General features: G+C 56.6%; 61 protein-coding genes (1 of these 61 cut by a window edge). 36 read left to right on the forward strand and 25 right to left on the reverse strand.

Annotated elements, in window-relative coordinates; all coding sequences use genetic code 11:
- Positions 1-128: 128 nt before the first annotated feature.
- From ADIMK_RS00585 to ADIMK_RS00635, 12 genes are all read left to right on the forward strand, one after another.
- A complete protein-coding gene (locus ADIMK_RS00585) occupies positions 129-1,106 on the forward strand; it encodes a TAXI family TRAP transporter solute-binding subunit (RefSeq protein WP_051692227.1) in 978 nt (325 codons plus the stop codon).
- Between the two features lie 50 nt (positions 1,107-1,156).
- The gene (locus tag ADIMK_RS00590; RefSeq protein WP_051692230.1) at positions 1,157-3,100 is read left to right on the forward strand and encodes a TRAP transporter permease; all 1,944 of its coding nucleotides are present in this window, start codon (positions 1,157-1,159) and stop codon (positions 3,098-3,100) included.
- On the forward strand, positions 3,097-4,413 hold the full coding sequence (locus ADIMK_RS00595; RefSeq protein ID WP_036182409.1) for a sulfatase family protein: 1,317 nt from the start codon (positions 3,097-3,099) through the stop codon (positions 4,411-4,413). The genes ADIMK_RS00590 and ADIMK_RS00595 overlap by 4 nt, the downstream gene beginning before the upstream one ends.
- A 57-nt stretch (positions 4,414-4,470) precedes the next feature.
- Positions 4,471-6,207, forward strand: coding sequence for a SulP family inorganic anion transporter (locus ADIMK_RS00600; protein WP_255344256.1), 1,737 nt, complete (start codon positions 4,471-4,473; stop codon positions 6,205-6,207).
- A 226-nt stretch (positions 6,208-6,433) separates the two neighbouring features.
- Positions 6,434-7,528 (forward strand): hydrogenase small subunit, encoded by a 1,095-nt coding sequence (locus ADIMK_RS00605; protein ID WP_036182413.1) that lies wholly within the window; start codon positions 6,434-6,436, stop codon positions 7,526-7,528.
- Positions 7,525-9,333 carry a nickel-dependent hydrogenase large subunit gene (locus tag ADIMK_RS00610; RefSeq protein WP_036182415.1) on the forward strand — a complete coding sequence of 603 codons (1,809 nt, stop codon included), beginning with the start codon at positions 7,525-7,527 and terminating at the stop codon, positions 9,331-9,333. The genes ADIMK_RS00605 and ADIMK_RS00610 overlap by 4 nt, the downstream gene beginning before the upstream one ends.
- A gap of 45 nt (positions 9,334-9,378) precedes the next feature.
- A complete protein-coding gene (gene cybH / locus ADIMK_RS00615; RefSeq protein ID WP_036182417.1) occupies positions 9,379-10,101 on the forward strand; it encodes a Ni/Fe-hydrogenase, b-type cytochrome subunit in 723 nt (240 codons plus the stop codon).
- On the forward strand, positions 10,085-10,405 hold the full coding sequence (locus ADIMK_RS00620) for a HigA family addiction module antitoxin (protein WP_051692235.1): 321 nt from the start codon (positions 10,085-10,087) through the stop codon (positions 10,403-10,405). The genes cybH and ADIMK_RS00620 overlap by 17 nt, the downstream gene beginning before the upstream one ends.
- Positions 10,406-10,584: 179 nt before the next feature.
- Positions 10,585-11,277: a DUF6639 family protein gene (locus ADIMK_RS00625; RefSeq protein ID WP_156042717.1), complete on the forward strand. Its 693-nt coding sequence runs from the start codon at positions 10,585-10,587 to the stop codon at positions 11,275-11,277.
- An 84-nt stretch (positions 11,278-11,361) separates the two neighbouring features.
- Positions 11,362-11,493 (forward strand): hypothetical protein, encoded by a 132-nt coding sequence (locus tag ADIMK_RS22270; protein ID WP_255344255.1) that lies wholly within the window; start codon positions 11,362-11,364, stop codon positions 11,491-11,493.
- Positions 11,494-11,500: 7 nt separating this feature from the next.
- Positions 11,501-12,100, forward strand: coding sequence for a Crp/Fnr family transcriptional regulator (locus ADIMK_RS21145; protein ID WP_051692237.1), 600 nt, complete (start codon positions 11,501-11,503; stop codon positions 12,098-12,100).
- 61 nt (positions 12,101-12,161) lie between these two features.
- On the forward strand, positions 12,162-12,542 hold the full coding sequence (locus tag ADIMK_RS00635; protein WP_051692240.1) for a hypothetical protein: 381 nt from the start codon (positions 12,162-12,164) through the stop codon (positions 12,540-12,542).
- 309 nt (positions 12,543-12,851) lie between these two features.
- Here ADIMK_RS00635 and ADIMK_RS00640 read toward each other — a convergent pair whose 3' ends face one another.
- A complete protein-coding gene (locus ADIMK_RS00640) occupies positions 12,852-14,120 on the reverse strand; it encodes a BaiN/RdsA family NAD(P)/FAD-dependent oxidoreductase (RefSeq protein WP_036182421.1) in 1,269 nt (422 codons plus the stop codon).
- A gap of 224 nt (positions 14,121-14,344) precedes the next feature.
- Here ADIMK_RS00640 and ADIMK_RS00645 point away from each other — a divergent pair, with 224 nt between their 5' ends.
- Both ADIMK_RS00645 and ggt read left to right on the forward strand, forming a co-directional pair.
- Positions 14,345-14,755, forward strand: coding sequence for a hypothetical protein (locus ADIMK_RS00645; RefSeq protein WP_156042719.1), 411 nt, complete (start codon positions 14,345-14,347; stop codon positions 14,753-14,755).
- A gap of 206 nt (positions 14,756-14,961) precedes the next feature.
- A complete protein-coding gene (ggt, locus tag ADIMK_RS00650; protein ID WP_051692243.1) occupies positions 14,962-16,668 on the forward strand; it encodes a gamma-glutamyltransferase in 1,707 nt (568 codons plus the stop codon).
- Here ggt and folE2 read toward each other — a convergent pair whose 3' ends face one another.
- On the reverse strand, positions 16,669-17,622 hold the full coding sequence (gene folE2 / locus ADIMK_RS00655) for a GTP cyclohydrolase FolE2 (protein ID WP_231516969.1): 954 nt from the start codon (positions 17,620-17,622) through the stop codon (positions 16,669-16,671).
- 289 nt (positions 17,623-17,911) lie between these two features.
- Between folE2 and ADIMK_RS00660 the strand changes: the two genes are divergently transcribed.
- From ADIMK_RS00660 to ADIMK_RS00670, 3 genes are read left to right on the forward strand one after another with little or no spacing between them, the layout of a single operon-like run.
- Positions 17,912-18,628, forward strand: a complete 717-nt coding sequence (locus tag ADIMK_RS00660; RefSeq protein WP_036182425.1) for an SIMPL domain-containing protein — start codon at positions 17,912-17,914, stop codon at positions 18,626-18,628.
- Between the two features lie 58 nt (positions 18,629-18,686).
- On the forward strand, positions 18,687-19,613 hold the full coding sequence (locus ADIMK_RS00665) for a DUF808 domain-containing protein (RefSeq protein ID WP_036182427.1): 927 nt from the start codon (positions 18,687-18,689) through the stop codon (positions 19,611-19,613).
- 29 nt (positions 19,614-19,642) lie between these two features.
- Positions 19,643-20,683 carry an NAD(P)H-dependent flavin oxidoreductase gene (locus tag ADIMK_RS00670; protein ID WP_036182429.1) on the forward strand — a complete coding sequence of 347 codons (1,041 nt, stop codon included), beginning with the start codon at positions 19,643-19,645 and terminating at the stop codon, positions 20,681-20,683.
- Between the two features lie 4 nt (positions 20,684-20,687).
- On the opposite strand, the gene ADIMK_RS00675 is transcribed toward ADIMK_RS00670, so the two are convergent.
- Positions 20,688-21,353: a hypothetical protein gene (locus ADIMK_RS00675; RefSeq protein ID WP_036182431.1), complete on the reverse strand. Its 666-nt coding sequence runs from the start codon at positions 21,351-21,353 to the stop codon at positions 20,688-20,690.
- A 255-nt stretch (positions 21,354-21,608) separates the two neighbouring features.
- Between ADIMK_RS00675 and ADIMK_RS00680 the strand changes: the two genes are divergently transcribed.
- The 7 genes from ADIMK_RS00680 (at position 21,609) to ADIMK_RS21150 (ending at position 26,845) form a co-directional block, all read left to right on the forward strand.
- Positions 21,609-22,190, forward strand: coding sequence for a uracil-DNA glycosylase family protein (locus ADIMK_RS00680; RefSeq protein WP_036182433.1), 582 nt, complete (start codon positions 21,609-21,611; stop codon positions 22,188-22,190).
- Positions 22,191-22,210: 20 nt separating this feature from the next.
- Positions 22,211-23,179: a D-2-hydroxyacid dehydrogenase family protein gene (locus tag ADIMK_RS00685; protein WP_036182435.1), complete on the forward strand. Its 969-nt coding sequence runs from the start codon at positions 22,211-22,213 to the stop codon at positions 23,177-23,179.
- An 87-nt stretch (positions 23,180-23,266) separates the two neighbouring features.
- Positions 23,267-24,241 carry an amidoligase family protein gene (locus ADIMK_RS00690; RefSeq protein ID WP_156042720.1) on the forward strand — a complete coding sequence of 325 codons (975 nt, stop codon included), beginning with the start codon at positions 23,267-23,269 and terminating at the stop codon, positions 24,239-24,241.
- On the forward strand, positions 24,214-24,879 hold the full coding sequence (locus tag ADIMK_RS00695) for a gamma-glutamyl-gamma-aminobutyrate hydrolase family protein (RefSeq protein ID WP_036182437.1): 666 nt from the start codon (positions 24,214-24,216) through the stop codon (positions 24,877-24,879). Before ADIMK_RS00690 ends, ADIMK_RS00695 begins: the two co-directional genes overlap by 28 nt.
- A 95-nt stretch (positions 24,880-24,974) precedes the next feature.
- Positions 24,975-25,583, forward strand: a complete 609-nt coding sequence (locus tag ADIMK_RS00700; RefSeq protein ID WP_036182439.1) for an arylesterase — start codon at positions 24,975-24,977, stop codon at positions 25,581-25,583.
- Between the two features lie 41 nt (positions 25,584-25,624).
- On the forward strand, positions 25,625-26,068 hold the full coding sequence (locus ADIMK_RS00705; protein ID WP_036182441.1) for a YtoQ family protein: 444 nt from the start codon (positions 25,625-25,627) through the stop codon (positions 26,066-26,068).
- A gap of 138 nt (positions 26,069-26,206) precedes the next feature.
- Complete coding sequence (locus ADIMK_RS21150) at positions 26,207-26,845, forward strand: hypothetical protein (protein ID WP_051692247.1); 639 nt, start codon at positions 26,207-26,209, stop codon at positions 26,843-26,845.
- 74 nt (positions 26,846-26,919) lie between these two features.
- Here the strand turns inward: ADIMK_RS21150 and ADIMK_RS00715 are convergent, their stop codons facing one another.
- Complete coding sequence (locus ADIMK_RS00715; protein WP_036182443.1) at positions 26,920-27,114, reverse strand: hypothetical protein; 195 nt, start codon at positions 27,112-27,114, stop codon at positions 26,920-26,922.
- 328 nt (positions 27,115-27,442) lie between these two features.
- Positions 27,443-27,838 (reverse strand): hypothetical protein, encoded by a 396-nt coding sequence (locus tag ADIMK_RS00720; protein ID WP_036182445.1) that lies wholly within the window; start codon positions 27,836-27,838, stop codon positions 27,443-27,445.
- 157 nt (positions 27,839-27,995) lie between these two features.
- Between ADIMK_RS00720 and ADIMK_RS00725 the strand changes: the two genes are divergently transcribed.
- Together ADIMK_RS00725 and ADIMK_RS00730 are read left to right on the forward strand one after the other, a co-directional pair.
- A complete protein-coding gene (locus ADIMK_RS00725) occupies positions 27,996-29,210 on the forward strand; it encodes an MFS transporter (protein WP_036182447.1) in 1,215 nt (404 codons plus the stop codon).
- A 63-nt stretch (positions 29,211-29,273) separates the two neighbouring features.
- Positions 29,274-29,507 carry a DUF5062 family protein gene (locus tag ADIMK_RS00730; RefSeq protein WP_036182448.1) on the forward strand — a complete coding sequence of 78 codons (234 nt, stop codon included), beginning with the start codon at positions 29,274-29,276 and terminating at the stop codon, positions 29,505-29,507.
- A 63-nt stretch (positions 29,508-29,570) separates the two neighbouring features.
- Here the strand turns inward: ADIMK_RS00730 and pyrC are convergent, their stop codons facing one another.
- Positions 29,571-30,608: a dihydroorotase gene (gene pyrC / locus ADIMK_RS00735; RefSeq protein WP_036182450.1), complete on the reverse strand. Its 1,038-nt coding sequence runs from the start codon at positions 30,606-30,608 to the stop codon at positions 29,571-29,573.
- Positions 30,609-30,652: 44 nt separating this feature from the next.
- On the opposite strand from pyrC, the gene ADIMK_RS22050 reads away from it, so the two are divergent.
- Positions 30,653-30,838: a hypothetical protein gene (locus ADIMK_RS22050; protein WP_036182452.1), complete on the forward strand. Its 186-nt coding sequence runs from the start codon at positions 30,653-30,655 to the stop codon at positions 30,836-30,838.
- A gap of 165 nt (positions 30,839-31,003) precedes the next feature.
- The gene (locus ADIMK_RS00745; RefSeq protein ID WP_036182454.1) at positions 31,004-32,338 is read left to right on the forward strand and encodes a Na+/H+ antiporter NhaC family protein; all 1,335 of its coding nucleotides are present in this window, start codon (positions 31,004-31,006) and stop codon (positions 32,336-32,338) included.
- Between the two features lie 7 nt (positions 32,339-32,345).
- On the opposite strand, the gene ADIMK_RS00750 is transcribed toward ADIMK_RS00745, so the two are convergent.
- The 3 genes from ADIMK_RS00750 to nqrF form a co-directional block, all read right to left on the reverse strand.
- A complete protein-coding gene (locus ADIMK_RS00750; protein ID WP_036182456.1) occupies positions 32,346-33,329 on the reverse strand; it encodes a nucleoid-associated protein in 984 nt (327 codons plus the stop codon).
- A gap of 118 nt (positions 33,330-33,447) precedes the next feature.
- Positions 33,448-33,798 carry a hypothetical protein gene (locus ADIMK_RS00755; RefSeq protein WP_036182458.1) on the reverse strand — a complete coding sequence of 117 codons (351 nt, stop codon included), beginning with the start codon at positions 33,796-33,798 and terminating at the stop codon, positions 33,448-33,450.
- Between the two features lie 75 nt (positions 33,799-33,873).
- Positions 33,874-35,091: an NADH:ubiquinone reductase (Na(+)-transporting) subunit F gene (nqrF, locus tag ADIMK_RS00760; protein WP_036182460.1), complete on the reverse strand. Its 1,218-nt coding sequence runs from the start codon at positions 35,089-35,091 to the stop codon at positions 33,874-33,876.
- A 384-nt stretch (positions 35,092-35,475) separates the two neighbouring features.
- Between nqrF and ADIMK_RS00770 the strand changes: the two genes are divergently transcribed.
- From ADIMK_RS00770 to ADIMK_RS00780, 3 genes are all read left to right on the forward strand, one after another.
- Positions 35,476-35,946, forward strand: a complete 471-nt coding sequence (locus ADIMK_RS00770; RefSeq protein WP_036182462.1) for a GNAT family N-acetyltransferase — start codon at positions 35,476-35,478, stop codon at positions 35,944-35,946.
- Between the two features lie 71 nt (positions 35,947-36,017).
- The gene (gene dgt, locus ADIMK_RS00775; protein WP_036182464.1) at positions 36,018-37,544 is read left to right on the forward strand and encodes a dGTPase; all 1,527 of its coding nucleotides are present in this window, start codon (positions 36,018-36,020) and stop codon (positions 37,542-37,544) included.
- Between the two features lie 17 nt (positions 37,545-37,561).
- Positions 37,562-37,900, forward strand: coding sequence for a TfoX/Sxy family protein (locus ADIMK_RS00780; protein WP_036182466.1), 339 nt, complete (start codon positions 37,562-37,564; stop codon positions 37,898-37,900).
- A 1-nt stretch (position 37,901) separates the two neighbouring features.
- Here the strand turns inward: ADIMK_RS00780 and ADIMK_RS21160 are convergent, their stop codons facing one another.
- Positions 37,902-38,531, reverse strand: coding sequence for a FecR family protein (locus tag ADIMK_RS21160; protein WP_051692251.1), 630 nt, complete (start codon positions 38,529-38,531; stop codon positions 37,902-37,904).
- A 106-nt stretch (positions 38,532-38,637) separates the two neighbouring features.
- Here ADIMK_RS21160 and ADIMK_RS00790 point away from each other — a divergent pair, with 106 nt between their 5' ends.
- From ADIMK_RS00790 to ADIMK_RS00805, 4 genes are all read left to right on the forward strand, one after another.
- Positions 38,638-39,171 carry an AAA family ATPase gene (locus ADIMK_RS00790; protein WP_036182468.1) on the forward strand — a complete coding sequence of 178 codons (534 nt, stop codon included), beginning with the start codon at positions 38,638-38,640 and terminating at the stop codon, positions 39,169-39,171.
- Between the two features lie 339 nt (positions 39,172-39,510).
- Positions 39,511-40,167, forward strand: coding sequence for a LysE family translocator (locus ADIMK_RS00795; RefSeq protein ID WP_036182470.1), 657 nt, complete (start codon positions 39,511-39,513; stop codon positions 40,165-40,167).
- Between the two features lie 12 nt (positions 40,168-40,179).
- Positions 40,180-40,698: a GNAT family N-acetyltransferase gene (locus ADIMK_RS00800; RefSeq protein ID WP_036182472.1), complete on the forward strand. Its 519-nt coding sequence runs from the start codon at positions 40,180-40,182 to the stop codon at positions 40,696-40,698.
- Positions 40,699-40,803: 105 nt separating this feature from the next.
- A complete protein-coding gene (locus ADIMK_RS00805) occupies positions 40,804-41,340 on the forward strand; it encodes a DinB family protein (protein WP_368085813.1) in 537 nt (178 codons plus the stop codon).
- Positions 41,341-41,399: 59 nt separating this feature from the next.
- On the opposite strand, the gene ADIMK_RS00810 is transcribed toward ADIMK_RS00805, so the two are convergent.
- From ADIMK_RS00810 to ADIMK_RS00830, 5 genes are all read right to left on the reverse strand, one after another.
- A complete protein-coding gene (locus tag ADIMK_RS00810) occupies positions 41,400-42,128 on the reverse strand; it encodes an amino acid ABC transporter ATP-binding protein (RefSeq protein ID WP_036182476.1) in 729 nt (242 codons plus the stop codon).
- Positions 42,106-42,765: an amino acid ABC transporter permease gene (locus ADIMK_RS00815; RefSeq protein ID WP_036182478.1), complete on the reverse strand. Its 660-nt coding sequence runs from the start codon at positions 42,763-42,765 to the stop codon at positions 42,106-42,108. The genes ADIMK_RS00810 and ADIMK_RS00815 overlap by 23 nt, the downstream gene beginning before the upstream one ends.
- Complete coding sequence (locus ADIMK_RS00820; protein ID WP_036182480.1) at positions 42,762-43,436, reverse strand: amino acid ABC transporter permease; 675 nt, start codon at positions 43,434-43,436, stop codon at positions 42,762-42,764. Before ADIMK_RS00820 ends, ADIMK_RS00815 begins: the two co-directional genes overlap by 4 nt.
- Before the next feature lie 78 nt (positions 43,437-43,514).
- Positions 43,515-44,315 carry a transporter substrate-binding domain-containing protein gene (locus ADIMK_RS00825; protein WP_036182482.1) on the reverse strand — a complete coding sequence of 267 codons (801 nt, stop codon included), beginning with the start codon at positions 44,313-44,315 and terminating at the stop codon, positions 43,515-43,517.
- 260 nt (positions 44,316-44,575) lie between these two features.
- Positions 44,576-45,187, reverse strand: coding sequence for a pyridoxamine 5'-phosphate oxidase family protein (locus ADIMK_RS00830; protein ID WP_036182484.1), 612 nt, complete (start codon positions 45,185-45,187; stop codon positions 44,576-44,578).
- A gap of 90 nt (positions 45,188-45,277) precedes the next feature.
- On the opposite strand from ADIMK_RS00830, the gene pdxR reads away from it, so the two are divergent.
- On the forward strand, positions 45,278-46,714 hold the full coding sequence (gene pdxR / locus ADIMK_RS00835) for a MocR-like pyridoxine biosynthesis transcription factor PdxR (RefSeq protein ID WP_051692253.1): 1,437 nt from the start codon (positions 45,278-45,280) through the stop codon (positions 46,712-46,714).
- A gap of 8 nt (positions 46,715-46,722) precedes the next feature.
- On the opposite strand, the gene ADIMK_RS21165 is transcribed toward pdxR, so the two are convergent.
- From ADIMK_RS21165 to ADIMK_RS00885, 10 genes are all read right to left on the reverse strand, one after another.
- Positions 46,723-47,952 carry a HupE/UreJ family protein gene (locus tag ADIMK_RS21165; RefSeq protein WP_051692256.1) on the reverse strand — a complete coding sequence of 410 codons (1,230 nt, stop codon included), beginning with the start codon at positions 47,950-47,952 and terminating at the stop codon, positions 46,723-46,725.
- Between the two features lie 48 nt (positions 47,953-48,000).
- A complete protein-coding gene (locus tag ADIMK_RS00845) occupies positions 48,001-48,588 on the reverse strand; it encodes a VOC family protein (RefSeq protein WP_197027441.1) in 588 nt (195 codons plus the stop codon).
- Between the two features lie 121 nt (positions 48,589-48,709).
- Complete coding sequence (locus ADIMK_RS00850; protein ID WP_036182486.1) at positions 48,710-50,290, reverse strand: GMC family oxidoreductase; 1,581 nt, start codon at positions 50,288-50,290, stop codon at positions 48,710-48,712.
- Between the two features lie 16 nt (positions 50,291-50,306).
- Positions 50,307-50,846 (reverse strand): twin-arginine translocation signal domain-containing protein, encoded by a 540-nt coding sequence (locus ADIMK_RS00855; protein ID WP_036182488.1) that lies wholly within the window; start codon positions 50,844-50,846, stop codon positions 50,307-50,309.
- 69 nt (positions 50,847-50,915) lie between these two features.
- On the reverse strand, positions 50,916-51,668 hold the full coding sequence (locus ADIMK_RS00860; protein WP_197027442.1) for a lipoate--protein ligase family protein: 753 nt from the start codon (positions 51,666-51,668) through the stop codon (positions 50,916-50,918).
- A 5-nt stretch (positions 51,669-51,673) separates the two neighbouring features.
- A complete protein-coding gene (locus ADIMK_RS00865; protein WP_051692258.1) occupies positions 51,674-52,369 on the reverse strand; it encodes a 2-oxo acid dehydrogenase subunit E2 in 696 nt (231 codons plus the stop codon).
- A gap of 10 nt (positions 52,370-52,379) precedes the next feature.
- Positions 52,380-52,613 carry a biotin/lipoyl-containing protein gene (locus ADIMK_RS00870; RefSeq protein WP_036182490.1) on the reverse strand — a complete coding sequence of 78 codons (234 nt, stop codon included), beginning with the start codon at positions 52,611-52,613 and terminating at the stop codon, positions 52,380-52,382.
- Positions 52,610-53,632 (reverse strand): alpha-ketoacid dehydrogenase subunit beta, encoded by a 1,023-nt coding sequence (locus ADIMK_RS00875; protein WP_081849610.1) that lies wholly within the window; start codon positions 53,630-53,632, stop codon positions 52,610-52,612. The genes ADIMK_RS00870 and ADIMK_RS00875 overlap by 4 nt, the downstream gene beginning before the upstream one ends.
- A gap of 55 nt (positions 53,633-53,687) precedes the next feature.
- On the reverse strand, positions 53,688-54,773 hold the full coding sequence (locus ADIMK_RS00880) for a 2,3-butanediol dehydrogenase (protein WP_231516970.1): 1,086 nt from the start codon (positions 54,771-54,773) through the stop codon (positions 53,688-53,690).
- Positions 54,774-54,812: 39 nt separating this feature from the next.
- Positions 54,813-55,087 carry the 3' end of a thiamine pyrophosphate-dependent dehydrogenase E1 component subunit alpha gene (locus ADIMK_RS00885; RefSeq protein ID WP_036182492.1) on the reverse strand. Its footprint extends 712 nt past the window's final position, so the window shows 275 of its 987 coding nt (coding positions 713-987); the start codon falls outside the window, past its right edge; it ends in the stop codon at positions 54,813-54,815.

The following is a 55,087-nucleotide window of genomic DNA, read 5'->3' on the forward strand; positions in this document are numbered from 1 at the left end:
GAATGTGAGCTGCTGATCCATCCGAACATCCTCAATGTGTTTGTGCCGGGGATTGTCTCATGCGGGGGACTTGTTCACATGTTCCCTAGCCTTGTCTCGATAAAAATAATTATTTGGAACCACACGACATGATTAAAAAAGTTCTATGCACGGCTTTCTGTGCCCTGACGGTGGGAACAACTTCAATCAGTGCACAGGCCACTGATATTGGTATGGAAACGGCTACTGCGGCAAGCGTGGTGGGTTTGTTGCCTCAAACCATGGCCAGTTACTGGGGGGAGGACGGTATCAATGTTCAGCTCTCCATGGGGCAGACACTGACGAAATCCCTGTTAAAGGTGGCATCCGGCAAGCTGGACAGTGCGATTGTCCCGACACCGGCGTTTTATGCCCTTCAGGACGGTAAGGGGCCCTATGCAAAGATGGGCGATAAGGCGGTTGCCCTGTCGAAAAACGTTCGTGCCCTGTTTGGTTTCCCCGCAAGTTTCTATCACGCAGTTGTTTGGGCCGACTCAGACATCAAGTCCTGGGAAGATGCGGTAGGCAAGCGTGTCTATATCGGTCCGCCTGCTGGCGCTGCGAATAACCAGATCAGGTCATTGGCGAAGGCAGGGGGGCTGGAACCCGGCACTTATGAGGAGGTAAAAACGCCCTGGGGTGTGGCCTCCCAGAGTTTCCAGGACGGCCAGTTCGACGTGTACGTGGGCTCATTCGGCCTGGGCTCACAGTCGTTGTCTGAAATGAGTTTGCAGCGCCCAATCCGCCTGCTGTCGGTGAAACCCGAAAATCGTAACCCTCCCAAAACGGCCGGCATGGCCGGTGGTGTCATACCGGCCGGGACATATCCGGGCGTGGTAAACGAGTCCGACGTTTATACCTTCCAGACACTGATGTTTGTCGGCGTGAATAAAGATATGCCGGATGACGTTGCCTATCAGTTGACCAAGTCTTACCTGGAAAATGTTAGCAAGATCGCTGAGTCGAATCCCCTGATGAAACATCTGGGAAGTGCCGATCCGTTTGCCGGTGTGGTGGGCCAAATCCATCCTGGTGCTGCTCGTTACTACGAAGAGCAGGGGATCGAGATTCCAGAAGAATATAAGTGATCGACATCGTTACAAAATAAGGGGGACAGGTCCCTCTCGGGGTGAAGGCTATGCAGATTTCGCTGCAGGAAAACAAGCTGGTTCGTGCCGCAAGTTATCTTTTCGCGTTGATGGTCACCGTCTATGGCTTGGCTAACGTTATGCCCGCAATCGGGGATTTTCGAATAGGTCCGTTTGAGATGTTCCTCTTTCGGCCGACGTTTTTCGCACTGTGCGTCGTTGTTGTACTCCTGAGTATGCTGGGAACACGGAATGAGCCCTCCTCGGTTTGGGTGGTGCTGGCTGGTCTGCTGGCGACAGCTGGACTGTTCTGGGGCAGTTTCGAGTTCTATTTCGTTGCCCGCGATATCGATGACGGAATGTTCCTGTTCGGGACATACGAGATGTGGATATCCGTGTTGTCGGCTGCCGCGGCACTCTACTTTTGCTGGCGCATCTGGGGTGTTCCTGTCGCCATTCTGGGCATCCTCGGTGTTGCCTACATGTGGACAGGGCATATGTGGCCGGGGCCGTTCAGGACCGTCAACAGCGGTGTGGAGGAGATGCTTGCTCAAAATCTGCTGTTCAGTTTGGATACCGGCATTTTGGGCAGTACTTTCTCGATTGTCGTGACCACGGTATTCCCATTCATTATTCTCGGTGCAGTGCTTGAGGGCGTGGGCGCAGGCGAGTCGATGATTCGTATCGCTTTTTATTGGATGCGCCGCGCGGCAGGTGGGCCGGCTTATGCGGCTGTCCTCTCATCTGCTCTTTTCGGAACCGTATCCGGTAGTGCGGTGGCCAACGTGGTCGGCACCGGCGTGGTGACCATCCCGATGATCAAGCGCCGTGGTTTTACTCCAAGCTTTGCCGGAGCTGTAGAGGCATCAGCGTCTACCGGTGGGCAGATCATGCCGCCGATCATGGGGGCTGCGGCTCTTGTTATGGCGGACTTCGCCGGCGTCAGCTACCTGACGATTATCGTCGCGATATTGGTGCCTGCCATCGCGTATTATCTGAGCCTGTTCGCGATGATCTTTTTTGAGACCCGCCGCCTGGGTATCAAGGCCGACACTCAGCAAGTGGACGATGTCGAGATGCCGGGGCGTCAGGATTATCTGAACCTGCTGATGATCTTTGGGCCTTTGGTGATGATTGTCGCACTGCTGATCGGCGGGCTGTCGCCATCGGGGGCATCTATTTCGGCTCTGGCGTTGTTGTTCCCCTTGAGCTTCGTGAACCCCAAAGTACGCAGCAAACCCGTTCAGTTGATTAACTGTCTGGTTGAGGGGGGCTCTACCTTCTCCAAGCTGCTGATGGCTATTGCGGCGGTAAGCATCGTGATTTCGGCACTGTCGGCCACCGGTGTGCCGGTCAAATTCGGCGTTTTGCTCAGTTCACTGGTAACGGACTCGCTGTTTACCTCACTTCTGTGTGCGGCTGTGGGATGCGTCATTCTGGGCATGGGTATGCCGACACTGCCTGCTTATGTCACGGTCGCGACGATTGCCATTCCGGCTATGGAGCAGCTGGGACTGGATCCGCTTACGGCCCACATGTTCGTGTTCCTGATTGCCGTGGGCTCGGCCATTACACCGCCGGTTGCTATTGCGGCCTATGCGGCTGCGACAATCTCGGGAGGCAAGCCTATTCGCACCTCTGTTGACGCCTCTCGTGTGGGCATCATGATCTTCATTATTCCGTTTGCCTTTGCGTACAACCCGCTTTTGCTCACGGTTGATCAGGCTCACGTGCAGTTCGAGTTGCTGCCCTGGCTGTGGCTGTTGGCAAAACTGGCGCTGTGCATCCTGATGCTCTCTTCTGCACTGATCCGTTTTGACACCCAGAAACTGGGGTGGAACGAGGTACTTCTGCGAACCGCCTGTGCAGTGTTGATGTTTGTGCCTGAAGGTCACTGGGACCTGATAGGCGTTGCCGGTTCGTTTCTGCTTTGGGCGGCCCACCGTCGGATTTTGGGTTGTAACAATCTACTGAAAGAAAGAACAAGCTTATGACAAATATTATCTACATCGTCGCAGACGACCTGGGCTATGCCGATCTTGGATGTTATGGCGGTCGAGAAGCTCAGTTCGGCCGAATTTCGCCAAATATCGATAAGCTTGCCGAGCAGGGGATGATGTTCACCGAGGGCTATTCAAACTCGCCGGTATGCTCTCCCACACGCTTTGCGTTGATGACCATGGCCTATCAATACCGTTTGCGCGGCGCACTGGAAGAGCCGATCAATAGCCGGTCAAAAGGGGATCCGACACTAGGGTTGCCACCGCACATACCGACGCTGCCGTCGCAGCTGCAAAAAGCGGGCTACTACACCAGCCTGATCGGCAAATGGCATCTGGGTTATCCGCCGCACTTCGGACCGCGCTCATCGGGCTATGACGAGTTTTTCGGCATCATGGCCGGCGGGGTGGATTACTTCCGTCATATAAGCGGAAAAGGTGATCATGATCTCTATATCAACGAAGAGGAGCATCATGAGATCGGCTATCTGACCGACCTGCTCTCGGAGCGCGCGGTGGATCTGGTGCACCGGCGGGCCGAGGCGGCCAAAAATGGCACACCTTTCTTCCTGAGCCTTCACTACACGGCGCCGCATTGGCCGTGGGAGACCCGTGATGACGAAGCGCTGGCGAATGACTTGACCAACCTGTTTCATCTGGATGGCGGCAACATCCATACCTATCAGCGCATGATCCACCATATGGATGAGGGCATAGGTCAGATCATGCAGGCACTGGAGGAGCATGGCCTGACTGAGGACACGCTGATCGTGTTTACCAGCGATAACGGTGGCGAGCGCTTCTCCGATAACTGGCCGTTGGTGGGCGGCAAGATGGACCTGACCGAAGGCGGTATTCGCGTACCCTGGATTGCGCGATGGCCAAACGCCATCAAACCCGGCACGGTCAGCGCTCAGCAGTGCATGACGATGGACTGGTCATACACGCTGATGAAAATCGGTGGTGGTGAAGCCGATCCGAACTATGCGACTGACGGCGTGGATCTGCGCGCTGTGCTGTATGGCGAAGTTGAAGCGTTCGAGCGTCCTCTCTACTGGCGCATGAATCATCGTAGCCAGCGAGCGGTGCGGGTTGGTGACTGGAAATACCTGAAGGTCGACGACAACGAATACCTGTTCAACGTCACCAACGACGCCCGAGAGCGTGCCAACCTCAGGCATAAGGAGCCTGAGCGCTTCGATGCGATGCGCAGGATGTGGCTGGACTGGAACGACAGCATCCCGCCGATTCCGGAAGATGCCTCTGTGAGTTTGGGGTACTCCTACAAGGATATGCCCCAGCGCTAAAACCTCTCCGGCACCCGTTTGGGTGCCGAACTCTCCCCGGAGTATCCCTTGAACGTATTGAGCAAGCTATTTCCGTTCATCATTTGGTTGCCCAGGGTGAACGCAAGCACTTTCATGTCCGATCTGATGGCTGGGCTGACAGGCGCTGTCGTCGTTCTGCCTCAGGGGATCGCCTATGCGTTGATCGCTGGCATGCCCGCGGAGTACGGTCTGTACACGGCCATTGTGGTTCCGGTGCTGGCCAGCTTCTTTGGTTCATCCAAACATATGATTACCGGCCCCGCTGCAGCAATTTCGATTGTTGTGATGGGGGTTGTAAGCAACGTTGTATCGCCCGGGTCACCGGAGTTCATCGCGTCGGTTTTTACACTCACCCTGATGGTGGGGTTGATTCAACTGGCACTGGGCCTTGCCAGAATGGGCGGGCTGGTGAACTTCATATCCCATACCGTCGTGATCGGCTTTACCTCCGGTGCGGCACTGTTGATCGCGACCAGCCAACTGCCGCATGTGATCGGCATTCATCCGGATCGTAATCAGAGTTTTGTCGACGCCTGGGTCGGTCTACTCGAGAGGTTGCCTGAAACGAATTATTGGTCGGTGCTGATTGCGCTGGCCACTATTGCCGCTACGTTAGTTAGCAAACGCATCAGTTCCAGGTTGCCAGCCATGTTTGTTGGAATGCTGGCGGCTATGCTCGTTGCGTGGCTGGTTGACGCAGCTGACAAGGGGGTGGCTTTTGTCGGTGCGGTTCCGACAGGATTGCCCGGTTTGTCCATTCCGAACCTGTCGTTCGGCCTGATATCAGATCTTTTCCCAGGCGCCTTTGCGCTTGCGATACTGGGGCTGGTCGAGGCGGTGTCAATTGCACGGGCCATATCGCTCAAGTCAGGGCAGCGAATCGTCGGTAATCAGGAGTTCATAGGTCAGGGGCTGGCCAATACGCTGGGCAGTTTCTGCTCTTCGTTTGCAAGCTCTGGCTCGTTCACGCGTTCGGGCGTCAACTTCGATGCGGGTGCCAAAACGCCGATGGCGGCGCTTTTAGCCTCGGTGTTTGTACTGCTCATTGTGCTGCTGATGCCGGGTATGACTGCGTATCTGCCGTTGCCCGCGATGGGTGGTGCTGTTCTGCTCATCGCGTGGAACCTGATCGATTTTCATCACATCAAAGCGATACTGCGTTTCAATCGCTCGGAAACGATCGTGTTGCTGACGACGTTTACCGCGACCCTTTTCGTTCAGCTCGAATTTGCGATTTACCTTGGCGTAATTTTGTCGATGATCGGCTATTTGAAAAGAACGTCCAAACCGAAAGTGATCGCCGTGGCGCCGCGCTCACTTGAAACCAGCACGGATCTGCGTAACGTCACGCGGTTTAGCCTGATGCAGTGCCCGACGATCCGTTTCCTGAGGATCGATGGTTCGTTGTTTTTTGGTGCGGTCGATAACGTTCTGGATGAGATCGAAAAGTTCAGGGCTTCAGTGCCAGAGTGCACTCACCTGGCGATCTGCTGTTCGGGTATCAATTTTATTGATCTGGCCGGTGCTCAGATGTTGCTCGACCTGAAGCGGCGCCTTCAGGAACAGGGTTGCCGGCTCTCCTTTGTGCAGCTGAAAAATACCGTCTTTGATGAGCTGCGCGCCTCGGGTGTGGTGGATCTGCTGGAGGAGGGGGCCTTCTATCAGACCCCTGATGAGCTGCTTGAAGAGTTGATTGATAGCGAATTCAAGCGCCAGCAGTGTGAAGGGTGCGCCATGCGGATTTTCAAGCAGTGCCCCGGAACAGACGCTTGAGCTCATCCTGGGGATCGGCAAGGCTGGCAAGCAACTTTCCAATTTGATTATCAATTGTCTCCCTAGTGTAGGCGGTAGACATTCGAAAGTTCATAACTAATTGAAAATTAAGACTTAATAAAACTGGGCCATTTTTTGCTCTAAACCTTCCGATTCTGCCCAAGAATGATAAGAGCTGACTGGCAGCCTGTCCGCAGAAGGCAGGTTGAGCCAAGGGGAGTACGGCATGGCCCAGATTGAAACCTTTTATGGCGTGATGCGGCGTCAGGGGATTACGCGCCGCAGTCTATTGAAGTACAGCAGCCTTACGGCTGCCGCCTTGGGTCTTGGACCCACCTTTGCACCCAAAATCGCCCACGCGATGGAGACCAAACCCCGCACGCCGGTGGTCTGGTTACACGGTTTGGAGTGTACCTGCTGTTCCGAGTCATTCATCCGCTCAGCCCATCCACTGGTTAAGGATGTGGTGCTGTCGATGATCTCGCTTGATTACGACGACACACTGATGGCCGCAGCCGGGCATCAGGCCGAGGCGGCGTTGGAGCACACCCTCGAAAAATACAAGGGCGAGTACATCCTCGCGGTGGAGGGCAATCCGCCGCTGAATGAGGATGGCATGTTCTGCATCGTCGGCGGCAAGCCGTTTCTCGATCAGCTCAAGCGTGCAGCCAAAGATGCCAAGGCCGTGATCGCCTGGGGCAGCTGTGCCAGCTGGGGTTGCGTTCAGGCCGCCCGGCCCAACCCCACTCAGGCCGTGCCCATTCACAAGGTGATCACCGACAAGCCGATCATCAAGGTGCCGGGCTGTCCGCCGATTGCCGAGGTGATGACCGGCGTCATCACCTACATGCTCACCTTCGGCAAGATTCCCGAGCTTGATCGTCAGGGGCGCCCGAAGATGTTCTACGGCCAACGCATTCACGATAAGTGCTATCGCCGCCCGCACTTCGATGCTGGTCAGTTCGTCGAGCACTGGGACGATGAGAATGCACGCAAGGGCTACTGCCTGTACAAGGTCGGCTGCAAGGGCCCGACCACCTATAACGCCTGCTCGACGGTGCGCTGGAACGAGGGCACCTCTTTCCCGATTCAGGCCGGCCACGGCTGTATCGGCTGTTCCGAAGACGGCTTCTGGGACAAGGGCTCGTTCTATGACCGCCTGACCAATATCAAGCAGTTCGGTATTGAGCAGAACGCCGACGAAATCGGCACGGCGGTGGCAGGCGGTGTAGGAGCAGCGATTGCGGCCCATGCAGCGGTCAGTGTCATCAAACGGGTTACCTCCACCAGTAACAAAGAGCACGGAGAGCAGGAGTCATGAGCGATTTGAACGCCGCCAGTCTCGATAACTCAGGGCGTCGCATCGTGGTCGACCCGGTGACCCGTATCGAAGGTCACATGCGTTGCGAGGTCAACGTCGACGAAAACAATATCATCCGCAATGCGGTCTCCACCGGCACCATGTGGCGCGGGCTGGAGGTGATACTCAAAGGGCGCGACCCGCGTGATGCCTGGGCCTTCGTAGAGCGTATCTGCGGTGTCTGCACCGGTACCCACGCGCTGACCTCGGTGCGCGCGGTAGAGGATGCACTGGGTATACAGATCCCCTATAACGCGCACCTGATCCGCCACCTGATGGACAAGACGCTACAGGTGCATGATCACATCGTGCATTTTTACCACCTGCATGCACTGGATTGGGTGAACCCGGTTAACGCGTTGAAGGCAGACCCGGTGGCTACGTCCGAACTGCAGAAAATGGTCTCGCCGCACCATCCGAAATCAAGCCCCGGCTACTTCCGCGATGTACAAACCCGGCTGAAGAAGTTTGTCGAGAGTGGTCAACTCGGGCTGTTCGCCAACGGCTACTGGGACAACCCCGCGTACAAGCTTCCGCCGGCTGCGGATCTGATGGCCGTGGCACACTATCTGGAAGCGCTGGACCTGCAGAAGGATATCGTCAAGATTCACACCATCTTCGGCGGAAAAAATCCGCATCCGAACTACATGGTGGGTGGTGTCGCGTGCGCTATCAATCTGGATGATGTCGGCGCGTCCGGTGCGCCGGTCAATATGACCAGTCTCAATTTCGTACTGGAGCGCATCCGCGAAGCCCAGGCGTTCACCAAGCATGTCTATCTGCCCGATGTGCTGGCGATTGCCGGCATCTACAAGGACTGGTTATACGGTGGCGGTCTCTCGGGCCAGAACGTGCTCTCGTACGGCACCTACACCCAGGTGCCCGGCGACAAATCCACCGACCTGCTGCCGGCCGGTGCCATCATCGGCGGCAACTGGAATGAAGTGCATCCGGTGGATGTGCGCGACCCCGAGCAGATCAAGGAGTTCGTCAGCCACAGCTGGTACACCTACGGGGGCGACGAGACTCAGGGTCTGCACCCCTGGGAAGGGGTGACCGAACCCAAGTTTGAACTGGGTCCGAATACCAAAGGTACCAAGACCGATATCAAAGAGCTGGACGAATCCGCCAAGTACTCATGGATCAAGTCGCCGCGCTGGCGCGGACACGCCATGGAGGTGGGGCCTTTGGCGCGCTACATCATCGCCTACGCGTCGGGCAAAGAGTACGTACAGGAGCAGGTCGACCGCTCGCTGTCGGCATTCAATCACGCCACGGGGCTTGATCTTGGCCTCAAACAGTTCCTGCCCTCGACGCTGGGGCGCACGCTGGCCCGCGCACTTGAGTGTGAGCTGTGCACCGACACTATGCTTGATGACTGGCATGCGCTGATCAACAACATCAAGGCGGGCGACAGCTCAACCGCCAATGTCGAGAAGTGGGATCCGAGCAGCTGGCCGAAAGAGGCGCAGGGTGTGGGGATCAACGAGGCGCCACGCGGTGCACTCGGGCACTGGATCAAGATCAAGGATGGCAAGATCGACAACTATCAGGCGATCGTACCGACCACCTGGAACGGCTCTCCCCGTGATCATAACGGCAATATCGGTGCGTTTGAGGCCTCTCTGCTCGATACGCCGATGGAGCGCCCGGACGAACCGGTGGAGATACTTCGAACCCTGCACAGCTTTGATCCTTGTCTGGCGTGCTCGACGCATGTCTTATCGCCGGATGGTCAGGAGCTGACCAAGGTTAAAGTCCGTTGACAGCTGGGGTGTGCGGTATGGCGCACACCCGTGGAGGATTCCGCGATGGCACTGGAAAAACAACTCGAACTCGGTGACAGCGAGGAGAAGGTACGCAAGCAGGTTGCGGTTTACGTCTACGAGGCGCCGGTGCGCCTGTGGCACTGGGTAACCGTACTCTGCATCCTGACACTGAGCATCACCGGCTACTTCATTGGCTCACCGCTGCCGAGTGTGCCGGGTGAGGCCAGCGATAACTTCCTGATGGGTTATATCCGCTTTGCCCACTTCAGCGCCGGATACATTCTGGCGGTGGCGTTTATCGGCCGAATCTACTGGGCGCTGGTCGGCAACCACCACTCCCGGGAGCTGTTCATCGTGCCGGTCTGGAGCGGCAAGTGGTGGGCCGAACTCTGGCACGAGGTGCGCTGGTACCTGTTTATGGTCAAGACGCCGAAGAAGTACATCGGTCACAACCCGCTTGGGCAGTTGGCCATGTTCAGCTTTTTCGTCATCGGCAATACCTTCATGATCCTGACCGGGTTTGCGCTGTACAGCGAAGGCTTAGGGTCGGGCAGCTGGGCCGATCAGCTGTTCGGCTGGATTATCCCGCTGTTCGGACAGAGTCAGGACGTGCACACATGGCACCATTTGGGGATGTGGTACATCATCATTTTCGTGATGACCCACGTGTATGTGGCCGTACGCGAGGACATCATGTCCCGTCAATCGCTGATCTCCACCATGGTTGGCGGCTGGCGCATGTTCAAGGATGACAAGCCGGACTGAGGAGGCACGTAGTGCCTCCACCGTCTTTGCGCTCTGGCACCGAAGACGCCCGGAACATCCGGGTAGGCTGCTGGAGCGCTGTTACCTGATCCCCCTTCATATATCCCAAGCCGAGTTGGCGCGTCAGCTCGGCATCTCTCGCCGCCGCGTCAACGAGATCGTCAACGGCCAGCGCGCAATCAGCGCCGATACCGCACTGAAGCTTGCACGCTATTTCAAGACCACGCCGATGTTCTGGCTCGAAAAACAGCAGTTGTGGGAGCTGTACGAGGCTCAACGCCGAGTTCTCTCCGGTACTGTTTAAGCTCTAAACGAATATCCGCCATGCTGCGTAAATTTCATCTGACAGCATTGTGCGCGAAGGGTGGCCATACAGTAGATTTAATAAGGTAGGGACAATGGCTGTCAGAACCGGCACCTCGGGCTGGCAGGGCAGGACTGCCTTTTACGCTGCTCAGACCTGACCTTTCCTGAGGGGCCGTTATGGAATACCTGTGCCGAGTACTGCAAACCATCCTTCTTGCCATACTTTGCGTGTCTGTGATGTCCGTTCGGGCCGGGACGAGCAGCTGTCTTGAGGTGCCGGTACGCGTTCATTCAGTCCAGCCCGTCGCGATGGAGGATCTTTGTCAGGGGGCCGCCTCTGCGTTGCGTTTTCTAGAGGGATACGGGGTCAAACCGACCCGCATCATCGATATAGACATAGTGGACAGGGTATCGGAGCACTACGGTAATAAAGCGTTAGGCAGTTATGATCTGGAAAACAGTCGTATTCTTCTGATGTCGATGCAGGACATGACAGAGAAGCTGGCGGTTTCGACTCTCTATGGTCAGGCGTTCGATCGAATTCACTATCGCAGTGTTGTGGCCCATGAAGTCGCTCATGCGCTCTTCCATCAGAACAGCCCGAACGCGCGGTTGACCAATGCGGCCCAGGAGTATCTGGCCTATGTCACTCAGTTGGCGGTATTGCCAGCGGATCGACGTCAGCAGATTGTCGAGCATGCAGGGGTAGCGGGCTGGGAGTCCGGCGACTCGATCAGCGAGATCTATATGGTGATGGCGCCAGAGCAGTTCGCGGTTAAATCCTACCTACACTTTACCGGTATGAACGATCCGTCGGCGTTCGTTAAGGTACTGCTCAATATCAAGTGGTTTTATGTTTATGTCCCCTGAGATCAGGACGGTCACGGAAGGGGCAAATATGCGTAGACTGTGTAACGTGGTTTCTTTTCGGACGATGATTATCAAGGAGGGTCAATGATCTTTCACGCCTGCTCTATGGTACTTCAAGGGGGCACGTTTACCTGCGTCGCCTATCTGGTCTCGCAGCGCTCTTTCGCCGCGAACCCTGCCAGGCAGGGGGCTCGATTGGCGTTGGCGGAGCGTTGAACCGACGATGGGGGCTTATGACAATCAACTGCCGGCTGAGTTTATCGCTGCAGTGTTTCCTGAGCAGATGGCGGCCCGGCTTGATCTCTCGGATCTCATACGAACAATCAAATGCCAGCGCTATTCGGCGAAGAGTACTTTGCTGAGTGCAGGGCAGCGCTGGGACAGGTTGTTCTATATTCGCAAGGGGTTAGTGCGTCTGTATTACCTCGATGCGCAGGGCAAGGAATCGAACAAGGCGTTTTTTGACGAGGGAGATACGCTATGGCCCGTCTCCCCGAGGGACAGAGTAGCTCCGGTGCTGTTCAATATCGGGGCGCTGGAAGAGGTTGAACTGATCGAGTGCGAGTTATCCGCGCTGCAACGCATCTTCGTCGAGCAGGGGGATTGGGAGCGTTTCGCGCTGCCTTTCGCGGAAAAGCTGATTGAGCAGAAGTTTCAGCGTGAACATGATTTTCTGATGCTGTCCGCCTCCCAGCGTTATGAAAAGTTCGTCTCCAGCAACCCGGACATCGCCATCCGCATTCCTGACTATCAACTGGCCTCTTTCCTCGGTGTGACCAATGTAACCTTGTCGAGAATCCGGCGCTCGATTAACAAATGTTAATGAGCGTATAGGGGCACACCTGTCAGTCTATCTACCTCTAACCACTTTGGAGGTATCGTGGATGAAAACACTGGATTCGAAAGCGCAGTTGGCTGTGTCGGCGCTGCTTGGTTTGATCGTCTTGCATACGATGATGCTGGTCGCGCTTTTCACCCATGCTGCGTTGTCACCACCGGACTTTGTCGGGCCGTTAAATGCTGCTGTCATTGCGCTTCAGTTGATGGCGATACTGCTGATCTATTGCAACAATCAGCAGCGCTACACTTGGGTACTGTTGGCGGCAGTGGTATCTATTCCCGGCGTCGGCCCACACAAATTCTTGCTTGAGCCGGACGCGCTGCAGCTATCGCCGGTTATCCTCTCGGGAACGCTGTTTATCCTGATGCTGACCCGTTACGCCATCTGGACAGACCGTCAACGGGTGTCGACAGCGGGCAATTAACGTGCGCAGCCCTTACTGCGGCAGCTCCGGAACGTCCAATACCGCCGAGGATGCGAAGGGCGCGATGCACCGCGTCCACTTCACACCTTTCAATGAGTCGGAGGGCAGCAGGGCGTCCTCCTGAGAACTGTAACGCCGGTACTTGAGTGACAGTTGATGGGAGATCCTCGTAGAAGAAACTAAGCGTAGTCTCGCTCATAAAACGGATGTTGCAGTTGGAGAAGGGCAGTGCCGACCTGGGGTGGGACGAAGGCTCCAGCTTACCTTGGGTGCCGGAAAGCTGGGGAAATCATCTGATCGGTTATCGGCTCAGTCGATAGACATCCAGCGCACCAGCCCCTGACCGGCGCGCTTGCCAGTGGCGAAACAGCCGGTGAGCAGGTACCCGCCGGTCGGGGCTTCCCAATCCAGCATCTCACCGGCGACGAAGACACCGGGCAGCTTGTTCAGCATCAGTGCGCTGTTGACCTCGTCGAAGGGGACACCTCCGGCGCTGCTGATCGCCTCATCAATCGGTCGGGTCGCGACTGGACGTAGCGGCATGGACTTGAGCGCTCTGGCGATCGCTTTGGGATCCTGAGTATCCAGCTGCGGGCAACACTCTTTCAGCAGGGCCGAGGTAACGGGCGGAAGGTGTAAGCGCTTGCGCAGCAGATTGGCGAACGAGAGCCCCTTGCGAGGCTGGCTCAACTTCGTCTGTATCGTCTCTTCTCTGTGCGCGGGCAGCCAATCGAGTCGCAACTCGGCCGGCTGTTCCGAGTCGCTAAACAGCAGGTCACGCAAGGGGGCGCTGAGTGCGTAGATAAGGCTGCCTTCTATACCGTATCCAGTGATCAGGAACTCCCCCTTTCGGGTAATCTCCCTCCCGCCCGGCGTGGTGATCGACAGCGCGATGTTTTTGATCGGTGTGCCACCGAAGCGCTCCTGCACAAAAGCACTCCAGTTCATTTCGAAGCCGCAGTTGCTTGGCAGCAGTGGGTTGAGTGTGATGCCCGCCTTTGCAAGCGGCTCGAACCAGCGTCCATCAGAACCGAGTTTCGCCCAGCTAGCGCCACCGAGTGCCAAGACTACCGCATCGAAACGACGCACGATCTCGCCATCCGGGGTGTCGAAACGCCAGCCTGCCTGTGGTTGGCCATCGACCCAGCCGCTCCAGCGGTGTCGAGGGTGAAACACGACGCCCTGTTCCCGCAGACGATGCAGCCAGGCACGTAAAAGCGGAGCGGCTTTCATGCCGGTGGGAAACACGCGATTCGAGCTGCCCACGAAGGTTTCGATACCCAAATCATGAATCCAGTCCCGCAGCTGTTGCGGTGTGAACGCATCCAGCATCGGCTGGAGATAGGGCCGGGCTTCACCATAGCGCGTGACAAAGTCCTCGTAGGGCTCGGCATGGGTGATATTCATGCCACCGATACCAGCCAGCAGAAACTTGCGTGCCACACTGGGTTTTGAATCGAACACCTCGACCGCAATACCTGCACTGGCGATCTGCTCGGCCGCCATCAACCCTGCGGGCCCTGCGCCGATTATGGCAACGGTGGGCTTACTTTGGGTGTCGGCTGGCTGCGTTGGCATGAATGATCCTGACTGGGCTGTGTAAATAGGCAGTGCAGTGTAACCGAACGCTCGGTAAATGTGAGGGGAGCCGATTATTCAGGCCGATGGGTGTGTCAGGCCTACAAAAATCATGCCGTACATGGCAGAATGTGGCCGCCTTTTTCACTTGTTGCAGCAATGCAGGTCATTGCTGGTTGATGGTTGCATTTAACGTTTTTTCGCTCTGTTTCTTTGGTGTTTTTATGCTCAAGTCCATGATGAATTCCGCTACCAAATTGTTGCTCGTTGCCCTGTGTGTCCCCGCGTTTGTGTCCGGGTGTGCGTCATCTTCGATGGTTGGGCGTACGATCTCAAGTGACTCCTACGCCACAGGGTTTCATGATGGACGCCATAGCGGCTTGAAACGTGCCGGTAATGTCTCCGAGGTCATGATCAAGGATCTGACGCGGTTCGCGGAGGATAAGGATTACCGTGATGGCTGGCTTTCCGGTGAACAGGAAGGGATCAGAATTCAGAAGGAGCTCAGAGCAAGCAAGGGTGTCGTCAGTGGCGGTAGCAAGCCGCGCAAGGAGCCCGAGAACGTTGCACCCAATACCAAAACGGTCGACCCTGATCAGATTCCCGATATGCAACCTTCGAAGCTGAAGTTCTGATCGACACCACAACGCAGAAAACCGCCGGGCATCGCCCGGCGGTTTCTTTTTGGGCTCAGATATCCACGCAAACGACTAAGCGCGGTGGTTGTATGTCGGGTTGGGTTCTATAGTTTTCTCAGTCTTGTCAGCGTCGACATGACAGAACGATGGGATTTATGAGGGTCAGGATGATGTCTGGATTACGAACGACTGCGCGTACCTTAATGAGCCGCGTGGTGACACTGGGTTGCTGTGTCGCCGTCACTACGTCGCTATCGGCCCAACCGATTATGGAGGGCGATCGCAGCGTGCCGGTCGAGGCACGCAATGGCATGGTGGTGACCAGTCACTACCTTGCTACCGAGGAGGCGCTCAAGGTGCTCAAAGCTGGCGGCAATGCGGTCGATGCCGCTGTGACGGCCGCCTTTGCGCTGGCGGTTACTCAGCCGCGCTCTGGTAACATCGGTGGTGGCGGCTTCATGCTGGTGTCGTCCGAGACAAAGGGCGAAGTAAAGGCGATAGATTACCGGGAAAAGGCCCCGGCGGCGGCGACCCGGGATATGTATCTAAATGACCAGGGTGAGGTGGATCAGAAACTCAGCCGTTTCTCCCATAAGGCGGCCGGTGTTCCCGGAACCGTGGCCGGCCTAGCGCTGGCGCTGGAAAAGTACGGGACTATCTCGCTGGCCGAAGCGCTGGCCCCGGCGATCAAACTGGCCGAGGAGGGCTTTGTCGTGCCGCCGCGCTTCAGCGAGGGGATCCGCGACCGGGCGGTGTTGCTGGGGCAGTTCGAGTCGAGCCGCAAGGTGTTCTTCAAGCCGGATGGCACTTTTTACGAGCCGGGTGACCTGTTTGTTCAGAAGGATCTGGCGGCGACACTCCGGCGTGTGGCTGAGCAGGGTGTGAAAGGCTTTTACGAGGGTAAAACGGCCGATCTGATCGTCGCGGAGATGCAAAAAGGCGGTGGCCTGATTACCCATGAAGACCTGAAAAACTATCAGCCCGAGATTCGCGAGCCGGTTCACGGCACATATCGTGGTTATGACGTGTACTCCATGAGCCCGCCAAGCTCAGGCGGTACCCACGTGGTGCAGATCCTGAACATACTTGAGGGCTACCCGTTGGGCGAGAGCGGCTTGAACTCGGCTAAAACCATTCACCTGATGGCCGAGGCGATGAAGCGCGCTTATGCCGACCGGTCAAAGTATCTCGGTGATACCGATTTTGTCGATGTGCCGCTTAAAGGGCTGACATCGAAAGCCTACGCCGAGGAGTTGCGGGCCAGCATCGATCCGGCGCGAGCAACTCCCAGCGTGGAGATCAGGCCTGGAAATCCCTCACCCTACGAGAGCAACGAAACCACCCATTTCTCCATTGTCGACAAGTACGGCAATGCGGTGTCCAACACCTACACCATCAACTTCAGTTATGGCTCTCATATTGTGGTGGATGGCGCCGGTTTCCTGCTCAATAACGAAATGGACGATTTCAGCGCCAAACCGGGCGTGCCCAACGCCTATGGTCTGATCGGCGGCGAGGCCAACAAGATCGAACCCAACAAGCGGATGCTCAGCTCCATGTCGCCGACTATTGTGATGAAGGATGGCAAAAACTTCATCGTGACCGGCAGCCCCGGTGGCTCACGCATCATCACCACGACCTTGCAGGTGCTGCTTAATGTGATCGATCATCATCTGAATATTCAGGCCGCGGTGAACGCCCCGCGGGTGCACCATCAGTGGCTACCGGATGAAATCCGCATCGAGCAGGGGATCAGCCCCGATACCATTGCGCTGCTTGAGGGTATGGGACATACCGTCGAGCAGAAAGCGGCAATGGGGGCGATTCAGTCAATCATGATCGGTGAGGAGGGTGTCTTCTACGGCGGGGCGGACCCGCGCCGCAGCACCTCGTCGGCTCAGGGGTATTGATTATCGACTGAGTAGCGGCTGGTATCCGCCCGGTATGCCAGCCGTTACCACTGCCACTGCGTCGTGTGCATGGAGGCTCTCCTGATGCTCTACGCGTACCCAGAAATCGAGCAGATCCGACCGGGCCTCCAAAGCCTGCTTGATTCGTCTCGCCGCATCCTCACAGAACATCAGATTGTCTCCGTTCAGCCGGGCAAAGGCTTGTTCATCCTCCCGTTTTACGGCGGTTTGCACCGGTGTACCCAACGCCTGCTCGATTGATTCAATAATCGATTCAATCGGAAAGGCGCTCGCCTCGTCTGTTATCTGTACGCGAAGTTTCGCCCAGGAGCGTTGGCTGTGCGGTGTGGCGAGCGATCCCTTTTCAAGCAACCACCGCCGGATGTCGCCTTTTTCAAGATGCAGACGCTCGGAAAAATCACCCTCAAATTCGTCGGCGAGCAGTTGGCGCGACAGCGACGCCGAGCAGGGGCAGGTACTCGAATAGGGGATGGCCAATTCCAGTTCGATACAGGGCTCATTGTTAACGCGTGTTGCATGAATGGAGGCGGGGTACGCTTTCCATCCCTGATGTGCACTTTTCAGCGCCGGCCTGCGGGAGAGGTATGAGAAATGAATCGCGAGCCCCGCCGCGCCGCTGATATCCCGATGGGAGTTCAACTGAGTATCCAGAAACAGGCACAGAATTTCAGGTGACAGTGTGGTGTCATCCACCAGAGACTCCAGCAGCAGGTAGAGCCGCGACATATGGATACCCTTTACCTCGGGGCGGGCGATATCCACGTGAATGTCGGCATTTCCCTGACACATGACTGAACCGCGCCGTGACTCGCTCAGGCGGAAGGGTAACGCCAGACCGGACATGCCGACCCAATCCAGTCGGGAGGATATAGAGGCCGTGGCTGAGGAGGCGATATCGGGTAGCGCTGTGCAAGGCATTATCGGCTTGTTCATTGTTCCAGGTCTTAGTGATGTATTGTTATGTTATAAAGTAACAATAAAGTGTGTGCTACGTACAGTCATCGATTGGAACGGCCTGCGGCGAGTGCAAAGCGCACGTCGCTTAAGCTTTGTCTCTTTGCCATACTGGGGCCTGACAGATCGACCCCCAGCAGGGCGGCCCGTCATGGTACCGGGTGAGTGTGGATGCACTTATCTCGTCACAGGCTGTCTATAGGCGGGTTCAGCACAAAACGCTTACCTTACGGATGGAACAGAAGGTCGACGGATGAAGGACAGGGTTATGGCCAACGGAAAGTTAGCGGCACTGATATCGGGTGTTTTTCTGGTGATCGCGGCAGCGCTGCTCAGTTTTGGGCTTGGCGACGCGGCGATACGCTATAAGCAGCTTGATCGCAGTGTGACGGTAAAAGGGCTCGCCGAGCGGGAATATCCGGCCGATGTGGTGATCTGGCCGATTCAATACACAGTGGCCGACAACGATCTGGAGCAGCTTTATGCCGAACTGGATAGGCAGGCGGAAAGCATTCGTGCGTTTCTGCTGCTCGGCGGTATTGAAACCTCTGAGATCACCGAGTCGGCCCCGTCTATCACCGACAAGTCGGCACAGCAGTACGGTAACAACAACGGCGCCGAGTTTCGTTATACCGCACAACGTACTGTCACCGTGTACTCCGAGAATATTGATCGCGTCCGCTCGGTGATGGAGGGGCTCTCTCAATTGGGGCGTCAGGGCATTGTGCTCAGTGGAAACGAATACCAGTCAAAGCCTGAGTATCTGTTCACCCGTCTCAATGAGATCAAGCCTGACATGATCGAAGAGGCCACGCGTAATGCACGGGAAGTGGCCGAGAAGTTCGCATCCGATTCCGATAGCCGTCTGGGCAAGATTCACAAGGCGTCCCAAGGACAGTTCTCGATCTCCGACAGGGACAATAACAACCCTCATATCAAACGCGTCAGGGTCGTCTCGACCGTAGAGTATTACCTGTCCGACTGAGATGATCATCATGACACGGCTTAGCCGCAATGACTGATGGCTAGACAAGGAGCATAGATTGGCAGGAACCAGTTTGTTAGCGCTCATCGACGATATTGCCACGTTGCTGGACGATATCGCGCTGATGTCCAAGGTGGCGGCCAAGAAGACCGCCGGTGTGTTGGGAGATGATCTGGCGCTTAATGCCGAGCAGGTATCGGGCGTCAAGGCTGATCGGGAGCTACCCGTGGTCTGGGCCGTGTTCAAGGGATCGGTGCTCAACAAGCTGATTCTGGTGCCGGCGGCGCTGTTGATCTCGGCTATCGCGCCCTGGTTGATTACACCGCTGTTGATGATCGGCGGCGCTTACCTGTGTTTCGAAGGGTTCGAAAAGGTGCTTCACAGCATCAAGCCGGATCCGGCAGCCCATGAGCGGGAGCTCAAGGCGGTGGCCGATACCGACGTCGATCTGGTCGCCTTTGAAAAGGCCAAGATAAAGGGCGCCATTCGAACGGACTTTATCCTGTCCGCTGAGATCGTCGTCATCGCATTGGGGACGGTGCAGAGCGCCGCGTTCGGTGTGCAGGTGGCGGTGGTGTCGACCATCGCGCTGGTTATGACAGCCGGCGTTTATGCGTTGGTCGCCGGTATCGTCAAGCTGGACGATGCCGGTCTGTATCTGGCCAGGGACGGGCAATCGGGCACGCGCGCTGCGGTAGGCCGCATGTTATTAACGCTGGCACCTGCGTTGATGAAAACGCTGTCGGTCGTGGGGACGATCGCCATGTTCTTGGTCGGCGGCGGTATTCTGCTCCACGGTATTCCCGGGTCTCATGAGGTTTTACATCATCTGGCTGAAACGGCCGGAGCGTTGCCGGCGATCGGTACAATCGTCAATGGGGTGTTGCCGACGCTGATAAATGCGCTGCTGGGCGTTGTAGCCGGTGCCCTCATATTTGCCGGTGTGGAGTATGGTATACACCCGTTGCTCCACCGTTCGAAATGACCATGTGATATCAGGGAGGAGCGTAAGCGATGCGTGTTCAAGAGTTGCTGGGGATCAATCTGCCCATTATTCAGGCACCTATGGCGGGGGCTCAAGGCAGCAAACTGGCTATAGCGGTCAGCGCCGCCGGGGGGCTTGGATCCTTGCCCTGCGCGATGTTGAGCCCGGAGCAACTGCTGGCCGAGATCGAAGCGATCAGAGGTGCCGGTAGCGGCCCCTATAACCTTAACTTCTTCTGCCACACGGTGCCTGAACCGGATGAGGCGAGTTTGGTCGCCTGGCAAAAACGATTGTCAGGCTATTATCGAGAGTTCGGACTTGAGAGCGATACACCGGCTTCCGGTGGTGGGCGACAGCCGTTCAGCCATGACATTGCCGACATCATCGAGCCATTCAGACCGCCTGTTGTCAGCTTCCATTTCGGCTTGCCGGAACCCGAATTACTGGAGAGGGTGCGTGGATGGGGAAGCCGTATCCTGTCGTCTGCGACCACGGTAGAAGAGGCGCTCTGGCTCGATGCCAGAGGGGTAGACGCCATCATCGCACAGGGTGTCGAGGCGGGCGGTCACAGGGGGATGTTCCTGACCGACGATCTGACTTCGCAGATGGGGACGATGGCGTTAGTGCCACAGATCGTTCAGGCGGTGAACTGTCCGGTTATCGCCGCTGGAGGCATCGCTGATTCGGCCGGTGTGGCAGCCGCACTCGCGCTGGGTGCGGCTGGGGTTCAGATCGGCACCGCTTATCTGTGCTGCCCGGAGTCCACCATATCCGATATTCATCGCGGCGCACTGATGAGCGAAGCGGCGCGGCATACCGCGTTAACCAACGTATTCAGCGGTCGCCCCGCCCGGGGAATCGTGAATCGCGTCATGCGTGAGCTGGGGCCTATCTGTGAGCAGGCGCCTGCATTTCCCCTGGCCACGGCTGCCATCGCTCCGCTTCGAGCGGTTGCCGAATCACAGGGGCTCGGTGACTTCTCGCCGCTATGGTCCGGCCAGAATGCAAGCGGATGCAAGGCGATACCGGCCGCTGAGCTGACACGGCAGTTGGCAGCGGCGCTTAGCTAAAGGCTCAGTTGTTCCAGTGTGCAGATGCCAGATAGCGATCCATACTGGCGCCTGTCACCGCTGGAACGGCACCGGCAAGCATCTGCTCACGTAACGCCGAGTCGGCCAGATATTGGTTCAGACCGTCGATGCTATTGTCCAGTGTCGAGCCATCCCACACCGGTGGGCCAAATTCCGCCTCGATACCGAGCAGTGCAAACTGATACTGCTCGACGGCATTGAACTCATTGATGTTCATCGCCACGCTATCGAATGAGCGGCGTTTGCCTGTCGCGTCGGCTACGATCTGCAAAAACAGATCGTCCCCCCGTGTGACCAGGGCGTAGTTCAGCAGTTCAAGGTTTGCGTTAAGCGAGCGCCCGTCGGATACCGGATAACCGAAGTCGCTGGTATCGGCTTGGGCCATTACGGGTTGGGGTACGTCAGTGGATGCAATGGCCGTAGTGGCGAAGTCATAGGGGCGAGGGTCAGCGAGTGTGGCCAGCCGGTCATCCTCGGCGTAGCTAAGCTGTAGCGATTCGTTCAGCGCCGTCAGCGAATGCTCAAGCGACTGATCGCCCTGTACGGTGAGGTCGGACCAGCGCTCTGAGGCGACGGCGTTACCAATACCCAGTGTCAATAACAGTGCGGCAGAACCTGCTCTAAACAGCGTAATTGTTGGCGTATACATGTCTCATCCCCTGTAGTTGATTACTCGGGTGATTAATCTGAGTATAGGGGTAGGAATTGGCGACAATCCCACGGATGAATAGGTTTCCAACTACAGATAAGCGCATCACTCAGTGTCTTTTGGGTAGAGGGGGCAGGTCGCTGAAACCTAAGACGTTTTGGGTTGGGGGTCATCAGGGAGTGCCGGCTTCGGTTGAGGATGTTTCACGCATGGCGGGGCGCCAGATGGAAAGGGCGGTGATAAACGGGTTTTTGAATGAACTTTGACGCGCTGATAGAACGGGTCAGGTCCTGCCGGTTGTGTGAGGCCCATCTGCCTTTGGGTCCGAAACCTATACTGCAAGCTTCGCCCAAGGCTCGAATCCTGTTGGTGGGGCAGGCACCGGGGCGCAGGGCACACATCTCCGGGCAGCCATTTGACGATGCCAGCGGTGACCGCCTGCGGGATTGGCTGGGTGTAACCCGCGAGCAGTTCTATAACCCGGAGCTCTTTGCCATTCTGCCGATGGGGTTCTGTTACCCCGGTCGCGGTAAATCGGGCGACCTTCCTCCGAGGCCCGAGTGCGAACCGGCCTGGCGAGCCGAATTGATGGCGCATCTGAGCTCGATAGAACTGACGCTGGCGCTTGGGCAGTTTGCCCAACGCTATTGCTTTGGCGCCGATGGCCTCACGCTGTCCCAGCGGGTTTCAGACTGGCGAACCCACTGGCCGCAACGTCTGGCGCTGCCACATCCTAGTCCTCGCAATAATGTATGGTTAGCCCGCAACAGCTGGTTTGAGACCGAGTTGCTGCCGGTTTTGAGATCCCGCATTCAGCAGTTGGTCAATCAACCCTGAATGCTCTGACGGAGAACAGAATGGACATCGCGATTTTGGATGACTATCAGGATGCAGTGCGTCACTTGGACGCATTCGCGTTATTAAACGGACATCGGGTTAGGGTACTGAACGAAGCGCTGACCAACACTGATGTTCTGGCCGATGTGGAGGCGCTGGTGTTGATACGTGAGCGCACTCAGATTACGCCTGAGCTGCTGGCCAGTCTTCCTAAGCTGAAACTGATCAGCCAGACCGGCAAGATCAGTAACCATATCCGTCTGGATGATTGCACTGCCGCAGGTGTTGCAGTCGCCGAAGGTATTGGCTCTCCAGTTGCACCGTCGGAGTTGTGCTGGGCGCTGATCATGGCTGCCTCACGCCATATTCCCGCCTATGTGGCGAACCTGCAGCGAGGTCTTTGGCAGAACTCCGGTTCGCTCGGTCTGGGGCGAAACCTAAATGGGCTCACGTTCGGTGTCTGGGGATACGGCAAGATCGGTCAGCGTGTGGCGCGATACGCAGAGGCCTTCGGGATGCGGGTGATGGTCTGGGGGAGTGAATCCTCGCGCAGCAAAGCGCAGTCGGATGGGTATACAGCAGCGCGCGACAAACAGGAGTTTTTTGCATCGGCCGATATTCTCTCGCTGCATCTGAGGCTCAATGATGCGACACGGGAGGTGGTGCGATATGAAGATCTCCAGCAGATGAAACCGCATGCGCTGTTCGTCAACATAAGCCGTGCTGAGCTGGTCGAGCAGGGTGCGCTGGTGCGAGCGCTTGAATCCGGGACACCGGGTTTTGCGGCGCTCGATGTGTTTGAATCGGAACCACTCAGTCTTGATAAAGAGCCGCTGCTAACGATGCCGAACGTGCTCTGCACCCCGCATCTCGGTTACGTGGAAAAAAACAGTTACGAGCTTTATTTCGACGCGGCATTTCGTAATGTCCTCGCGTTCGATCGAGGCGAGCCCAGCAATATTGCCAATCCCGAGGTGCTTGGGTGCTGACAGAGCCTGCCGGGGCTGTCGGCTACACTGAATATATGTACCCTGAAACGGAGTAGCTGTTTGATCAACCCTGACAGGAGTGAAACCGTGCAATACCGACTGCCCAATAAAGTACGCACCCAGGATGGCGAGGTACGAAGGGTGGGGTTCGAGCTGGAGTTTTCCGGCGTAACACTTGAGGAAACCGCCAAGGCACTGAAAGAGCAGTTAAACGGGCGCGTGCTCAGTCAGACCGAAGCCGAGCTGGAGCTCGAGTTACCAGAGCTCGGTACATTCAATATTGAGCTGGATTGGGACTTTCTCAAACGCAAGGCCGCCAAGAGTGATGCCGACAATAGCGCCGAACAGTGGTTAAAGCCGCTGAGTCAGGCCGCTCATTTGCTGGTGCCAGTTGAAGTCGTATGTCCGCCGATCCCCGTCGATCAGCTCGATCGGCTGGATACTCTGGTTGAAACGTTAAGAAGCCTCGGGGCTCAGGGCACCGAAGAGTCGTTGATCGCCGCTTACGGCGTGCATATCAACCCTGAGCTGCCGTCACTCGATGCCGCAACACTTCATGACTACATGAGGGCCTTCTGCCTGCTGCAGTGGTGGCTGGTCGATGCCCATGAAGTGAATCCTGCACGCAAAATCAGCCCTTATATCGATCTGTATCCGCACGAGTATCTGGTAGCGCTGTTTGAAGCCGTTAATCCGGATATGGATACGCAGTTTAATCTCTATCTTACTCACAACCCCAGTCGCAACCGGGCGTTGGACCTGCTGCCGTTACTGTCTGAGATCGACGAGGCACGGGTGCGTCGTGTGGTTGATGACGCCAAGATCAAATCGCGGCCAACCTTCCATTACCGACTGCCCAATTGCCAGATCGAGAAACCAGACTGGTCATTGGCGCACAGCTGGAACCTCTGGTGGATAGTCGAGACACTGGCCGAGCGACGCGATGATCTTGATCGACTAGGCGCGGAGTTTCTTGACGCGCAAAGGCCGCTACTGGGCGTCAATCGCAAAGACTGGGTGGAGCATATGGATCTATGGTTGAAAGACCAAGGATTGGCGTAACCGGAAACGGCCGCCGCTGGGCGCCGAGCTGGTGGTGTACCTCACTTGCACTGCGTCTTGCCGGGGCTGTACCGGAGCGGATAAGCGTACGCCATCCGCCCAGCGGCAAACCGCTCGATGGTCTGGTTATAGGTGGGGGCAACGATATCAGCCCCGAGCATTACCGTGGTGAGATCGATGAAAAGGTTGTCGCTGATCCGGCACGGGACACGCTCGAAATCGAGTGGATCAAGTGGGCGATGGAGCAGAGGGTGCCTGTTCTGGGCATCTGCCGAGGTGCGCAGCTGATTAATGTCGTGCTCGGTGGCGACCTGCATCAGGATATCCGTCCGTTGCGCAAGCAAACCTATAATCGTCCCGGATTACTGCCCACCAAGCAGGTGCGGGTGGTGAAAGGCTCGGCACTGGCACGTGTATTTGGCTCTCTGCACCTGAGGGTTAACAGCTTGCACCATCAGGCGATCAAGAGCACCGGTGAGGGGCTTACCGCCGTAGGCTGGGATTTGGACGGTTTCGTACAAGCGGTGGAGCATGAAGGCGAGATGCCGGTGGTAGGCGTACAGTGGCACCCCGAGTATCTGTTCTACCTGCCCTCCCAATTCGCGCTCTTTAGGTGGTTGGCCCGCAGAAGCCGATAGCGTCGCGCTCTGGAAGCGCGGGGCGGGCTGCCGGTAAACTCTAGCGCTCATGGTTTGGAGCGACAGTGAATGTTGAAAACTAAGGAGCAAGGCCGGTGATACGTCGCATATTTGTGACCGCCATGATGGTGGTTGCTGTTCTGTTGCAGGGGTGTGGTAGCGACAAGTTGACACCGCTGGCTGACGGTGCGGCCATACTTGCCTTTGGCGATAGCCTGACAAAGGGCTACGGTGTAGATGAGGCGCAGAGCTACCCCAGCGTGCTGGCGCATCGTACGGGGTACACGGTTATCAACGCCGGGGTATACGGTGAGATCACCGCACAAGGGGTTGAGCGTTTAGGGCCTATACTGGAGCGTGAACAGCCCCAGCTGCTGATTCTGCTGGAAGGTGGTAACGATATCCTGCGTGGAATCGACCCGGCTGAGACCAAGAACAATCTGGCAAGGATGATTGAGCTTGCCCGTAATCAAGGCGTCGAGGTCATACTGGTGGGGGTGCCGCATAAAAACCTCTTCTCCAGCTACGCGCCATTCTACGGTGAGCTGGCAGAGGACTATCAGCTGCCGTTCGCCGATTCGATAGTCGCGGATCTATTGCGTAACCCCAAATACAAATCGGATCAGGTGCATTTCAATGCAGCCGGTTATCGGCGTTTGGCCGAATCGCTGGAGTTTTTGCTGCGTGAAGAGGGGGCACTCTGAACCGGCTTGCCCAACAAGAATGACTAAAACGGGAGAGAAACATGAAGTGGAACGTCTACCTGTCCGGTGAAATTCACACAGATTGGCGCGAACAGATTATTCAGGGCTGCCGTGAGGCGGATCTACCGGTCGAGTTTACCTCGGCGGTAACCGATCATGATGCCAGCGATGCCGCCGGAGATGTTTTGGGCGCAGAGTCCAGTCACTTCTGGCGCGATCACAAATCCGCGAAGGTCAACGCCATTCGTACTAAAACGCAGATCGAGCGCTGCGATATTGCGGTCGTACGTTTCGGGGACAAGTACAAGCAGTGGAATGCCGCGTTTGATGCCGGTTTCTGTGCTGCACTGGGCAAACCCTATATCACCTTGCACAGCGCCGATATCATCCATCCGCTCAAGGAGGTGGACAGTGCGGCTATGGCGTGGGCTCAGACACCCCAGCAGGTGATCGAACTGTTGGCATATGTGATCAACGCCAAATAGTCCGGCTCACATCACGCGGACTTGGCACGATCCTTCCTAGATATCGGGTAGGGCGTCTCTACACGGGGTAAATGGGCAGCCATTTGCCCCTTTTTACATTGGAGGCGGCAAATTTCGACCTGATGTAGGGATGCACAGATGATTTCTTCCATTCAACTCACGGACCGTTCTGTAGAACTGCTCCATCGGCGGAATATGACCGATACGGAGGTTGATGCGTTTCAACTACTGCTTAACGAGGCTCAGACCGAGAAAGAAAGCAGTGGCGAGTCCGCCAAATCAGTATTGGAACAGATGAGCGCCGAGGAGTTGGCACTGCTGCAGAAGGCCAACTCGTTGGCCGAGCGGATCAATGTCGGCGGGTTATCGGAGGAGGGTGCGGCCAACTTGCTGGCGCAACCCGACTTTTCCGACCGTGTCGATCTCAATAATGACGGTATTGTCGAGGTCGGTGCCGCTAAGAACATCGTGTTTCCACCGGTGAACGCACCCGATCATGTCAAGGCCGCTTGGGAGGAGGCAACTGCCGGCATGGACGAATCGGACACGATGATGCTCCAGTTGCACATGCATCTATCAGTGTACGGTGTTCAGGCTGATGGCCTTCCCAGCAGCACGCCGCTGAGTCCGGAAGAGCAGTGGAGTAGCGGGGGTATAGAGAAGCTGTTTGATACGCTACGAAGCGCTCTGGATTTCAGAGTGGGGCTTGAGGGCTGGACGGAGCACAACAAGATGTTGTTAGGCCTCTACAGCCGTTTCGAGCAGGCTCTGGGCTGACGTGGAAGGGCGGGCGCGGACATGGCGGCAGGTGATCGGAAGTTTGCGCGATGCCCGGCCCTGAAAACGGGGGATTACTGCTTGATGCAATCCGGGCAGTAGCTTACCTGATCGTGGTACATCTTCACGTCGTAGCGAGCTGCTTCCGGGTTCGAGTAAGAGCCAATGTAGCGAAGTGCGCTTTTGGCAGGCATCTGCGAGCACTGCGAGTCGTGAATCTGGTTGCCGACATCGCTTTTCGGTTCAAGGTCCAGATAGTATTTCGCCATGGTCATAATTCCTCACTGTCGTTAGCGTTCATTCCCGTTATTCACGGTTTGAAGCGGTGTTGATGTTGCATGCCGCAAAGGTTGTTTTTCAAACCTTGTGCCACGCCACGCTCGCCAGCGAGGTGTTTGCGATTTTCGCGCTATTTAACAAAGTGTTATGCGAAGAAGGACCTTAGAGGAACGATTTACGTTGATGGGTGTTTTTCGGAGATGGGTCTTTAAATGTCGGTCATCGACCCATACATGTTGTTTTGTTGACATAGATCAATGTTGTAATGGTCGGGCTGGTGTTTAGAAATCGGCCCGACCATTGCGCCGGGCCTCAGTTTTAATGACCCCGAGTCTCGTCGTCACTCTGATCCGGTAATGCGGGTTTCTCGGAGGTGGCGTCGTTCTCTTGATCCGCAGCAGGGCTAGTGCACTCCTCCTCGATATAACGGTTCAGGTACTCCGTCCCGCGCTGGGTGGTATTGGTCAGCCACAGGACGATCAGCGCACCGAAGGCAAGGACGTAGACCGCATAGGTGCGAAGCACCAGTGCCAGAATCACGATAATGGGCAGGACGAACCAGAGCCCTTTCTTTGTCCGTTTGCTCAGGTTATCCCTTAGCTCTTCGGCTTTGGCGCGGTCAGTCAGACCCGCCTGCTTGAGGGATTCACACAAGGATTGGTATTCGCGCTCACGGCGTCGGGCCATGCGCCCGAATGGGTCGTTCAATTTCATAGGGCTTTCGTCAGTACGTCCGTTATTGATGTTCGCTTATGGATACTACCGGTTCTTGATTGGGTTGTCCGTCGCAAAACACTGTTTGTGGTTTGTGATGGGCAGCGAATAATACTTTAGTATAATGCTTGGTTTTTGGTGAGGTATGGAGAGATCGATGACGGATCGAACGGGTGTAACACCGAGGTTTTCGCCCCGGGCGCTGCTGCTGATCGAGCTTACACTGGCCATGGGCGGTTTCGGTATTGGTACGGGCGAGTTTGCCATTATGGGGCTGATGCCGGATGTGGCCCGGTCTTTGTCGATTACCGAGCCGCAGGTCGGGCATGTGATCAGCGCCTATGCCCTTGGCGTGGTTGTCGGTGCACCGCTGCTGGCGATTGTCGGGGCGCTGCTGTTTCGCCGCCACCTGCTTATTCTGCTGATGGTCGTGTTTGCGCTCGGCAACTTCGCGAGCGCCATGGCGCCGGATTATCACGCCCTGTTGATCTACCGTTTCCTCGCAGGACTCCCTCATGGTGCCTATTTTGGCGTTGCGTCATTGGTGGCGGCCTCTCTGGTGCCATCTGATCAGCGGGCCAAGGCTGTCAGCCGTGTGATGATGGGGCTGACGCTCGCGATGCTGGTTGGTAACCCGCTAGCCACCTGGCTTGGTCAGATGTTTGATTGGCGCTATGCCTTTGCGCTGGTTGGTGCAATTGCCTTGCTGACGGTGGCACTGGTGACGATGTTCTTGCCGTTGAACAGGGATGAGGTGCGCAGCAGCCCTCTACGTGAATTGCGTGCGTTCAATCAGCTGCGGGTGTGGTTGGCCCTGGGTATCAGTTCCATCGGTTTTGCCGGGATGTTCTGCGTGTTCAGTTATTTGGCACCGACGCTGCTTGAGGTCACGCGTGCAGGCAGCGGCTGGATTCCGGTCGCGCTGGCGGCTTTTGGTGCCGGAGGTATTGCCGGCAATATAGCCGGAGGCTGGCTGTTTGATCGCTTGCAGTTCAAGGCGGTGGGGTGGTTACTGCTGTGGAGTACAGCCATCCTGTTGCTGTTTCCGCTGGCCACGCAGAACATCTGGACGCTGCTGCTGGCCTCGTTCGCCGTCGGCTCAATGGTGTCGCTGGCGCCGGCCCTGCAAACCCATCTGATGGATATCGCCGAGGAGGCACAGACACTGGCAGCTGCGTCTAACCATTCGGCGTTTAACGTCGCCAATGCATTGGGTCCCTGGCTTGGCGGTATCGCGATCTCGGCAGGCTTTAGCTGGAACAGCACCGGCTTTGTCGGCGCGGCGACGGCAGCGGCGGGTTTTTTGGTGTTTCTGCTGGCCTATCGCCAACACCGTATGCCGGTGTTGCAGGAGGTCAGCGTTGAAAAATAGTGCCCTGCCTTTTGCTAAACAGCGGCTATCCTGAGAGGGACGTGTCTGAATACCGAGGGAACCATGAAGAAGCTGAAGAACGAGAAGGAGCTGATCAAGAAAGCGATCGCCGAGGGGGTCAAATACGGCGAAGAGCGTGGTGCCGTGGTGTTCGAGCCGGGAGATTCAGCAGACCTGAAGATCGAATATATCTATCGATTGCTGGTCCATGACAAGGTGATACCGCCAATGCCTGAGGAGCAGGTGTCTCAGCAGAGCATGCGCCACCGTCTGGCGATTTGGGCATCGCACCTGTAAGGCAAATTACCTGTAACCAATAAAAAAGCCGGCGATCAGCCGGCTTTTTTACGGGCGTTCACATCAGGATTCAAGTTTCCAGCGCAAGGTCTCACCGGCGCGAAGCGGTACGATGATATCGTCGCCAAACGGCATCTCGGCCGGAACTTCCCAAGGCGTTTTCACCAGTGTGATGGTATCGCTGTTGCGCGTGCGGCCATAGAAGTCGGCCCCATAGTGGCTGGCAAAGCCTTCGAGGTTTTTCAGCACGCCCAGATCTTCAAAGATTTCGGCATACAACTCGATCGCGGCATAGGCACTGTAGCAACCGGCACAGCCGCATGCGGATTCCTTGGCACCCTTGGCGTGAGGGGCTGAGTCGGTTCCCAGGAAAAACTTCGGGCTACCGCTGACGACAGCTGCCTGCAGAGCCTGCTGGTGGATGTTGCGCTTAAGAATTGGCAAACAGAACAGGTGCGGTCGGATACCGCCAACGAGCATGTGGTTACGGTTGTATGCCAGATGCTGCACGGTGATGGTGGCAGCGACATTGTCGCCATGGGCGTTGACGAACTCTGCGGCATCCCGCGTAGTGATGTGCTCGACTACCAGTTTCATGTTGCCGTGACGGCCTGCCAGCGGTGTCAGGATCTCGTCGAGGAAGCGTTTCTCACGATCAAAAATGTCTACATCACCATGGGTGACTTCGCCATGAACCAGCAGCGGCATGCCCGCTTCGTCAAGTGCATCGCAGACGGCATCCAGCTTGCCCAGGTCCGTGACCCCGGAATCCGAGTTGGTGGTCGCACCCGCCGGGTAGAGCTTCACTGCGGCGATTTTGCCAGTGGCGGCGGCTTCGGCAATCATCTCCGGTGTCGTGTTGTCTGTCAGGTAGAGGGTCATCAACGGCTCGAAACCGTTGCCTTCGGGTACCTGAGCCAGAATGCGTTCACGGTAGGCCAGGGCCTGCTCGGCGTTGACCACGGGCGGTCTCAGGTTCGGCATGACAATCGCTCGTCCCATCTGACGCGCCGTGGCCGGTACGATATGTTCGAGCACCGCGCCATCGCGCAGGTGCAGGTGCCAGTCATCGGGACGTGTCAGTGTAAGGCGTTCGGTCATGGTCGATATCCAGTACAGTAAACGGGTGGGAGTGTTGCGCGGCAGTGATTATAGACAATCTCGCCTCTGTCGTCTTGACGAGACCTGCCGTAAACAGCAAGGGGTATCAGCGCAAGATCGGTCAGGAAATGGCGCTGCGCGACTTTCCGCTGTTTTTTCTCTACCACAATCTGATCACCGACACGCCCGAGCATGAGTTGGTGACGGATCTTCTGTTGCCGCTGAAGTAAAAACTGCATCAAAAGGCGGGGGTATATGCTCCTGCCTTTTGGTTCTTAGTCAAAAAGACTGATCGCTGTATAATATTGCGCCTTATAAATCTGGATGATCCCGGATTCACCATAAATAAGGCCTGGCTTATCCCGCCGGTGCCCAATCCAAGGTATACACCGATCATGACCAAACCCTCCCCTCTGGCGCTGGCTCCGCTTGCGCTGTTTCTGCTGTTTTTCGTGGGCAGCGGTCTCTGGTACCAGACTCAGGGTACCGAGTTCGCCTTCTATCAGATATCGGCGCCTGTCGCGATATTGCCGGCGATTGTGCTGGCGATTCTGCTGGCGCGCGGGCCGCTGAATGAGCGCATCAACACATTTATTCGCGGTGTCGGTGATGACACCATCATCACCATGGTGCTGATCTATCTGCTGGCCGGCGCCTTTGCCAGTGTAGCCAAGGCGGTGGGTGGTGTAGACGCTACCGTTAACTTCGGTTTGAGCGTCATTCCGCCATCGTTTGTGCTGCCGGGGCTATTTGTGATTACCGCGTTCGTGGCCACCTCGATGGGAACATCCATGGGCACGATCGCCGCCATCGCACCCATAGCGGTAGGCGTGGCCGAAGCGACAGAGCTGTCGCTGCCCCTGACCGTCGCCACGGTGATCGGTGGCGCGATGTTTGGCGATAACCTGTCGATTATCTCCGATACCACCATCGCAGCGACCCGTACACAGGGCTGCGCGATGCGTGACAAGTTCAGGCTCAACTTCAAGATTGCACTGCCGGCTGCATTGTTGACGCTGGTTTGGCTGTGGCTGCAAAGCAGCACCGCCGTGGTCGAGGCCCCGGGCGAGTATGAGCTGGTGCGCGTGCTGCCTTACGTGGCGGTACTGGTGTTAGCCGTGATGGGCGTGAACGTCATGCTGGTACTGTTCGTCGGTATTGTGTTGGCCGGTCTGATCGGGCTGACGATGGTGGCTGATTATTCGGTTGCCCAGTGGTCCAAGGATATCTACGCCGGCTACACCGGCATGCAGGAGATTCTGATCCTATCGCTGTTGATCGGTGGCCTTGGGCTGCTGATGAAAACTCAGGGCGGTCTGGCTTGGGTATCGAACCTGATCGATCGCTTCAGCCGCATGGGCAAAGGTACGCCAGGGCGTCGCAGCGGAGAGTTCAGTATCAGTGCTGCCGTGGCGTTGACCAACTTCTGTACTGCCAACAATACGGTGGCGATTCTGCTGGCAGGTTCGCTCGCCAAGGATATTGCCGAGCGCCACAACGTGGATCCGCGTCGCAGCGCAAGCCTTGCCGATATCTTCTCATGCGTAGTGCAGGGCCTGATTCCGTATGGGGCTCAGGTGCTGCTGGCGGCCTCTATCGCGAAACTCTCGCCGTTACAGCTGGTGGGCAGCATCCATTACTGCTGGCTGCTCGGGTTGGTCGCGCTGGTGGCGATCTTCGTAGGTTTTCCGAAGCTTAACAGCGTGAAGGCGACCGAAGCGGTCGCCTGACAGGTGCTTACTCTCCCTTGAGCTGCTTGACCAGTGCGGCAGGCAGCTCGCTGAGGGTGAGTGTGTTATTGCTGGGATTGAAGGTAATGTTTTTGCCCAGAGATTCGTTTGAAAAGCTGATGGATACATCGCGGCTGCGGCCACTGTAACGGATGTATCGCTTGAGGCTGGCGCGATCGGGGATGAACGACTCCTTGATCTCCGGCGCGCGCTCTTCGATAAAACGATCAAGTCCAGTGGGGGCCTGACTCTCGATCTCGCCGGAGAGTTCACGGTAGTTCACCGTCTCGCCGTTCTTGCCCTGCTCCATGCAGTATTCAGCCACCTCTTTACGATAACGCTTGGCGTTGTCTTCCGGCATTTCTCGGCTGTAATCCTCCACCAGCGCCATGAAGCGCTCGGTGTCTTCGGTGGTGTTCACCGTGTCGGTAAAACAGACGAAATCCAGCATCAGAGCCTGCATCGGGCGGTCGCCAAAGCCGAAACTGACGGTCAGGTATTTCTTCTCGCTGGGCTGGTTGATCTGATCCAGATTGATGCTGGCGCAGAAGCCCATTTTGGAGAGGTCAAGATACTCGCAGTTGTCCGGGCGGTTGTCGCCGTCGATCATCACTCCGTCGAACTGGCGTAGCTGGGCTAGCCACAGAATACGACCGGCTTCCTGCTCGTCAACGGCGAACATCCAGTAGCCGTCGCTTTCCACATCCTGCTCTTCGAGCGCGATGGCAAGGTACTCAATGGTTTTCTGGCTGAAAGAGACCAGATTCAGCGTCTCGCCAAGCCAGTTAACAACCAGCCCTTTGAATACACCGGCCCCTTCATCGGCGAAGCAGCCATAACGCTTGCTGGCACGGCGGGCGAACAGCGGCTTGATATCGCTGAGCAGATGCGCTGCGTTGTCGGATGCTTCCAGAGGCTTATCGCTGAGGCTGTAGGACTTGTCGCCGCTTTCGCGGGTCAGGCGGTGAATGATCGCTTGGCTGACGGACATGGACGCTCCTGCTGCGGATTGAAACGGGGCGCGATTATACCTCAGTGCCGGTCAGGATCTGTACTGGGAATGCCAAAGTAAAGAAGATGGAATGTGCCAGAGCGCGTCTGAATACGCGCTAAATAGCGGTTCCCGAGAAGAAGTCTTCGATCATGTGGGAGATGTCTTCGTGTATGTACGCTTCGAAGTCATCGATATTTTTGCCCATCAACGCCAGATACCGATCCGCTTTATCGCGGGACAGGCGTTTATTATTGATGGTGTATTCCATCTCCGGCAGCGATTTGTCGTCTCGGGACTGCACCTTCCAGATAACGAACGCGGAATCGAAAGATCTCAGTGCCTTGTCTGCAAAGACGCAAAAATCCTTGATGTGGTCATGGCCATTCGGGCCCAGACAGCCCGGTTCCAGTCTGTAGATAACGCACAGTTTCTTTTCGTCGGGCAGGGCGGGGGACGTCATCGTCATGTAATCTTCCTGAGGTATTAACCCCAATCCTATTCAGTGATTACGGCCAAGTCCATAGAGCATTCATTGGGCTGTTCAACCCCCAAAATCATCGAAGCGGATGTTCTGTGCATCGACGCCCAGGCTGTCGAGCATCTGTATGACCGCTTTGAGCATCGGCGGTGGGCCGCAGAGATAATACTCGCAGTCTTCCGGATTTGGGTGATTCTCCAGATAGCGCGTATACAGCACCTCGTGAATGAACCCGGTCTCGCCTTGCCACTCATCTTCAGGTCGCGGGTCGGACAACGCGACTGTCCAGCTGAAGTTATCGTGCTCCTTGGCAAGGCGGTCAAACTCGTCGACATAAAACAGCTCGCGGGTGTTGCGCGCCCCATACCAGAAGCTGATTGTCCGTTTCGAATCCAGCTGTTTGAGCTGATCGAATATATGTGAGCGCATGGGCGCCATGCCGGCCCCACCGCCAATGAAGATCATCTCATGGTCCGAGTCTTCTGCGAAAAAGTCCCCGAAGGGGCCGGATATCTCCACTTCGTCTCCCGGTTCGAGGCTGTACATGTACGAGGAGACAATGCCCGGTGGCGCGCTGGAACCCGGTGGTGGGGTGGCCAGACGGACGACCAGTTTTACAATGCCTTGCTCATCCACGTAGTTAGCCATGGAGTAGGCGCGACTGTGCGGCTCCGAGGTGGAGGATTCGAGGTCCCAGAGTCCAAGTTTTTGCCAATCTTCGTGGTAGCGCTCGTCAATCTGAAGCTCTGAGAACCGCAGCTCATAGGGTGGGCAGGTCGCCTGAATATACGCGCCGGCACGGAACTCCAGTGTTTCGCCTTCCGGCAACGCCAGCGTGATCTCCTTCATCAGAGTGCCGACGCAGCGGCTTGATTCTAGACGGCAGGTCCAGTGCCCGACCCCAAACACCTCATCAGGCACCTCAATTTTCAGGTCGTCATGCACGGTAAGTTGGCAGGCCAGTCGCGTGCCGTCGCGCATCTCGCGCAGGGTCAGTTGATCCTGCTCGGCTGGTACAACCGCACTGCGGCCCTCAACCACCCGAACCTTGCACTGGCTGCAGATACCCTTGCCGCCGCAGGCTGATGATAGTCGTATATCTTCACTATCGAGTGCGCCCAGCAGTTTGACCCCGACAGGGAGGGTTAGAGTTTTCTTGCCGTTAACCTCAATCTGCACGCCGCTTGAGGGTATCAGGTAGCTTCTTGCCAGAAGTATTGCTGTAACGAGTATGAGGACGATGCCGGTAAAAAAGGCGACGCCCAATAGGATATCGCTCATGTAGCCCTTGCTCGCTTCCGCACGGACATGTCACAAACGGCCCTATCCGGGCGGATGACTGGGTTTGGGGTCCGTCCCGTCGTGGTTGACCACCGTCAATGTGGCCTACATCGATACTATGACTATAGTTCACTGCGCTCGGTTAGCGTTTTTACGCATCCGGCTATACTGCCTAGCGTCGCTAACGGAAAATACCGCCAAGATAACCATCCAAGCTCAGGCCGGGCGCAATTACTATATATGGCAAGAGGTCAAAATGGGCATGTGGACGGCACGTTCGATGCTACATGAAGTAACCGAAGATGTAGGCCAGCAGGGAGTGCTTGAGTGCAAGTTGATAGCGCCGGAGAGCTAGCGAGCGGGCAGAGGCGTCGGAGTGCATCCATGTCTGTGCGTGTACGGTCATACCGCCCAGTCGATGCCTGGCGGGTAACCGATATCTTTTACAACAGCGTGCATTCAATCGATGAGCGCTTCTATTCCCTGCAGGAGATTAACGCCTGGGCGCCGCTGCCGGTGGAGTATGCGCAGTGGGTGCAACGCCTGAATGCCCATGATGTCCTCGTTGCCGAAGTGGAGGGTGTCATTGCGGGGTTTACCGCCATGGAGCCCGATGGCTATATCGACTGGCTGTATGTCCACAGTGATTACCAGCACCGCGGCGTTGCTAGCGCGTTATATGCAGAGGTGGAGAAGCAAGCGCGGGACGCGGGGCTGCCGTGCTTGCATGTACATGCCTCACATGTGGCCAAGCCTTTTTTTCTGCATAAGGGCTTTAGCGTATTGTCGCAGAACCGGGTAGAGCGGTTGGGCATCGCGTTGATCAACTGGGAGATGGAAAAACGACTCAGCTGATGCTGCGCTTGGTCTTGTCAGGCGCTCTGGTATAGTCGGTGAGCGTACAGCCACCGACTCGGGTAACGGACATGCCAGATCTTGCCACGCGTTATTCAATACAGCGCCCCTATCCCCAGCGTAAAGAAGCTCCTGAGCAATACAGGGTAGAGCGTTGTGGTGTGCGAACGCTGGAGAAGCAACTGGAGAGTGACCGCGGCCGCATCATCAACTCGGCTGCCGTTCGGCGTCTTCAGCAGAAAACCCAGGTATTCCCGCTGGAGCATAACGCTGCGGTTCGCAGCCGCCTGACCCACTCTCTCGAAGTGCAACAGACCGGGCGTTTTATTGTCCGCACCATCTTTGACCGTCTGGGGCAGGGTGCCTCTATTCTGGGGTTGGATGGGCTTGAGCGAGCCACGGAGTCGCTGGTCGAGATGGCCTGCCTGATGCACGATATCGGCAATCCTCCGTTCGGGCATTTCGGCGAAGCCGCTATCTCACGCTGGTTTGAGCAGACCCTGCCGCAGCTTCCGCCCTTTATCCATGACGACCTGAGTGAACCCGAATGGGCACTGCGTGCCGAGTTGCTGCGCGAGTTGCGCAGCTTCGAGGGTAATGCACAGGCGATAAGGCTCATAAGTCAGCTGCAAAAGCTCAACCTCACCTATACCCAGACCGCCTGTATTCTCAAATACACCCGCTGTGCCACTGAGCCGAAACCGGCCAAGGGTGAGGCGCTGGACTATCTCAGGAAAAAGCCGGGCTACTATTTCTCGGAGCGTGAGTTCGTATCGCACCTGCAATCGGTGCTCGATATGGCACCGGGGCATCGCTTTCCGCTGACTTACCTGATGGAAGCGGCCGATGATATCGCCTACTGTCTGGCGGATCTGGAGGATGGCGTCGATAAGGGAATTCTCAGCTGTGAACGTCTGGCCCAACTGCTTAAAGAGCAGTTTTTAGCATTGCGCGAGCCCTTCGGCGATGGCGATGCACCCCACTTTTCCGGCAAGTGTTTTGCCGAGCTGATCGATTTTGCCCTTGAGCGTTCGGCTCAGGAGAGCATCAATAAGGAGCACGAGTTCTTTGTGTGGATGCGGGTCAAGCTTGTGCACCCCTTGGTTAACCACGCCGCAGAAGCTTTCATCGATCACATTGGGGCGATCTCGGAGGGCAGTCTTAATCGCGCGTTGCTCGAAGACGATTCGCCCTGTCACAGTATTGTCGAGACGCTCAAGCGTGTGGCCATACGGCATGTGTTTTCCGTCGCTGAAGTGGAAACGCTGGAGCTGCAGGGCTATCGCATCATTTCCGGGCTGCTGGAGCATTACAAACCGCTGCTGATGTTACCGATGGAGGCGTTCTCGGACCTTTGCCGGGGCGGCAGTCGGGGCTTGTTGATTGAGAGCCGGCTATTCCATCGTCTGCCTAACAAACACGTTAAGGCCTACCTGACCCTCGTAGAGCAGGTGCCCGTGCTGGAGGATGGCAGCCGCCTGGGAGAGACTGTGTGGGAGCGCTACTGCCGTTGCCGGTTGCTGCAGGACATGATCAGCGGTATGACCGATCAGTACGCACTGGACGAGTTTCGTGCGCTATCCGTGATTGGCGCCTGAGCGGGAGAGAATGAGCGATGAAAGCGCCAAAGCGGGATGAATTTGCCGACTGGGTGGTCGAGATGATGCAGGGCATTGGACCGGTGACACCGCGGCGGATGTTCGGCGGCACAGGGCTGTTTCTCGATGGACTGATGTTCGCCATCGTGATCGATAGCGAACTCTACCTCAAGGCCGATGATCAAACACGGAGTCGATTTATCGATCTGGGACTGACCCCTTTCACTTATATGCGCCAGGGTAAACCCTGTTCGTTATCCTACTATCAGGCACCGGAAGAGACGCTGGAGTCCCTCGAGCTGATGCGTGAGTGGGCCAATCAGGCCTATGGCGCAGCCCTTCGGGGGCGGCGCTGAGTCAACCGCCCGGAATATGGGTGGCTTCCAGCGCGCGCTGGATCTTTTCCGGTTGCCAGATGATAGGGGCAGAGGGCGCCTGACCCGGGACAACAGTGGTACCCTGTGAGGCCTGAGTCAGCTCCACCCGGCCGAGGCTGTTTTCGACATACACACCTTTGCCGCCAATCATGGCGACGCCGAGGTCGCCTTCAAAAATGTATCCGGCCCAGAACTCAGTGCCCCGAATGCCGATAAGCGCCGTGGAGGTTTCAACCGTGAAATCCGCTGAAGGTTGTTTGCCGATTAAACCGGTTATGCAGCGCAATGCCCCTTTCAGAAACTTCAGAGTAATGCTCGGCTTATCGCTCTCCACACGGTAGTGCGACAGTTCGAGCTCGGAGTTTTCACCCAGCCATATCGTGGTATCGTCCCTAAGCTTAAGCAGCAGACGACTGCCCTCGGGAATCACCAGCCGGTCCTCTTCATGCAAGCTGTCCTCCGGCGTGAGCATCTGCTCACGCTCACCGCGTGCTACCCATGGAGTGCCCAGTATCAGCACCACCTGACCGACCGGCTCATTCGTCGCCTGCACCGGCAGCGTGAGGAAAAGACATAGTACTAAGATCCAGGCGTGTAAGGGCAACGACATGAGGTTGGCTGAGCTCCAGTCGGTTCAAGTTCATTTCATAATAGACTGGCATATCAAAGCTGGCTTAGGTTGGCTTTGGGGTGTGTCTTCAGACGGAGAGATTTAGTTGAATAATCGAGTTGTGTTTACGGGTGGTCCAGGCTCAGGAAAAACCTCCGTAATCAAATTTCTGAAAAGCCTGGGGTATCCCAGTGCTCCAGAAGTGGGGCGAAAAGTAATCCAAGCCCAAATGAAGTCTCAGGGCACTGCGTTACCTTGGGAGGATAAAGCGGCGTTTAGAGATGAAATGATTTACGAAGAAATCATTAATTACAACGCTTACGGCAACGATACAATTACCTTTTTTGACCGGCCTATTATTGATTCGTACGGATACAGTAGACTTGAGGACATACCCGTTTCGGATCTATTGTTAAAAAAATGCCATGAACTGATCTATAACCAAAAGGTTTTTATTTGCCCTCCTTGGGAGTCAATTTACGAAAATGATGTAGAACGAAAGCAAGACTTCAATGAGGCTGTTGCGACATATGAGGCAATGGTAAGAGCATACGAAAAATTTGGCTACGAACTAGTTGAAGTTCCAAAGGCTTCAGTTAGAGAAAGAGCTGAATTTATTTTAAAGGTGGTTAACAGGTAACTGTGGAGTAACCAGTCTGTTTTTGCGCGGTAATGTCTGACCTTTACGATGGCTTTGGGAACCTGTCGAGTCTAAGCGGGGCCGTGGCTGAACGGTTTTGAGGATCTGCTTCTCATTGTTCACTAGCTGGAAAAGGAGGGGCGGTGGATGCAGGGCTGTATAGGGTTTGGCTTTGCCGACGTCAACACGGAGGCTGATTTCGATTTGGCTTTCCGTGTGCATGGTAATAAGATGACCGCGGGCGCGAAGCCCCGATGGGTGTTCGAGTTATGACAATGGTGTTATGCAGCATTATTCACTCGTTACCGGCTCATCGGTTTTAATTGAAAGGAGAGTTTTATGGAGCTTGGATTAATCAGTATATTTATTACAGTGGCAATTGCTCATTTTTTGGCGCTTCTAAGCCCAGGGCCTGATTTTGTGCTGGTTGTAAAGAGCGCGCTCAAGGGAAATCGAAAGAACGCGATTGGTGTGGCGCTGGGTATTGCGACGGCGAATGCTGTTTACATAGGGTTATGTATTGTTGGTGTGGGGGCCATACTGTCGACCTCTGTGTCTTTAATGATAGCGCTCAAGGTTATTGGTGGTTTGTTTTTAATGTACATCGCCTATCATGCATTAAAAGCGCCCAAGAACGCATATCAGAACGTGTCGGTAACTTCAGATAATATTACTGAGTTTTCACTGTTTTCTTTCTCAAAAGAGTTTCTCACCGGTTTCTTGTCGGGGATATTAAACCCTAAAAATCTGTTGTTTTACCTCAGCCTGTTTACTGTTGCGCTCACGCCGGATGTAAGCTTGCAGTTTAAGATATTGCTGGGTACATGGATGACGGCTGTCGTTTTCTTATGGGATGTTTCGATTATCTATTTGTTGTCCAAGAGCGGCGTGCGTAAAAAGTTTACCAAGATGTCTTTTTATATCGATAAGGTTACCGGGGTTATCCTGGGTGCCATTGGGTTTGGTATCGTGAAATCTGTTTGGGCTAAACAGTAAAAGGGGATTCCTATGCAGTTTGTCCATTGCACCTACGATGCTCACGCGGAGCAGATCCTGGCAATACTCAATGAGGCCATTGTCAATTCGACGGCGCTTTATGACTACGAGCCTCGAACACTGGAGAGCATGAGCACCTGGTTTAAGGTAAAAGAGTCAGGCTCATTTCCGGTGATGGGTGCAGTGGAGAACGGTAAGCTTATCGGCTTTGCAAGCTACGGCACGTTTCGTCCTTGGCCCGCGTATAAATATACAGTGGAGCACTCGGTGTATGTTCATAAGCAGCATCGAGGAAGGGGCTTGGGTATAGCGCTCATGCGAGCGCTCATTGCCGAGGCGAGGCGACAAGAGTTGCACGTTATGGTGGGCGGCATCGATATCTCGAATGAAGGCAGCATTGCATTGCACGAGAAACTTGGTTTTGTGCAATCTGGCATAGTCAGGCAGGCCGCATTTAAGTTCGGCCGTTGGCTCGATCTCGGCCTTTATCAGCTGGTGTTGGATACCCCGCGCGACCCTGTTGATGGCTAGATTAAAGGGGCTCAGCTAGAGTCAGTCAAAGCGCCACATTTGCAGCGTTGTCGCGCCTTTGGGTATCCCGCCCGAAACATTATTTGAGAAGGAATTCCAATGGGCATGAAAGCTCATTTCGAACTGCTGGCCGCCTACAATCAGTGGCTGAACTCAAAGGTTTACGAAGCTGCAAGTCGCCTCGGGCAGGATGCATTGGTCAAAGACCGAGGGGCGTTTTTCAGTTCCATTCTCGGGACGCTGAATCATATCCAGGTTGGTGACATCCTGTGGCTCAAGCGGTTCGCCACTCACCCATCCTGCATCGCCTCTTTGCATGAGGTGGCCAATCTTCCAGACTCGACCGGCCTCGATCAGATTCTGTTTGAAGATTTCGCGGCGTTATCGGCGCAGAGAGCTTGGCTGGATCGTCAAATCGTCAATTGGGTGAGTGAACTCACCGAGCGCGATTTGGAACAGGCACTCAGCTACCGTAACACCAAAGGTATTGCGTCCACTAAACGGTTTTCCAGCCTGATTCTTCACTTCTTTAACCATCAAACCCATCATCGCGGGCAGGTGACGGCGTTGCTGTCGCAGGCTGGTGAGGATGTCGGGGTGACCGATCTGTTGGTGCTGATTGCGGATGAGGCAGAAGCATAACCATAACCAGCCGCTGCCGCGTACCCGGGCGTGGGGTATCGCGGCAGCTTGAGGCGGAGTTATAGCACGGCGCCGATGAACTGCTGCAGCTCCGGTGTTTGCGGGTTGGCCAGCACCTCTTTTGCATCGCCGGTTTCATGCACCTTGCCCTGATGCATGAACACCACGCGATCGCCGACATCGCGGGCGAAGTTCATCTCATGGGTAACCAGAATCAGCGTCATCCCTTCGGCGGCCAACTGTTCGAGCACTTTCAGCACATCGCCTACCAGCTCGGGGTCCAGCGCCGAGGTGATTTCGTCGCAGAGCAGTACCTTAGGCTTCATCGCCAGTGAGCGGGCGATGGCGACGCGCTGCTGCTGTCCGCCGGAGAGCTTTTCAGGGTACTGACCGAACTTGTCTGCCAGTCCGACCTTCTCCAATACTTCCATGGCCAGCTTTTTGGCTTCCTCTTTTCCGACACGTTTGATCAGCTTCGGCGCAAGCATGATGTTCTCGCCCACCGTGAGATGGGGGAAGAGGTTGAAGCTCTGAAACACCATACCCACGCTGTGGCTGAGCTTGCGCACCTGGAATTCGTCGGTGCTCACCTCCATGCCGTCAAGGATGATGGCGCCCTGTTCGTAGCTTTCAAGGCCGTTCATGCAGCGCAGCAGGGTGCTCTTGCCTGAACCGCTGCGACCGATGATGGAGACCACCTCTCCGGCGTTGATCGTCAGATCAATGCCCTTGAGGACATGCAACTCACCGAAATATTTGTGTACGTCACGCACGCTTACCAGCGACATTGAGTCTCTCCTCCAGATATTGGCTGGCTCGCGACAGCGGATAGCACAGCAGGAAATAGATCAGCGCCACCAGCGCAAACACTTTGAATGGCTCGAAGGTGGCGTTGTTAAGCATGGTTCCGGCTTTGGTCAGCTCGACAAAACCGATGATCGAGGCCAGGGCGGTCCCTTTGACGATCTGCACCGAGAAGCCGACGGTGGGCGGAATGGCGATCCGCAACGCCTGTGGCAGAATGATGTAGCGCATGGTCTGCAGGTAGTTCAGGCCCAAACAGCGTGAGGCTTCCCATTGACCTTTGGGTAGCGACTCGACGCACCCGCGCCAGATATCGCTGAGAAAGGCACTGGAGAACAGGGTCAGGGCCAGTGCGGCTGCGGTCCAGGCCGATACGTCGATGCCCAGCAGACCAAGCCCGAAGAACGCGATAAACAGCTGCATCAGCAGCGGGGTGCCCTGAAAAATCTCGATGTAGATGCGGGTGACCCAGATCAGAGAGCGTCGTCGGCTGATTCGCATAAAGGTCAGCAACAGGCCGACGATAGAGCCTCCGGCAAAGGCAATCAGCGACAGGAGAACTGTCCAGCGAGCCGCCAGCAGCAGGTTGCGCAGAATATCCCAGTCGGTGAACTGGCTCATAGAGTTTTCTCCTTCCTCGAGAAGGCCCTGGCGCCGATCAGGTTGAATGCCAGCCGCATCAGAAACGCCAGTATCAGGTAGAACAGGGCGGCAACCAGGTAGGACTCGAAGCTCAGGAAATTACGTGACTGAATGAAGTTGGCGGCGAAGGTCAGCTCCGGCACCGATATCTGAGACACCACAGCCGATCCGAGCATGACGATGATGCATTGGCTGACTACCGCGCTGTACACCCGCTGGAACGCTGGCGGCAGCACGATGCGGATGAAAATCTGTCGGCTCGATAAGCCCAGCGTACGGGCCGCTTCTAACTGCCCTTTGGGCGTTGCATCGATACCGGCACGGATAATTTCGGTTAGGTAGGCACCGAGGTTAATCACCAATGCAAGCACGCCTGCTTCAATCGCGGTCATCTTGATGCCAATGGCCGGCAGTCCAAAGAAGACAAAGAACAGCTGCACGATAAAGGGCGTGTTTCGAATCAGTTCGACATAGGCCTTGGATAGGTGTCGCAGCGCCGCGTTGCGGTGCCGTCTGGCTGCAGCGCCCAGAACGCCCAGCAGAATGCCGAGCACTGTGGAGATCAGCGTCAGCTTGACCGTCATCCACAAGCCGTCCAGCAACACATCCTGGTAGTCGAGCAGGGCGCCAAAGTTCAGTTGGTAGCTCATGCAAGTGTCCGTGTACGGGTGAACTTTATAACCGGAGCGGTGTTGGTCCGCTCCGGCCTAGCGTGTAGCGGTGCAGCCTTACATGGATGCCAGATCAGCCGGGTAGGGGGCTTTGAGCCACTTCTGCGACAGGGATTCAAGCACACCGTCGGTATAGGCCTTGCCAATCAATTCGTTCACCTTGTCGGTCAGTCGGGTTTCACCCTTCATAACGCCGACGTAGCAGGGGGAGTTTTTGAGCATGAACTTGGTCTCTGGCATACGTGCCGGGTTGCGCTCGGCAATAGCCGCGACTACAAGGTTACCGGTCGCGATCAGATCAACCTGACCGGAAAGAAACGCCGAAAGCGTGGTGTTGTTGTCTTCGAAACGCTTGATGTCGGCATCCGTAGTCACCAGTTTGCTCAGCTCGATATCTTCAACTGCGCCGCGTGTAACGCCAACGGTTTTTCCGGACAGATCAGACGCAGCAGAGACGGCTACATCCTTAAGGCCGAATACGCCAAGGAAGAAGGGCGCATAGGGCTTGCTGAAATCGATCGCTTTTTCACGCTCCGGGTTCTTACCCAGGCTGGAGATCACCAGATCGACTTTCTGTGTCTGCAGGTAGGGGATGCGGTTGGCACTGGTGACCGGCACCAGCTCAAGCTTTACGCCCAGCTCTTTAGCGAGATAGCCCGCCATGTCGATGTCATAGCCCTGGGGCTGTAGATCGGAACCAACCGAACCGAACGGCGGGAAGTCCTGAGGGACAGCGACCTTCAGTACGCCAGCCTTCTCAATATTATCGAGCTGATCGGCAGAGGCGGTGGAGATGGCACCGAAAGAGATCAGCAGAGAACCTGCAACGGCAAGACCCAATTTTTTTACGAAGTTCATGATTGGCAACCCTGTCTTAAGAAACGTTTGATTCACGATTATTTAAGAGCAACAGCTGTGCCAATTTGTAAGTCGTTGATTTCAGAATGGGATGCTCTGAAACAAATGATTCTTTTGTCTGCGTATGCCCTATTATGGTGCCAGTGTTCCAATTTGGATCAATCCTGACTGTTCGGTTAAGTATCGTTAAAACAAGGTGTTATAGCGGTATACCTGTTTGCGGTGTGCTGAAACGTTTGTTTCGTGAAACATGCCGGAGCTTAGGCCCCGGCAGTGGTGTCGAACTCAATTTCGCCGCGCTGTGTCATGATCGGCTGTACACCCGCCCAGACCGGAAGGAGCATATCCTCAGGGTCGTCCACGGGACCGCCGGTACGAATCTTGGCTGACAGTTCGTCCAGCTCGAATGCCAGTACGCTGGTTGCCTTGAGTTCGATCTCGTTGGCCGGCCTCGCTTCAACGGAGCGGCCTGCTTGAAACTTCTCCATCAACTGATCAAGCGAATGGCGCTTCTCATCCTGATCATCGACAAGGCGTGCCTTGCTGTAGATCACCACGCTGCGATAGTTCACAGAGTGATGAAAGGCAGAGCGCGCAAACACTATGGCGTCGAGGTGGGTAATGGCGATACACGCTTCATTGCCCTCTAGCAGCGCCTTGAATAGGCCATTCTTGCTGGAGCCGTGTACGTACAGCTGATTGCCTTCACGCCAATGGACGGTCGGTTGCAGCAGTGGCTGGCCGCCAACCTGTGTCGAAACATGGCAGATAAGCGCTTCATCGATGATGGCGTTGACCTTCTCGACATCGTATTCGGCTCGTTTAGGCAGGCGTTTTACGCGGGTGCGTTCGGTTTTCCGGTATTGAGTCATCGTCTTTCACTCCGTTGGATGGAGCGTTTAGACTAGGTGGCAAAGTGGGTCTAAGTAAGATCCATTAAGTAAACAAAAAAGGGGCCCAATATGGATGAATCCGGACTTGGTCGAACCGATCTCGGTCTATTCCTTGATCTGAGCACGATCGATTCGTCGCTGCCGGACTACCGGCGGCTGTTCCTGGCCTTGAGGCAGGCAATACTGTCTGGACGGATTGGAGGCGGTGCGCGCCTTCCGTCCACTCGGGCGCTTTCGGCCACCTTGGGTATCGCCCGCAATACGGTCAAAAGTGCGTATGAACTGCTGCAGGCCGAGGGGTATGTGCAGGGGCGACAGGGGGCCGGGTGTTTCGTCACCCAGTTGCCGGTGATCGGAAGCTCGAACAGTCACACGGCCGAGTCACACACGCAGATACCCGAGCCGGTTACTCCGTCACGTGTTGTCGAACGGTCCGGGCTGCTCCAGTCAGCGATTCCAGCGCTTGATCACTTTCCGCATCGGCAATGGCAGCGCGCGTTGCATATCGCGTCGACGGGCGTCGGGTTGCTGGCTGGGGAGCAGCAGGGGGACCGTCTGCTGCGCGAAGAGATCGCGCGTTGGTTGGGTGCCCAGCGCGGCATGGCCGTCGGGGCCGATCAGGTGCTGATCAGCTCGGGCTCGCAACAGGGGATCTATCTGATTGCACGCCAACTGCTCGCTACGGGAGACATAGTGCTGCTTGAGCGCCCGGGCTTCCCCGGTACCGAGCGTGCAATGAAAGTGGCAGGCGCGAATGTAAGGCGTTTCCATCAGCAGCAACTGGAGCAGCTGGATGACCTGCCTGATGCGAAGTTGATGGTGCTGACACCTTCGCGCAACTTTCCGCTGGGACATACGCTCTCAGCCGATCGTCGTCTGGCGCTGCTGAACTGGGCGTATGAACGGGATGTCTGGCTGGTCGAGGACGACTATGACTCGGAATTTGCAGCCGGTGCAGCCCTGTCGGCCATGTTCTCGCTCGATACCCGGGAGCGGGTGATCTACGCCGGTACGTTCAGCCGTACCCTTTTTCCGGGGCTTCGGATCGGTTATCTGGTGCTGCCGCGCTCGCTTGTATCGGCCTGCGTTGAGGCGCGCCGGGTGATCGATGGCGGGTTATCGGTACTGCCGCAACGGGCGCTGGGCGAGTTTATGGCCTGCGGGGACTACAGCCGTCACCTGCGGCGGATGAAACGACTTTACCAGCAACGGCGACTGACGCTGGAGCAGTTGCTGGCACACAGCAAGCTGCGCGACCTGCCGATTGTCGATGCCGGGGGCGGCATGCACCTATGCCTGCAACTGCCTAAGGGGTGTGATGAGCAGGCCGTTATCCAAAAACTTGAACGTGCAGGCGTTACGCTCAGGCCACTGAGCCTCTATGACGACAGCGGCGAGCCGGGTCTGGTGCTGGGGTTCGCCGCCCACGGGCCGGACAGCATGGCGCGGGGCGTCGATATACTGGAGAGAGTTGTGGCACCGCTGTTGCCATCGATATCGGTATGACGGGCCGGTTAGATCTCCGTGAGGGTGGATACCCACATCCAGCCCCGCTCCAGCGTCCAGTAAGTGGCCATGATCAGGCTTGGTACAGCGACGGTGCCGGTGATCTGGCGGGGCGTGAGTCTGCCGATTCGTCTCACGGCAGCTAGCAACAGGGTCAGTGTGGCGAACACCACTATCTGACCGGCTTCGATGCCCAGATTGAAGCCCAGCCAGTGCACAATCAGTTCGCCGGCACCAGTGCCTGTGGCCTTTTCCAGTACGTTGGCGAATCCCAGACCGTGCAACAGACCGATCCCACCGATCTGCCAGAGTGGCAGCGAGGGTTTATCTGGCTGCATCAGCACTCGGCAGAAGCCATAGAAGATTGACAGCGCGATCAGTGTCTCGATCAGCGGCACGTTCGTCGGTGGAATGATTAACAGGCCCAGTGCAACGAGTCCCAGCGTGATGGAGTGGCCAGCGGTAAACATCAGTGAGTTGTGCACAATGCGTTTCCAGGAACCGGCACCGAGGACCAGTACACACATAAACAGCAGGTGGTCGATCCCAATCAGCACGTGGCGCACGCCTGAGGTGATCTGATTGCTCAGCTGCGAGAGGATCCCGGGAGGCGAGGAGAGTGTCAGCGCGAGCGCTCCGCTGGAGGTAAAGGTATCGCCGGGTAGGGTCAGGATATTGATTGCCTGATCGCGAATGGTTGGCCATTCGTTGGAAGGTGACGCGATTTGACTGATCTGGGCGGTCGCGACATTCGATATGCGCAGTTTCAGGTCGATAATCGCTTCCTCCAGTAACAGTGGATTGCTGGGCAGTTCGAGTGGCAAGGTGAGCGTCTGTTTGATTGTGGCCAGGTGGCCAAAAGGGGATCGGGTTGCTATCGGTTGGATGCGTAATGCCTCAACCGCAGGCATGAGTTGTTGGTTGTCCATCTGGAAACTGAAATACGCCGCCGCTTTATGGCGCAGCAGGCTATCGTCCCGGGCAAGAGCCGCCAGATCCAGCACGGGGCGATCGTTGTCGTTTTGACGGGTATAGGGCGGTTGGGTATCGTCGGCCTGAGGCTTCCAGTCGTGCTCGATCAGCAGAGACGCCAGCGGGATGCGGGCGTAGATAAGGGTGTCATCACCCTGATCGGCCAAATAGACAATGCGTGCAAGGAAGTTCTGAAAATGGGCCTCAACGGTGAGTGCCGGCAGTACGAGCAACATCACCAGCAGGCAGTGTTTTAACTCTCTCATGGTCGATTCCTTCCGAAAGCCCGCCCCAGCAGGGCGGGCGATCGCCGGTCAGTTGCGAGGATCCCAGAGACGGGATTCGGTGCTGCGCTCGTAGGCTTTGCCATCGGGGGCGCTTACAAGCTCCATCTGCATGCCCCAGGGCGCCATAAAGTAGATCCAGGTGAGGCCTTCAAGCGGGCCACTGGTGAAGGGGTGGGGTTGGCCTAGAAACTCGACGCCACGGCCCTTCATGTAGGCGATGGCACTGTCCAGATCATCGACGTAAAAGGCGATATGGTGGCCACCGATATCGCTGTTGCGCGGCTGTTCGCGGCGCTGGTCGGGCGCGGTGTATTCGAAAATTTCAAAGTTAGTACCGTTGCCGCATCGAACCAGATGGGCCACCGGTATCTCGGCACGTGGATGAACGTTCAGGTTGTCAGTCATCCAGTTATCCTCGAACGGACCAAACGGGCCGATAGTAAAGAAGGCCTCGCAGCCCATCACATCGACAAGAAAGCCAACGGCTTCCTGCGCGTCGGGCACGGTAAAACCGAAGTGATCGGTGCCTCTCATGCCCGGCGTTGCGGCGACGGACAGCAGCGAGTGGGTGAAAATGGCGCATGCGAGCATGAACCTTTGGATAGGCTTTTTCATTACGTAGTCTCCACATTATTTTTATTGCGTTGCCCGCCCAAATGGCGAGCGGACTTGGGAAAAAGGGGCGCGCAGGAGTCACACGCCCAAGCTCAGGTGCCGTGCAGGCTGGGGATGCCGGTTAGAGCAGCTGTTTGCTCATCTGCTCAGCGATATAGTCGGCCTGGCGGATCGCCAGCGCGACAATGGTGAGGGTCGGGTTCTCCGTACCACTGGTGGTGAATTGGCTGCCGTCCGAGACAAACAGGTTCTTGATCTCGTGGCTCTGGCCCCATTTGTTCACCACGCCATCACGGGCATGCGCACTCATGCGGTTGGTGCCCATGTTGTGGCTGGCAGGATAGGGCGGCAGATAGTTAACCTTTTTAGCGCCTACCGCTTCCAGCAGCTCGGTTGACCTGTCGAACGCGTGATTACGCATGCGGGTGTCGTTGATATGGTCGGTCTTGTACACCACCGGTACCGGCAGACCGTATTGATCCTTTTCGGTGGGGTGCAGCGTGATATTGTTGGACTCCACCGGCATATCCTCTCCGCATACCCAGAAACCGGCCATCTTGTCGTAATTGGCCAGTGAGTCGGCTAACTCACGTCCCCAGCCGGATTTCCCCGGGTTGAGGAATGCGGACATGAAGGGCAGGCCAAGATGCAGTATCTCCAGCTCGTAACCGGCGTAGTGGCCACGGCTGGGGTCGTTGTCCTTCCACTCGTGTACCACGCCGGGTACCACAGTGCTTTTGTACATATGTACCGGCTTCTCGAACTCAGCATAGACCCCGGCGGTGGTGTGGGTCATGTAGTTCTGGCCAACCTGACCGGATCCGTTGGCCAGGCCGTCCGGAAACAGGCTGGAAGCGGAGTTTAGCAACAGGCGGGGGGATTCGATGGAGTTGGCGGCAACAGCCACCAGTCGTGCTTTCTGAAACAGGTGGTTGCCGTCCTTGTCGGCGTAAAGCACACCGGTGACTTTGCCGTTTTTGTCATGCTCGATACGCAGCGCCATCGATTGTGGCCGGACCTCGACATTACCCGTGGCTTCGGCTTTCGGTATTTCGGTGTACATGGTTGACCATTTGGCGCCGATGCGACAGCCCTGCATGCAGAAGCCATTGACCTGACAGGAGGGACGGCCGTCTCTGACTTCGGTGTTGATCGCAAGCGTGGCTTGCTCGCACTTGGCACCGATACGACGCGCACCTTCGGCTACGACCTTGTAGTGGCTGCTTTGGCCATGGAACGGCATACCGGTGGCTTCGGTGCCGCATACGCCCATCTTCTGCTCGGCCTTGTAGTAGTAAGGCTCCAGCTCTTTCAGGGTGACGGGCCAATCGAGCACGTTGGCGCCGGGGATGACACCGTTTTCACTGCGCATGCGGAACTCATGCTCCTGAAAGCGCATCGCGACACCGGCCCAGTGCAGGGTCGCACCGCCGACACCCTTGACGATCCAGGCCGGCAGATTGGGAAAGTCTTTGGCAAGTCGGGCCGGGCCTTCAACGTAACGTTTGTCGAGCCAGGAGATCTTGCCGAACATCTTCCACTCGTCGTTCTCGATATCCTCCATCTTGAAGCGTTTGCCCGCCTCAAGTACCACGGATTTAATGCCTTTCTGAGCCAGTTCATTTGCCAGTGTGCCGCCGCCTGCGCCGGAGCCGACGATTACCACCAGGCTGTCATCGTTGAGATCGAATTTTGTTGTCATTATTGTTCACTCCCTCTCAAAGCCAGTCGATCTTGTCGTAACCACGATTGATGTAGCCGCCTTTTTCCCAGGCAGAACCGCCATATCCGAAGCGGGGCCAGAGTTCGGGGTTGTTATAGATGCCCATCATCAGATCGCCTTTGATCCGCTGGAAAAAGGCGCCATCCTCAATGGCGCGCAACACCAGTACGCGATCGGGCTCGTTCTCAAGTTCGAGGTAAGTGCGGGCGAACAGTTTGTCGCAACGGCTGTCCAGCTTCCGGACGCCATCAGTCAGCAGCTTTTTAAGATCGGCGTCGCTGTTTGCCTTATCGGCCAGAGGCGTCAAGACGGCGGCGTAGTATTTGTCCTCCAGGGTGTCATGCGGATAGATATCGCGGGCCATACGCAGCAAGGTGGCGCTGGCATGCTCGCCAACCGCCTGAGCGGCCCAGGCACTAGGTGTCAGCAGACCGCTGCTTAACATGCCAAGCCCCACCACGGCAGTGCTTGAGCGGGCCAGAAAGCGTCGACGGTTAAGGTCGGGGGCTTGTGTGTGTCTCTTGTTAGGCTTCATGTTGACTCCATTTCTACTTGTTATTGGATGTCGCTGTGATGCTCGGATTCGGGCTTCAATGCCGGTCTGTCAGAGCGTTTTAACGTATTGTGTTAATCGGGCTTCAAGCTGCTCGATGGTGCTCGTCAGCAGCGCTTTTCGGTTGGGCAGAAGCTGTGCGAGCGATACATGCCTGTCGGCTTTTATGAAGGGCGTAAGGCCGCAGTGGTGGTAGAAGCTGTTGCCCGCCTGCCAGAGCCAATCGAGCCGTTCATCACAGAGCAAAACCGCGTGCGACAGCACTGCAAACTCGTTTCCCTGTTCGGATACCGTGGGTTCCAGCTGACGCCAGCGCTGGGCAGTACCGGCCAGTTTGCGACCCTCCACCACCAGGTTGTAATCACCGTCGCAGAAGGCACCGTCCACAGAGCTGCAATGAGCCTCTATGCCCTGGCAGGCCAGATGCTCGATCAAAGGTCGACAGAGTGTCATGTAGCTGTCGCGGATGGCGCTTTTGTGCCGACGACTGCGAAACGCCAGTGCAACGTTTATAAGTCCCGGAGACTGCGGGGTCAGATCGCCTCCTGTGGAGCGAACCTGAACCGGCCAGCCATCGAGAATCATGCGTCCTGCCGCCATGGCATATTGAGGTCTGCGGGTCAGTCGTTGAGGTACGACCAGCGACCGGCTGCATCGCCAGATCAGGAATCCGGCCCGTCTCTCTCCGCTGGACACGGATGACAGCAGGGCCATCTCCCGCGCCAGCCCTTCGGCCGGAGGCAATACCTCCAGAGCTGAGTGGGGCAGGTCCTGCCGATGCATGTTGATAGCGGGTGCATTCATGCTGATCACCCTTTCTCGATCAGTGTGCACAGATCACTGAGAAACGCAGCGGCAGGTCCACCGTCCACAGCGCGATGATCAAAACTCAAAGAGAGGCCCATGATGCGCCGGGCCTCAATACTGTGATCTGGCATGACGCAGGGGCGCAGGCGGGTCTCGCCTATGCCCAGTATGGCGATCTGAGGCAGGTTGACGATGGGGGTGAAAAACTGCACCCGGGACAACCCAAGATTACTGAGCGTGAAGGTACCGCCGGTCATTTCGGGGACACTCAATTTTCCGCTTTTGGCTCGTTGTGCCAGCTCCTTGCGCGCCACAGAGCGGTCCATCAGCGAAAGCTCACCGGCGTTGAAAATCGTTGGTGCAACCAGGAGGTCGCCGGGTAATGCCATCGCAAGGCTCAGATGGATCTCGTCGTACAGCTGGATCTCTTTCTGTTCCACACGGCCGTTGAGGCCAGGGTGCTGCCCCAGTGTGGTGACGACCGCCTGGGCGATCAGATCCTCAATCGAGACCTTGATACCCTGACTGGCCAGGCGCTCTTTGGTGGCGAACAACTCTGTCGCATCACACTCGGCGTGATGGGTTAGCTGGGCAGCCTCATCGAGACTGCGTCTCATGTTGTCGGCAATCATACCGCGCATCCCGCGTAGTGGGATGCGCGTGCCGGGGCCGGTACTCAGATTCGGTTTGGCGGTCATAAGCGTTTCCTCAGCCGATAGTGGCGACCAGCTCGCCTTTTTCCACGACGTCATCGATATCCTTGATGATCTTCAGTGTTCCACTGGCAGGTGACTGCAGCTCGTACTGGATCTTTTGCACCATCAGCTCGGCGATCATTTCGCCTTCGCTGACACTGCCTCCATCGCTGGCCAGCCAACTGGTGATGACCGCTTCGCTATCCTCTTCCCAGAGGTTTTCCGGTACACGTACTTCAGTGCTCATGAGTGCTTCTCCATCAGTTCATAGGCGGCAACAATCTTGTCGGCGTTGGGCAGTGCCCACTGCTCCATCGGCGGGGTAAAGGGGATCGGAATGTCGGGGTAGGCCACGCGCTGCGGTGCGGCCTTGAGCGGCACACCCTGCTCGGCAACAGAGCAGATGATTTCGCTGCTGACGCCGTAGCTTTGATAATCCTCGTCCACTACGATCAAGCGTCCTGTTTTACGCACCGATTCGATGACAGTGGCGCGGTCCAGCGGTACGAGGGCGCGCAGGTCGATCACCTCGGCACTGATGCCGCGCTCGGCCAGTTGTCGGGCGGCTTTCAAGCCGTGATGTACCCCCGAGGTAATGCCGACAATGGTGAGATCGTTCCCTTCACGCACCACCGCGGCCTTGCCGATGGGCACTTCATAGCTCTCTTCCGGCACATGGACGATGGCGTCCTTCTCGGTGCCGAGCCAGCCCATCCCCTGCAGAGCCTTGTGAAACATGAAGATCACCGGGTTGTTGTCACGGATAGCCGCTGTCATCAGCCCTTTCGCGTCATAAGCGTTAGAGGGCGCGACGACCTTCATCCCCGGTAAATGCGCAAATGTGGCGTGTAGGCACTGCGAATGCTGTCCGGCATCTGAATAACCACCGCCGGTGGAGGTCATCAGCACTACCGGTACCTGTACTTCACCGCCGGAAAAGTAGGTGTTCTTAGCCATCAGGTTGTAGATGGCGTCGAAGCAGACACCGAAGAAGTCGACAAACATCAGCTCTACGATAGGGCGCATGCCATCGGATGCGGCACCGACAGCGGCGCCCATGAACGCGGTTTCCGATATGGGGGTATCGCGCACGCGCTCACTGCCGAACTCCTCATGGAGGCCTCGGGTGTTGCCGAACACGCCGCCCAGCGGCCCGATGTCTTCACCCATCACGAACACGCGTTCATCCACGCGCATCTCTTGCGCGATCGCCTCAGCCATGGCACGGGCGATGGTGAGTTTTCTCTCTTTAGTGGCAACGGTCATGGAGTTGCTCCTTTCACTGTAATCATGTGGCGTCCCCTTAGCGGGGCAGCGAAGTTCAGGCAGCCTGAGTCGGGCTGACGATGATCTTGACGTTGCGGTCCTTGTTGCTGACCAGCTCTTCAAACCCTTTGTCCAGAATCTCGCTGATATGGATGCGGCCACTTATCAGGGGGCTGATGTCGATGCGACCGTCGTTGATCATGGCGATCACATCGGCGAATTCGCCGTTGTAGGCCAAGGAGCCGATCAGCTGCTTTTCAGTGGCGACCAGCTCAAAGAAGTTGAACGCGCTGGGCTCTTCGAACACGCCGACCAATACGGTTTTGCCGCCCTTGCGGATAAGGTCCAGTGCCAGCTTGGCGGTGTCTTTGTGACCGATGCATTCAAAGGAGAGGTCGGCGCCACAGCCCCGTGTCATCGATTGGATCATCTCGATCGCATCGCACTCGCTGGGGTCGATCACCATGGAGGCACCGACCTCCAGTGCTTTCTCCTTGCGTGCCTTGGACATCTCCAACGCGATCACCCGGGCGGCACCGGCGGCGCGGGCACAGATGATGGTGCACAGGCCGATCGTTCCGGCCCCTACAACCACGATGGTTTTGCCCAACAGGTCACCGGCTTGCTTGACGGCGTGCATGCCCACCGCCAACGGCTCGATCAGAGCCCCCGCCTCGGTCGGGAATCCATCGGGCAGTGCATAGAGCAGATTAGCGGGCACGTTGACGTACTCGGCGAAGGCACCGTTGTTCATCAAGCCGGTAAAGGCGAGCTGTTGGCAGAGGTTGTATTGACCGCGTTTGCAATAGTCGCACTCGCCGCAGTGCTGGCAGGCGTCGGCCGCTACCCGGTCGCCAATGCCAAAATCGTCAACCCCGTCACCGAGTGCGACGATCTCGCCGCTGAACTCGTGACCGAGAATGCACTGGCCCTTGATGCCGGTAAGCGGGTGTGGGGTATCGACCGGTATGAAAACGGGGCCTGCAACGTACTCGTGCAGATCGGATCCGCAGATACCGCACCAATGCACCTTAATCTGTACCCATCCGCACGGCGGTGCGTCGGGGACCGGAACGGTTTCGAGACGAATATCGCGACGGCCATGCCATACGGCGGCCTGCATGCTGGAGGTCTGGCTCATTGTTGTTATCCTCGTTTAGCCATGGAATGTGTGGGCGGGTCAGACGAATACTTTCTCCATCGCTTCTTCGGGTGCGGGGTATTCGCTGTCGCGGGCAAATTGGATTGCGGCATCAACCCGGGCGTGAGTGCGTGCGACCAGTTCCTGATCCTGGGCGTCACTCCAATCCTCGTCGTCGAGTAGCTGTTGGCGCATCTTGGGGATGGGGTCGCGGGCGAAAAGTGCTTCCTTTTCACCTTTGGGTCGGTAGCCCTCGGCGTCGCCCATGAAATGACCGGCCAGCCGATAGGTTTCGATCTCGATAAGGGTGGGGC

Source organism: Marinobacterium lacunae (assembly GCF_000705555.1).
In the GTDB taxonomy this organism is placed as follows: Bacteria; Pseudomonadota; Gammaproteobacteria; order Pseudomonadales; family Balneatricaceae; genus Marinobacterium_D; species Marinobacterium_D lacunae.

Coding starts and splice junctions, on each gene's coding strand:
- ADIMK_RS00585 (WP_051692227.1), top strand. CDS start 129: ATGATTAAAAAAGTTCTATGCACGGCTTTCTGTGCCCTGACGGTGGGA.
- ADIMK_RS00590 (WP_051692230.1), top strand. CDS start 1,157: ATGCAGATTTCGCTGCAGGAAAACAAGCTGGTTCGTGCCGCAAGTTAT.
- ADIMK_RS00595 (WP_036182409.1), top strand. CDS start 3,097: ATGACAAATATTATCTACATCGTCGCAGACGACCTGGGCTATGCCGAT.
- ADIMK_RS00605 (WP_036182413.1), top strand. CDS start 6,434: ATGGCCCAGATTGAAACCTTTTATGGCGTGATGCGGCGTCAGGGGATT.
- ADIMK_RS00610 (WP_036182415.1), top strand. CDS start 7,525: ATGAGCGATTTGAACGCCGCCAGTCTCGATAACTCAGGGCGTCGCATC.
- cybH (WP_036182417.1), top strand. CDS start 9,379: ATGGCACTGGAAAAACAACTCGAACTCGGTGACAGCGAGGAGAAGGTA.
- ADIMK_RS00620 (WP_051692235.1), top strand. CDS start 10,085: ATGACAAGCCGGACTGAGGAGGCACGTAGTGCCTCCACCGTCTTTGCG.
- ADIMK_RS00625 (WP_156042717.1), top strand. CDS start 10,585: ATGGAATACCTGTGCCGAGTACTGCAAACCATCCTTCTTGCCATACTT.
- ADIMK_RS22270 (WP_255344255.1), top strand. CDS start 11,362: ATGATCTTTCACGCCTGCTCTATGGTACTTCAAGGGGGCACGTTTACC.
- ADIMK_RS21145 (WP_051692237.1), top strand. CDS start 11,501: ATGGGGGCTTATGACAATCAACTGCCGGCTGAGTTTATCGCTGCAGTG.
- ADIMK_RS00635 (WP_051692240.1), top strand. CDS start 12,162: ATGAAAACACTGGATTCGAAAGCGCAGTTGGCTGTGTCGGCGCTGCTT.
- ADIMK_RS00640 (WP_036182421.1), bottom strand. CDS start 14,120: ATGCCAACGCAGCCAGCCGACACCCAAAGTAAGCCCACCGTTGCCATA.
- ADIMK_RS00645 (WP_156042719.1), top strand. CDS start 14,345: ATGCTCAAGTCCATGATGAATTCCGCTACCAAATTGTTGCTCGTTGCC.
- ggt (WP_051692243.1), top strand. CDS start 14,962: ATGAGCCGCGTGGTGACACTGGGTTGCTGTGTCGCCGTCACTACGTCG.
- folE2 (WP_231516969.1), bottom strand. CDS start 17,622: ATGAACAAGCCGATAATGCCTTGCACAGCGCTACCCGATATCGCCTCC.
- ADIMK_RS00660 (WP_036182425.1), top strand. CDS start 17,912: ATGGCCAACGGAAAGTTAGCGGCACTGATATCGGGTGTTTTTCTGGTG.
- ADIMK_RS00670 (WP_036182429.1), top strand. CDS start 19,643: ATGCGTGTTCAAGAGTTGCTGGGGATCAATCTGCCCATTATTCAGGCA.
- ADIMK_RS00675 (WP_036182431.1), bottom strand. CDS start 21,353: ATGTATACGCCAACAATTACGCTGTTTAGAGCAGGTTCTGCCGCACTG.
- ADIMK_RS00680 (WP_036182433.1), top strand. CDS start 21,609: ATGAACTTTGACGCGCTGATAGAACGGGTCAGGTCCTGCCGGTTGTGT.
- ADIMK_RS00685 (WP_036182435.1), top strand. CDS start 22,211: ATGGACATCGCGATTTTGGATGACTATCAGGATGCAGTGCGTCACTTG.
- ADIMK_RS00695 (WP_036182437.1), top strand. CDS start 24,214: ATGGTTGAAAGACCAAGGATTGGCGTAACCGGAAACGGCCGCCGCTGG.
- ADIMK_RS00705 (WP_036182441.1), top strand. CDS start 25,625: ATGAAGTGGAACGTCTACCTGTCCGGTGAAATTCACACAGATTGGCGC.
- ADIMK_RS21150 (WP_051692247.1), top strand. CDS start 26,207: ATGATTTCTTCCATTCAACTCACGGACCGTTCTGTAGAACTGCTCCAT.
- ADIMK_RS00715 (WP_036182443.1), bottom strand. CDS start 27,114: ATGGCGAAATACTATCTGGACCTTGAACCGAAAAGCGATGTCGGCAAC.
- ADIMK_RS00720 (WP_036182445.1), bottom strand. CDS start 27,838: ATGAAATTGAACGACCCATTCGGGCGCATGGCCCGACGCCGTGAGCGC.
- ADIMK_RS00725 (WP_036182447.1), top strand. CDS start 27,996: ATGACGGATCGAACGGGTGTAACACCGAGGTTTTCGCCCCGGGCGCTG.
- ADIMK_RS00730 (WP_036182448.1), top strand. CDS start 29,274: ATGAAGAAGCTGAAGAACGAGAAGGAGCTGATCAAGAAAGCGATCGCC.
- pyrC (WP_036182450.1), bottom strand. CDS start 30,608: ATGACCGAACGCCTTACACTGACACGTCCCGATGACTGGCACCTGCAC.
- ADIMK_RS00745 (WP_036182454.1), top strand. CDS start 31,004: ATGACCAAACCCTCCCCTCTGGCGCTGGCTCCGCTTGCGCTGTTTCTG.
- ADIMK_RS00750 (WP_036182456.1), bottom strand. CDS start 33,329: ATGTCCGTCAGCCAAGCGATCATTCACCGCCTGACCCGCGAAAGCGGC.
- ADIMK_RS00755 (WP_036182458.1), bottom strand. CDS start 33,798: ATGACGATGACGTCCCCCGCCCTGCCCGACGAAAAGAAACTGTGCGTT.
- nqrF (WP_036182460.1), bottom strand. CDS start 35,091: ATGAGCGATATCCTATTGGGCGTCGCCTTTTTTACCGGCATCGTCCTC.
- ADIMK_RS00770 (WP_036182462.1), top strand. CDS start 35,476: ATGTCTGTGCGTGTACGGTCATACCGCCCAGTCGATGCCTGGCGGGTA.
- dgt (WP_036182464.1), top strand. CDS start 36,018: ATGCCAGATCTTGCCACGCGTTATTCAATACAGCGCCCCTATCCCCAG.
- ADIMK_RS00780 (WP_036182466.1), top strand. CDS start 37,562: ATGAAAGCGCCAAAGCGGGATGAATTTGCCGACTGGGTGGTCGAGATG.
- ADIMK_RS21160 (WP_051692251.1), bottom strand. CDS start 38,531: ATGTCGTTGCCCTTACACGCCTGGATCTTAGTACTATGTCTTTTCCTC.
- ADIMK_RS00795 (WP_036182470.1), top strand. CDS start 39,511: ATGGAGCTTGGATTAATCAGTATATTTATTACAGTGGCAATTGCTCAT.
- ADIMK_RS00800 (WP_036182472.1), top strand. CDS start 40,180: ATGCAGTTTGTCCATTGCACCTACGATGCTCACGCGGAGCAGATCCTG.
- ADIMK_RS00805 (WP_368085813.1), top strand. CDS start 40,804: ATGAAAGCTCATTTCGAACTGCTGGCCGCCTACAATCAGTGGCTGAAC.
- ADIMK_RS00810 (WP_036182476.1), bottom strand. CDS start 42,128: ATGTCGCTGGTAAGCGTGCGTGACGTACACAAATATTTCGGTGAGTTG.
- ADIMK_RS00815 (WP_036182478.1), bottom strand. CDS start 42,765: ATGAGCCAGTTCACCGACTGGGATATTCTGCGCAACCTGCTGCTGGCG.
- ADIMK_RS00820 (WP_036182480.1), bottom strand. CDS start 43,436: ATGAGCTACCAACTGAACTTTGGCGCCCTGCTCGACTACCAGGATGTG.
- ADIMK_RS00825 (WP_036182482.1), bottom strand. CDS start 44,315: ATGAACTTCGTAAAAAAATTGGGTCTTGCCGTTGCAGGTTCTCTGCTG.
- ADIMK_RS00830 (WP_036182484.1), bottom strand. CDS start 45,187: ATGACTCAATACCGGAAAACCGAACGCACCCGCGTAAAACGCCTGCCT.
- pdxR (WP_051692253.1), top strand. CDS start 45,278: ATGGATGAATCCGGACTTGGTCGAACCGATCTCGGTCTATTCCTTGAT.
- ADIMK_RS21165 (WP_051692256.1), bottom strand. CDS start 47,952: ATGAGAGAGTTAAAACACTGCCTGCTGGTGATGTTGCTCGTACTGCCG.
- ADIMK_RS00845 (WP_197027441.1), bottom strand. CDS start 48,588: ATGAAAAAGCCTATCCAAAGGTTCATGCTCGCATGCGCCATTTTCACC.
- ADIMK_RS00850 (WP_036182486.1), bottom strand. CDS start 50,290: ATGACAACAAAATTCGATCTCAACGATGACAGCCTGGTGGTAATCGTC.
- ADIMK_RS00855 (WP_036182488.1), bottom strand. CDS start 50,846: ATGAAGCCTAACAAGAGACACACACAAGCCCCCGACCTTAACCGTCGA.
- ADIMK_RS00860 (WP_197027442.1), bottom strand. CDS start 51,668: ATGAATGCACCCGCTATCAACATGCATCGGCAGGACCTGCCCCACTCA.
- ADIMK_RS00865 (WP_051692258.1), bottom strand. CDS start 52,369: ATGACCGCCAAACCGAATCTGAGTACCGGCCCCGGCACGCGCATCCCA.
- ADIMK_RS00870 (WP_036182490.1), bottom strand. CDS start 52,613: ATGAGCACTGAAGTACGTGTACCGGAAAACCTCTGGGAAGAGGATAGC.
- ADIMK_RS00875 (WP_081849610.1), bottom strand. CDS start 53,632: ATGACCGTTGCCACTAAAGAGAGAAAACTCACCATCGCCCGTGCCATG.
- ADIMK_RS00880 (WP_231516970.1), bottom strand. CDS start 54,773: ATGAGCCAGACCTCCAGCATGCAGGCCGCCGTATGGCATGGCCGTCGC.